This window comes from Methylophilus rhizosphaerae, from assembly GCF_900100975.1.
GTDB classification, from domain to species: domain Bacteria; phylum Pseudomonadota; class Gammaproteobacteria; order Burkholderiales; family Methylophilaceae; genus Methylophilus; species Methylophilus rhizosphaerae.
Genome location: NZ_FNFX01000002.1, coordinates 173,015 through 230,457, shown reverse-complemented (window position 1 = coordinate 230,457; position 57,443 = coordinate 173,015). Strand labels below are relative to the sequence as shown.

General features: G+C 51.8%; 57 protein-coding genes (2 of these 57 running past the window's edge). 24 read left to right on the top strand and 33 right to left on the bottom strand.

The window, feature by feature from the left end:
* The 3 genes from trpS to guaB all read right to left on the bottom strand — a co-directional run.
* Positions 1-240: the 5' portion of a tryptophan--tRNA ligase gene (gene trpS, locus BLP53_RS04905; RefSeq protein WP_091470952.1), read on the bottom strand. Its footprint begins 780 nt before the window's first position; 240 of the gene's 1,020 nt are visible here — the first part of the coding sequence; the start codon lies at positions 238-240; its stop codon lies beyond the left edge, outside the window.
* 47 nt (positions 241-287) lie between these two features.
* The gene (gene guaA / locus BLP53_RS04900) at positions 288-1,892 is read right to left on the bottom strand and encodes a glutamine-hydrolyzing GMP synthase (RefSeq protein WP_091470949.1); all 1,605 of its coding nucleotides are present in this window, start codon (positions 1,890-1,892) and stop codon (positions 288-290) included.
* 74 nt (positions 1,893-1,966) lie between these two features.
* Positions 1,967-3,427 carry an IMP dehydrogenase gene (gene guaB, locus BLP53_RS04895; RefSeq protein WP_091470946.1) on the bottom strand — a complete coding sequence of 487 codons (1,461 nt, stop codon included), beginning with the start codon at positions 3,425-3,427 and terminating at the stop codon, positions 1,967-1,969.
* Positions 3,428-3,589: 162 nt separating this feature from the next.
* Between guaB and BLP53_RS04890 the strand changes: the two genes are divergently transcribed.
* Positions 3,590-4,081, top strand: a complete 492-nt coding sequence (locus BLP53_RS04890; protein WP_425412894.1) for a DUF4124 domain-containing protein — start codon at positions 3,590-3,592, stop codon at positions 4,079-4,081.
* Between the two features lie 13 nt (positions 4,082-4,094).
* On the opposite strand, the gene BLP53_RS04885 is transcribed toward BLP53_RS04890, so the two are convergent.
* Positions 4,095-4,439: an RnfH family protein gene (locus BLP53_RS04885; RefSeq protein WP_091470942.1), complete on the bottom strand. Its 345-nt coding sequence runs from the start codon at positions 4,437-4,439 to the stop codon at positions 4,095-4,097.
* A 7-nt stretch (positions 4,440-4,446) separates the two neighbouring features.
* Positions 4,447-4,881 (bottom strand): type II toxin-antitoxin system RatA family toxin, encoded by a 435-nt coding sequence (locus tag BLP53_RS04880; protein WP_091470939.1) that lies wholly within the window; start codon positions 4,879-4,881, stop codon positions 4,447-4,449.
* Between the two features lie 49 nt (positions 4,882-4,930).
* On the opposite strand from BLP53_RS04880, the gene smpB reads away from it, so the two are divergent.
* Positions 4,931-5,419, top strand: a complete 489-nt coding sequence (gene smpB / locus BLP53_RS04875) for an SsrA-binding protein SmpB (RefSeq protein ID WP_281202963.1) — start codon at positions 4,931-4,933, stop codon at positions 5,417-5,419.
* A gap of 25 nt (positions 5,420-5,444) precedes the next feature.
* Here smpB and BLP53_RS04870 read toward each other — a convergent pair whose 3' ends face one another.
* Positions 5,445-6,296 carry an NAD(P)H-hydrate dehydratase gene (locus BLP53_RS04870; RefSeq protein WP_091470934.1) on the bottom strand — a complete coding sequence of 284 codons (852 nt, stop codon included), beginning with the start codon at positions 6,294-6,296 and terminating at the stop codon, positions 5,445-5,447.
* A 131-nt stretch (positions 6,297-6,427) separates the two neighbouring features.
* Between BLP53_RS04870 and BLP53_RS04865 the strand changes: the two genes are divergently transcribed.
* The 4 genes from BLP53_RS04865 to ftsB all read left to right on the top strand — a co-directional run bounded on the left by BLP53_RS04865 (position 6,428) and on the right by ftsB (position 10,734).
* Entirely contained in the window at positions 6,428-8,059 is a 1,632-nt protein-coding gene (locus BLP53_RS04865) for a CTP synthase (protein ID WP_091470931.1), read from the top strand.
* Between the two features lie 11 nt (positions 8,060-8,070).
* Entirely contained in the window at positions 8,071-8,910 is an 840-nt protein-coding gene (gene kdsA / locus BLP53_RS04860; RefSeq protein ID WP_091470928.1) for a 3-deoxy-8-phosphooctulonate synthase, read from the top strand.
* Positions 8,911-9,039: 129 nt separating this feature from the next.
* On the top strand, positions 9,040-10,326 hold the full coding sequence (gene eno, locus BLP53_RS04855; protein WP_091470926.1) for a phosphopyruvate hydratase: 1,287 nt from the start codon (positions 9,040-9,042) through the stop codon (positions 10,324-10,326).
* Between the two features lie 27 nt (positions 10,327-10,353).
* Positions 10,354-10,734: a cell division protein FtsB gene (gene ftsB / locus BLP53_RS04850; RefSeq protein WP_091470924.1), complete on the top strand. Its 381-nt coding sequence runs from the start codon at positions 10,354-10,356 to the stop codon at positions 10,732-10,734.
* A 66-nt stretch (positions 10,735-10,800) separates the two neighbouring features.
* Here the strand turns inward: ftsB and ygfZ are convergent, their stop codons facing one another.
* Positions 10,801-11,805, bottom strand: coding sequence for a CAF17-like 4Fe-4S cluster assembly/insertion protein YgfZ (ygfZ, locus tag BLP53_RS04845; RefSeq protein ID WP_091470921.1), 1,005 nt, complete (start codon positions 11,803-11,805; stop codon positions 10,801-10,803).
* A 55-nt stretch (positions 11,806-11,860) separates the two neighbouring features.
* On the opposite strand from ygfZ, the gene BLP53_RS04840 reads away from it, so the two are divergent.
* On the top strand, positions 11,861-12,361 hold the full coding sequence (locus BLP53_RS04840; protein WP_245652636.1) for a hypothetical protein: 501 nt from the start codon (positions 11,861-11,863) through the stop codon (positions 12,359-12,361).
* Between the two features lie 8 nt (positions 12,362-12,369).
* On the opposite strand, the gene BLP53_RS04835 is transcribed toward BLP53_RS04840, so the two are convergent.
* From BLP53_RS04835 to BLP53_RS04805, 7 genes are read right to left on the bottom strand one after another with little or no spacing between them, the layout of a single operon-like run.
* Positions 12,370-13,413, bottom strand: coding sequence for a vWA domain-containing protein (locus BLP53_RS04835; protein ID WP_091470919.1), 1,044 nt, complete (start codon positions 13,411-13,413; stop codon positions 12,370-12,372).
* A 59-nt stretch (positions 13,414-13,472) separates the two neighbouring features.
* Positions 13,473-14,507 (bottom strand): vWA domain-containing protein, encoded by a 1,035-nt coding sequence (locus BLP53_RS04830; RefSeq protein WP_091470916.1) that lies wholly within the window; start codon positions 14,505-14,507, stop codon positions 13,473-13,475.
* Positions 14,508-14,547: 40 nt separating this feature from the next.
* Entirely contained in the window at positions 14,548-15,087 is a 540-nt protein-coding gene (locus BLP53_RS04825; RefSeq protein ID WP_091470914.1) for a hypothetical protein, read from the bottom strand.
* Positions 15,072-16,058 carry a vWA domain-containing protein gene (locus BLP53_RS04820; protein WP_091470911.1) on the bottom strand — a complete coding sequence of 329 codons (987 nt, stop codon included), beginning with the start codon at positions 16,056-16,058 and terminating at the stop codon, positions 15,072-15,074. The genes BLP53_RS04825 and BLP53_RS04820 overlap by 16 nt, the downstream gene beginning before the upstream one ends.
* Before the next feature lie 2 nt (positions 16,059-16,060).
* Entirely contained in the window at positions 16,061-17,038 is a 978-nt protein-coding gene (locus BLP53_RS04815) for a hypothetical protein (protein ID WP_091470909.1), read from the bottom strand.
* Between the two features lie 12 nt (positions 17,039-17,050).
* Positions 17,051-17,908: a DUF58 domain-containing protein gene (locus BLP53_RS04810; RefSeq protein WP_091470907.1), complete on the bottom strand. Its 858-nt coding sequence runs from the start codon at positions 17,906-17,908 to the stop codon at positions 17,051-17,053.
* 26 nt (positions 17,909-17,934) lie between these two features.
* A complete protein-coding gene (locus BLP53_RS04805) occupies positions 17,935-18,951 on the bottom strand; it encodes an AAA family ATPase (RefSeq protein ID WP_091470905.1) in 1,017 nt (338 codons plus the stop codon).
* Positions 18,952-19,215: 264 nt separating this feature from the next.
* Here BLP53_RS04805 and fabA point away from each other — a divergent pair, with 264 nt between their 5' ends.
* The 3 genes from fabA to BLP53_RS04785 all read left to right on the top strand — a co-directional run bounded on the left by fabA (position 19,216) and on the right by BLP53_RS04785 (position 21,642).
* Complete coding sequence (fabA, locus tag BLP53_RS04800; protein ID WP_091470902.1) at positions 19,216-19,731, top strand: 3-hydroxyacyl-[acyl-carrier-protein] dehydratase FabA; 516 nt, start codon at positions 19,216-19,218, stop codon at positions 19,729-19,731.
* Positions 19,732-19,743: 12 nt separating this feature from the next.
* The gene (gene fabB, locus BLP53_RS04795) at positions 19,744-20,970 is read left to right on the top strand and encodes a beta-ketoacyl-ACP synthase I (RefSeq protein ID WP_091470900.1); all 1,227 of its coding nucleotides are present in this window, start codon (positions 19,744-19,746) and stop codon (positions 20,968-20,970) included.
* A gap of 123 nt (positions 20,971-21,093) precedes the next feature.
* Positions 21,094-21,642 (top strand): DUF1439 domain-containing protein, encoded by a 549-nt coding sequence (locus BLP53_RS04785; RefSeq protein WP_245652634.1) that lies wholly within the window; start codon positions 21,094-21,096, stop codon positions 21,640-21,642.
* Between the two features lie 12 nt (positions 21,643-21,654).
* Here BLP53_RS04785 and BLP53_RS04780 read toward each other — a convergent pair whose 3' ends face one another.
* Positions 21,655-22,044 carry an Mth938-like domain-containing protein gene (locus tag BLP53_RS04780; RefSeq protein ID WP_091470893.1) on the bottom strand — a complete coding sequence of 130 codons (390 nt, stop codon included), beginning with the start codon at positions 22,042-22,044 and terminating at the stop codon, positions 21,655-21,657.
* A gap of 161 nt (positions 22,045-22,205) precedes the next feature.
* On the opposite strand from BLP53_RS04780, the gene BLP53_RS04775 reads away from it, so the two are divergent.
* The 5 genes from BLP53_RS04775 to BLP53_RS04755 all read left to right on the top strand — a co-directional run bounded on the left by BLP53_RS04775 (position 22,206) and on the right by BLP53_RS04755 (position 27,752).
* Positions 22,206-23,432, top strand: coding sequence for a pyridoxal phosphate-dependent aminotransferase (locus tag BLP53_RS04775; protein WP_091470890.1), 1,227 nt, complete (start codon positions 22,206-22,208; stop codon positions 23,430-23,432).
* Positions 23,433-23,474: 42 nt separating this feature from the next.
* On the top strand, positions 23,475-24,788 hold the full coding sequence (locus BLP53_RS04770; protein WP_091470888.1) for a homoserine dehydrogenase: 1,314 nt from the start codon (positions 23,475-23,477) through the stop codon (positions 24,786-24,788).
* Between the two features lie 15 nt (positions 24,789-24,803).
* Positions 24,804-26,237, top strand: a complete 1,434-nt coding sequence (gene thrC / locus BLP53_RS04765) for a threonine synthase (protein ID WP_091470885.1) — start codon at positions 24,804-24,806, stop codon at positions 26,235-26,237.
* Positions 26,238-26,254: 17 nt separating this feature from the next.
* Entirely contained in the window at positions 26,255-27,049 is a 795-nt protein-coding gene (locus BLP53_RS04760) for a thymidylate synthase (RefSeq protein ID WP_091470882.1), read from the top strand.
* A 175-nt stretch (positions 27,050-27,224) separates the two neighbouring features.
* Positions 27,225-27,752, top strand: a complete 528-nt coding sequence (locus BLP53_RS04755; RefSeq protein ID WP_091470880.1) for a PepSY domain-containing protein — start codon at positions 27,225-27,227, stop codon at positions 27,750-27,752.
* A gap of 325 nt (positions 27,753-28,077) precedes the next feature.
* On the opposite strand, the gene BLP53_RS04750 is transcribed toward BLP53_RS04755, so the two are convergent.
* Entirely contained in the window at positions 28,078-29,181 is a 1,104-nt protein-coding gene (locus BLP53_RS04750; RefSeq protein WP_245652632.1) for a GntR family transcriptional regulator, read from the bottom strand.
* A 358-nt stretch (positions 29,182-29,539) separates the two neighbouring features.
* On the opposite strand from BLP53_RS04750, the gene BLP53_RS04745 reads away from it, so the two are divergent.
* On the top strand, positions 29,540-31,411 hold the full coding sequence (locus tag BLP53_RS04745; protein WP_091470875.1) for an outer membrane protein assembly factor BamB family protein: 1,872 nt from the start codon (positions 29,540-29,542) through the stop codon (positions 31,409-31,411).
* A gap of 128 nt (positions 31,412-31,539) precedes the next feature.
* On the opposite strand, the gene rsgA is transcribed toward BLP53_RS04745, so the two are convergent.
* From rsgA to BLP53_RS04730, 3 genes are read right to left on the bottom strand one after another with little or no spacing between them, the layout of a single operon-like run.
* On the bottom strand, positions 31,540-32,412 hold the full coding sequence (gene rsgA / locus BLP53_RS04740) for a ribosome small subunit-dependent GTPase A (protein ID WP_091470873.1): 873 nt from the start codon (positions 32,410-32,412) through the stop codon (positions 31,540-31,542).
* 1 nt (position 32,413) lies between these two features.
* A complete protein-coding gene (locus tag BLP53_RS04735) occupies positions 32,414-32,710 on the bottom strand; it encodes a c-type cytochrome (protein WP_091470870.1) in 297 nt (98 codons plus the stop codon).
* Complete coding sequence (locus BLP53_RS04730) at positions 32,707-33,954, bottom strand: M48 family metallopeptidase (RefSeq protein ID WP_091470867.1); 1,248 nt, start codon at positions 33,952-33,954, stop codon at positions 32,707-32,709. Before BLP53_RS04730 ends, BLP53_RS04735 begins: the two co-directional genes overlap by 4 nt.
* Positions 33,955-34,055: 101 nt before the next feature.
* Here BLP53_RS04730 and orn point away from each other — a divergent pair, with 101 nt between their 5' ends.
* Positions 34,056-34,640, top strand: coding sequence for an oligoribonuclease (gene orn, locus BLP53_RS04725; RefSeq protein WP_091471387.1), 585 nt, complete (start codon positions 34,056-34,058; stop codon positions 34,638-34,640).
* 137 nt (positions 34,641-34,777) lie between these two features.
* Here orn and glgA read toward each other — a convergent pair whose 3' ends face one another.
* Complete coding sequence (glgA, locus tag BLP53_RS04720) at positions 34,778-36,223, bottom strand: glycogen synthase GlgA (RefSeq protein ID WP_091470865.1); 1,446 nt, start codon at positions 36,221-36,223, stop codon at positions 34,778-34,780.
* Between the two features lie 94 nt (positions 36,224-36,317).
* On the opposite strand from glgA, the gene crcB reads away from it, so the two are divergent.
* Positions 36,318-36,695 carry a fluoride efflux transporter CrcB gene (gene crcB / locus BLP53_RS04715; RefSeq protein WP_091470862.1) on the top strand — a complete coding sequence of 126 codons (378 nt, stop codon included), beginning with the start codon at positions 36,318-36,320 and terminating at the stop codon, positions 36,693-36,695.
* Positions 36,696-36,792: 97 nt separating this feature from the next.
* Here crcB and BLP53_RS04710 read toward each other — a convergent pair whose 3' ends face one another.
* On the bottom strand, positions 36,793-39,477 hold the full coding sequence (locus BLP53_RS04710) for an Rne/Rng family ribonuclease (RefSeq protein WP_091470860.1): 2,685 nt from the start codon (positions 39,475-39,477) through the stop codon (positions 36,793-36,795).
* Positions 39,478-40,067: 590 nt separating this feature from the next.
* On the opposite strand from BLP53_RS04710, the gene BLP53_RS04705 reads away from it, so the two are divergent.
* From BLP53_RS04705 to BLP53_RS04690, 4 genes are all read left to right on the top strand, one after another.
* Positions 40,068-41,168, top strand: coding sequence for a pseudouridine synthase (locus BLP53_RS04705; RefSeq protein WP_091470858.1), 1,101 nt, complete (start codon positions 40,068-40,070; stop codon positions 41,166-41,168).
* 43 nt (positions 41,169-41,211) lie between these two features.
* Entirely contained in the window at positions 41,212-41,865 is a 654-nt protein-coding gene (locus tag BLP53_RS04700; RefSeq protein ID WP_091470855.1) for an HAD family hydrolase, read from the top strand.
* The gene (locus tag BLP53_RS04695; RefSeq protein WP_091470853.1) at positions 41,862-42,212 is read left to right on the top strand and encodes a Rieske (2Fe-2S) protein; all 351 of its coding nucleotides are present in this window, start codon (positions 41,862-41,864) and stop codon (positions 42,210-42,212) included. Before BLP53_RS04700 ends, BLP53_RS04695 begins: the two co-directional genes overlap by 4 nt.
* An 86-nt stretch (positions 42,213-42,298) precedes the next feature.
* A complete protein-coding gene (locus BLP53_RS04690; RefSeq protein WP_091470851.1) occupies positions 42,299-43,279 on the top strand; it encodes a S49 family peptidase in 981 nt (326 codons plus the stop codon).
* Positions 43,280-43,356: 77 nt separating this feature from the next.
* On the opposite strand, the gene der is transcribed toward BLP53_RS04690, so the two are convergent.
* From der to ndk, 12 genes are all read right to left on the bottom strand, one after another.
* Positions 43,357-44,790, bottom strand: coding sequence for a ribosome biogenesis GTPase Der (gene der / locus BLP53_RS04685; RefSeq protein ID WP_091470849.1), 1,434 nt, complete (start codon positions 44,788-44,790; stop codon positions 43,357-43,359).
* Positions 44,790-45,977 carry an outer membrane protein assembly factor BamB gene (gene bamB, locus BLP53_RS04680; protein ID WP_091471386.1) on the bottom strand — a complete coding sequence of 396 codons (1,188 nt, stop codon included), beginning with the start codon at positions 45,975-45,977 and terminating at the stop codon, positions 44,790-44,792. Before bamB ends, der begins: the two co-directional genes overlap by 1 nt.
* A 37-nt stretch (positions 45,978-46,014) precedes the next feature.
* Entirely contained in the window at positions 46,015-46,653 is a 639-nt protein-coding gene (locus tag BLP53_RS04675; protein ID WP_091470847.1) for a YfgM family protein, read from the bottom strand.
* A 40-nt stretch (positions 46,654-46,693) separates the two neighbouring features.
* The gene (locus BLP53_RS04670) at positions 46,694-47,503 is read right to left on the bottom strand and encodes an ATP-binding cassette domain-containing protein (protein ID WP_091470845.1); all 810 of its coding nucleotides are present in this window, start codon (positions 47,501-47,503) and stop codon (positions 46,694-46,696) included.
* A gap of 9 nt (positions 47,504-47,512) precedes the next feature.
* Positions 47,513-48,337 carry an ABC transporter ATP-binding protein gene (locus tag BLP53_RS04665; protein WP_091470842.1) on the bottom strand — a complete coding sequence of 275 codons (825 nt, stop codon included), beginning with the start codon at positions 48,335-48,337 and terminating at the stop codon, positions 47,513-47,515.
* Positions 48,334-49,089 carry an SIMPL domain-containing protein gene (locus tag BLP53_RS04660; RefSeq protein ID WP_091470840.1) on the bottom strand — a complete coding sequence of 252 codons (756 nt, stop codon included), beginning with the start codon at positions 49,087-49,089 and terminating at the stop codon, positions 48,334-48,336. The genes BLP53_RS04665 and BLP53_RS04660 overlap by 4 nt, the downstream gene beginning before the upstream one ends.
* Before the next feature lie 23 nt (positions 49,090-49,112).
* Positions 49,113-50,372 (bottom strand): histidine--tRNA ligase, encoded by a 1,260-nt coding sequence (gene hisS / locus BLP53_RS04655; RefSeq protein ID WP_091470837.1) that lies wholly within the window; start codon positions 50,370-50,372, stop codon positions 49,113-49,115.
* Between the two features lie 16 nt (positions 50,373-50,388).
* Positions 50,389-51,675, bottom strand: a complete 1,287-nt coding sequence (ispG, locus tag BLP53_RS04650) for a flavodoxin-dependent (E)-4-hydroxy-3-methylbut-2-enyl-diphosphate synthase (protein WP_091470835.1) — start codon at positions 51,673-51,675, stop codon at positions 50,389-50,391.
* 2 nt (positions 51,676-51,677) lie between these two features.
* Positions 51,678-52,877 carry a helix-turn-helix domain-containing protein gene (locus BLP53_RS04645; protein ID WP_091470832.1) on the bottom strand — a complete coding sequence of 400 codons (1,200 nt, stop codon included), beginning with the start codon at positions 52,875-52,877 and terminating at the stop codon, positions 51,678-51,680.
* Complete coding sequence (pilW, locus tag BLP53_RS04640; protein ID WP_091470829.1) at positions 52,877-53,671, bottom strand: type IV pilus biogenesis/stability protein PilW; 795 nt, start codon at positions 53,669-53,671, stop codon at positions 52,877-52,879. The genes BLP53_RS04645 and pilW overlap by 1 nt, the downstream gene beginning before the upstream one ends.
* Positions 53,668-54,792: a dual-specificity RNA methyltransferase RlmN gene (gene rlmN, locus BLP53_RS04635; RefSeq protein ID WP_091470827.1), complete on the bottom strand. Its 1,125-nt coding sequence runs from the start codon at positions 54,790-54,792 to the stop codon at positions 53,668-53,670. The genes pilW and rlmN overlap by 4 nt, the downstream gene beginning before the upstream one ends.
* A gap of 139 nt (positions 54,793-54,931) precedes the next feature.
* Positions 54,932-55,336 (bottom strand): nucleoside-diphosphate kinase, encoded by a 405-nt coding sequence (ndk, locus tag BLP53_RS04630; protein ID WP_091470825.1) that lies wholly within the window; start codon positions 55,334-55,336, stop codon positions 54,932-54,934.
* A gap of 248 nt (positions 55,337-55,584) precedes the next feature.
* On the opposite strand from ndk, the gene BLP53_RS04625 reads away from it, so the two are divergent.
* Both BLP53_RS04625 and BLP53_RS04620 read left to right on the top strand, forming a co-directional pair.
* The gene (locus BLP53_RS04625; RefSeq protein WP_245652630.1) at positions 55,585-56,778 is read left to right on the top strand and encodes a molybdopterin-binding domain-containing protein; all 1,194 of its coding nucleotides are present in this window, start codon (positions 55,585-55,587) and stop codon (positions 56,776-56,778) included.
* On the top strand, positions 56,775-57,443 hold the 5' end (the start) of the coding sequence (locus BLP53_RS04620; RefSeq protein WP_091470819.1) for a formylmethanofuran dehydrogenase subunit A. Its footprint extends 999 nt past the window's final position; 669 of the gene's 1,668 nt are visible here — the first part of the coding sequence; its start codon is at positions 56,775-56,777; the stop codon falls past the right edge of the window. Before BLP53_RS04625 ends, BLP53_RS04620 begins: the two co-directional genes overlap by 4 nt.

Here is a 57,443-nt window from a genome sequence, read left to right as displayed (position 1 = left end):
GGTGGATAACTTTGGATCTATGCCAACGGCCAGGTAATCCAGCGCCACTTCGACCACATTGCGGTGCACTTTATCAATATCATCCATATTGTCGGTCAGCGCCTGTGCGTCGGCCAGCATCACGTACTGCTTGTATTCGTGCTGGTATTTAACGCGGTTGCGCAAACTGCCGACAAAGTGTCCCAGGTGCAACGGGCCGGTAGGGCGATCGCCGGTGAGGATAATGGATTTTGTGCTCATCGTTTTGTGCTCTGTTTTAATGTGAGTTCGAATCGAATAAAAAAGGGTTATTCCCACTCAATAGTTGCGGGAGGTTTGCCGGAAATATCATAGACCACACGGTTAATACCGCGAACTTCGTTAATAATGCGGTTGGAAACCTTGCCCAGCAGGCTGTAAGGCAACTCAGCCCAATGCGCGGTCATAAAGTCGCTGGTGACCACGGCACGCAAGGCAACCACATAATCATAAGTACGGCCATCGCCCATGACACCAACGGATTTCACGGGCAGGAAAACAGTAAACGCTTGACTGGTCAGGTCATACCAGCTCTTGCCGGTATTTGCGTCTATGGTATTGCGCAATTCTTCGATAAAAATGGCATCGGCCAGACGCAGTAGATCAGCAAACTCTTTTTTCACTTCACCGAGAATGCGTACACCCAGGCCAGGGCCGGGGAAAGGATGGCGATAGACCATCTCGCGTGGCAGGCCGAGTGCCACACCCAATTCGCGCACTTCATCCTTGAACAGGTCGCGCAATGGTTCGAGCAGCTTTAAGCCTAATTGTTCAGGTAACCCGCCGACGTTATGGTGGCTCTTGATGGTGACGGCTTTTTTCGATTTGGCACCACCGGATTCAATCACGTCAGGATAGATCGTGCCTTGGGCGAGGAAAGTGGCCCCTTGATGGCCGGCACCGCTGGCCTTGAGCTTGGCGGCTTCGGCCTTGAATACTTCGACAAACTCACGGCCAATGATTTTACGTTTGGCTTCCGGATCGCTGATACCAGCCAGTTGCCCCATAAATTGCCCGGTGGCATCGACATGGATGACTTTGGCATGCAGGCGACCGGCGAACATTTCCATGACCATTTTGCCTTCGTCCAGGCGCAACAGGCCATGATCAACAAAGACGCAGGTCAGTTGATCGCCAATAGCACGGTGGATTAATGCAGCGGCTACGGAGGAATCCACACCACCGGACAGCCCTAAAATGACCTCTTCCTCACCAACCTGGGCCCTGATTTTTTCAACTGCTTCGGTGATGTAGTCGCCCATGATCCAGTCAGGCTTGGCAGCGCAGATATCCAGTACAAAGCGCTCCAGCATGGCCTGGCCCTGCCTGGTGTGAGTCACTTCCGGATGGAACTGCACTGCATAGAACTTGCGTGTTTCATCAGCCATGGCGGCAATGGGGGTGGTTTCGTTGCTGGCAATGACTTTAAAGCCAGCCGGCAGGCCGGTCACTTTGTCCCCATGGCTCATCCATACATCGAGCAGGCCGTGGCCTTGGTCATTGGTGGCATCCTGGATGTCGCGGAATAGGGCAGAGTGGCCACGGGCGCGCACCTGGGCATAGCCAAATTCACGTTTATGGCCGGCTTCCACTTTGCCGCCCAGTTGCTGTGCCATGGTTTGCATGCCATAACAGATGCCGAGTACGGGCACGCCGAGCTCAAACACGGTTTGCGGTGCCTTGTCAGTTTCTTCTTCATACACGCTGGCATGGCTGCCGCTCAGGATGACGCCATCTGCCCCAAAATTACGGACGAAATCATCGGAAACATCACAGGGGTGAATTTCACAATAGACATGAGCTTCACGGACACGACGCGCAATCAGCTGCGTCACTTGCGAGCCAAAATCAAGAATCAGAATTTTTGAATGCATAAAAGTTTTCAGGTCACTAGAATGAACAAAAGCGCAGCGGTCAGGACTGCTGCGCTTTTGCGTTTAAACGGTCATTAATCAATCCGGTAGTTCGGCGCTTCTTTCGTAATCTGTACGTCATGTACATGCGATTCATGCATGCCTGCACTGGTGATCTGCACAAACCCGGCCTTGCTGCGCATATCTTCAATAGTCGAGCATCCGACATAGCCCATGGAGGCGCGCAGACCACCCATTAACTGGTGTACAACGGCCAGTACACTGCCTTTGTAAGGTACACGGCCCTCAATCCCTTCCGGCACCAGTTTGTCCGCATTAGAGGTGTTGTCCTGGAAATAGCGGTCGGAAGAGCCTTTTTGCATGGCCCCGATCGAGCCCATGCCACGGTAGGACTTGTATGAGCGCCCTTGGTACAACTCGACTTCGCCGGGGGCTTCTTCGGTGCCGGCAAACATGCCGCCCAGCATCACACTGTTGGCGCCAGCCGCAATCGCTTTGGAAATGTCGCCCGAGAAGCGGATGCCGCCATCGGCAATAAACGGCACACCGGACTTTTCCAGTGCTTTGGCTACATTGCTGATCGCGGTGATTTGCGGTACACCCACACCAGCCACGATACGGGTGGTGCAAATCGACCCCGGGCCGATACCGACCTTGACACAGTCAGCGCCGTGATCAACCAGCGCCAGCGCTGCTTCAGCGGTCGCAATATTGCCGCCAATCACCTGCAGTTGAGGATAACGGGTTTTGGCCCATTTGACACGGTCCAGTACGCCTTGGGAGTGACCGTGTGCAGTATCGACCACAATCGCGTCCACACCGGCTTCTACCAGGGCCGCGATACGTTCATCGGTACCATCACCTACACCCACCGCTGCGCCTACACGTAAGCGGCCTTTTTCATCTTTGCAGGCCAGCGGATAATCAGAAGATTTCTGGATATCTTTAACTGTGATCAGGCCCTTGAGTTCATAGTTTTCGCCAACCACCAGCAAGCGCTCCAGGCGATGCTTGTGCAACAGGCCCATGATGTCTTCGCGGCTGGCGCCTTCACGTACAGTGACCAGGCGCGCTTGCGGGGTCATGACGTTGCTGACGGGTTGGTCAAGATTGGTTTCGAAACGCAGGTCACGGTTGGTAACAATGCCGACCACTTTGCCATCTTGCAGCACGGGCAGCCCGGAAATCTTGTGTTGCTGGGTAATATGCATGACTTCACGCACGGTCATGGCCGGATGAATGGTGACCGGGTCGATCACGACGCCGGATTCAAAGCGTTTGACACGGGAAACACGTGAGGCTTGCATCTCAATCGTCATGTTTTTATGGATAATGCCCATGCCACCCAGTTGTGCCAGTGCAATCGCCATGCGGGCTTCGGTCACGGTATCCATGGCAGCGGATAACAGGGGGATGTTTAAGGTGATGCTTTTTGTTAGTCTGGTGCTGAGGCTAACGTCGCGGGGCATCACATTGGAATGGGCGGGAACGAGCAAAACGTCGTCAAAGGTAAGAGCTTGTTGCAACAAACGCATGTGGAATCCTTAATCTCCAAAATATAATTATACCGATTTCGTCTTGCCTTGACAAAGCGTTTTGCATTTTTTGCAACCAGTTCGACGGGAGCTGGCATGGTTTATGCATATCTTTTCCGAATGATAAAGGCACGCGTGTGCCGTGGAAGCAGGAATCTTAAAGTGAGACTGGTCAGGGTTGTTCAGGAAATAGCGTTTATTGCATGCTTGCTACACGTGCCGGCGCATGCCGAAATTTATAAATGGCGTGATGCAAAAGGCATTATGAATTACGCTGATACACCACCGCCGGCAGGCCAGCAAAATACCCAGCGTATCAAGGCTACGACGGTCTCCAGTGAATTTCCCCTTACCCGTTCGGACGCTTATAAGGAAGGTGAGAAGCCAGCCGCAGATAAGGGGCTGGCGGCCAATCAGCGCAGGCCGGAAAATTCGCCTGCTGTGGCGAGTGACATGATGGTCAATGAGATGGAAGCACGTATCAGATCGCAAAACTGTGCTGCAGCGCGCTCCAACTATCGTAATTATGCGGTGGGCGGGCGCATGCAGAATGTCAACGAGCAGGGCGAAAAAGAATATTTAACGGATGAGCAGATTCGTGAAGGATTGGCACAAGCGCAGCGGGACATTGACGAAAATTGTCCGGTGGAATAGCGTAGCTGTTCAATTACGTGCGATTTGGATGCCTGGGCTGACCAGTTTTGGCAGCCGTTTTATTTTTTACTGCGGCTGCCCTTAACCTGCGTGCCTCTTTGGCATTGGCGATCAATGGCCGGTAGATTTCGACGCGATCCATGGGTTTTAATACGGTCTCTTTGTGGATGATCTTGCCGAATATGCCTATCTTTGACTCCGTCAGGCAAATGGCTGGAAATCGTTGCAGGATCCCGGAGAGTTCAATTGCTTCCAGTGCAGTCGTGCCGCTATTGACTGCGAGGGAAATAATCACTTGTGCCTGTGGCAATGCATAAGCCACTTCTACCGTGATCACGTCCGTAATATTGTCGGTCATCTGGCGGTCACTTCAAATTCAGTTTATCAGCCTGTTTCACAAAGCTATCGACAAAGGTATTGGCAATATGGCTGAACACCGGGGCAATCATGCGCTCAATCAGGCCGTTGGAAAATACGTATTCCAGCTTAAATTCAATTTTGCAGGCATCTTCACGTAAGGGGATAAAGTGCCAGTGACCGGTCAACTGCTTGAATGGCCCATCTACCAGCGTGATATCCATGCGGCCGGGGAACTGTTTGTGGTTGCGGGTGGTGAAATGCTGGGCGATGCCATGATAGCGGATATGGATGGTCGCCTGGGTGACATTTTCTGTACGTTCAATAATTTCACTGCCGCCACACCAGGGTAAAAAGCCGGGATAATCTTCCACAGCATCTACCAGCTGGAACATTGCCTCACACGAGTGCATGACTAATACGGTTTTTTCTACTTGAGCCATAGGTTTAACTGTAGTGCCGGAACGGAATTGGGTTTTGGGTTAAAATGCTATTTTAAGTGATTTAAGCCAGCAAGCCAGCGTTATGACCATCGCGCAAAATAAAAAAGCGTTTTTTGACTACTTTATTGAAGAGAAGTACGAGGCTGGTATCGTGCTCGAAGGCTGGGAAGTCAAGGCGATCCGCGACAACCGCATCAACCTGAAAGAAGCGTATGTGGTGATTATGCGTGGCGAGTTATACCTGATTGGCTGCCATGTCACGCCATTGGGCGCTGCTTCTACCCATGTGCGGCCTGATGCAATCCGTACCCGCAAGTTATTGCTGCATAACGAAGAAATTGCCAAGCTGATTGGGAAGGTGGAACGTGCCGGTTATACCATTGTGCCACTAGATATGCACTTTACGCGTGGCCGCATCAAGGTGCAGATTGGCTTGGCCAAAGGCAAGAAACAGCATGACAAGCGCGATGTCGAGCGTGAAAAAGACTGGAAGCGCGAACAAAGCCAGTTACTGAAAAACAAGCAGCACGGCCGGTAGTTTCTTGCCTGCCCGGGTGGGGCGCTCAGGCAATGAGTGATTCCAGCACTTGCGGCACAAGTTCGGGTAAATCTTCAGCAATCAATCCTGTTCCAAACAATCTCGCGGCTTCACCATGTATCCATGCGGCGGCGGCTGAGGCTTCCAGCGCAGGCACGCCTTGCGCCAGCAAGCTGGCAATCATGCCAGCCAGCACATCACCAGCGCCGGCAGTGGCCAGGGTTGGTGGTGCATTTTCATTGACAATGACTTTGCCGTCCGGCGCCGCAATGATGCTCTTGGCACCTTTTAACAAGATGACAGCATGGATTTGCCTGCTTGCCGTTAATGCCTGCTGGATTCTCTCATGGAGTTCAATTGTTGGTTTAACACCAAGCAGCCGTTGAAACTCACCGTCATGTGGTGTCAACACGCAGGGACCACTGATGGCCTTGCTTAAACGATCTGCCTGCATGGCAAACGCCGTCAATGCATCGGCATCAATCACCACCGGTTTACCCGTTTGCAGCATGGTGAGCGTGGTCTGGCGAGTTTCTTCCGTGTTATCTGCGCCGGGACCTATCAGAAAAGCGCCGACTCTTTGGTCATCAATCAATGCGTATAACTCAGGCGTGCTGGCATAAGGTTTTGCCATAATGCTGAGCAGTTGGCTGGCATATATGCTGAATGCATGTTCAGGCACGGCAATGGCAGTGATGCCGGCACCACTGCGGGCGGCGGCCAAGCCAGCCAGCCTGGCTGCGCCTGTGACCGGGTACCCTCCCTGTATCAGCACATAGCCACGGCTGTATTTGTGGCTGCTGGCATCTGGTTTTGGCAATAATGATTGCCAGAGTGCGGGGGAGTTTGGCTGGTAGCTGGGCTGATCGTTGGGCATGGGTGAATTGTATGCTTGTGGTGGCGGATTGGCGAGTCAGTGCGAGATTTTATCCTTCTCCTTCATTGTGGGCGAGGGGGCTTTACGGTAAAATGTTCTCCCGTCTGTAACAATCTCAAAGTACCTCATCCATGACCAAATATGTATTCGTAACCGGCGGTGTAGTTTCTTCTCTTGGAAAAGGTATCGCAGCAGCCAGCCTTGGCGCTATCCTCGAATCGCGTGGCATTAAAGTAACCATGCTCAAGCTTGACCCGTATATCAACGTTGACCCCGGCACCATGTCGCCATTCCAGCATGGGGAGGTGTTTGTGACCGATGATGGCGCGGAAACCGACCTCGACCTCGGGCATTACGAGCGCTTTATCAGCAGCAAGATGTCCAAGCGCAATAACTTTACCACCGGCCAGATTTACGAGACGGTGATTAAAAAAGAACGCCGTGGCGAATACCTCGGTAAAACCGTGCAGGTGATTCCACATATTACGGATGAAATTAAATGCCATATCAAACGTGGCGCTGAAGGCGCGGACGTGGCGATTGTAGAAGTCGGCGGCACGGTGGGTGACATTGAATCCCTGCCTTTCCTGGAAGCGATCCGGCAGATGGGCATTGAAGAGGGCAGGAATAACGCCTGTTATATCCATTTGACCCTGCTGCCCTGGATTCCTACCGCAGGCGAACTCAAAACCAAACCCACCCAGCACTCGGTCAAGGAGTTACGCGAAATCGGTATCCAGCCGGATATCCTGATGTGCCGTGCCGAGCGCGAAGTCCCGGAAGACGAAAAACGCAAGATCGCCTTGTTCACCAACGTGGCTTACGAGGCAGTGATTACTGCCATCGACAGCGATTCCATTTACAAAATCCCCGGCTTGCTGCATGCGCAAATGCTGGACGAGATCGTCTGCCATAAACTGAATATCCTGGCGAAAGCGGCTGACCTGTCTGCCTGGCAGAAAATCACCCATGCGGTGGCCAATCCTAAACATCATGTTGATATCGCCTTCGTTGGTAAATATGTAGACCTGACCGAGTCCTATAAATCCCTGACTGAAGCCCTGATTCACGCCGGTATCCATACCGAATCCAAGGTCAAAATCCATTATATTGACAGTGAGGATATTGAAAAGTCCGGCACCGATGCGCTCAAGAATATGGACGCGATCCTGATTCCTGGCGGGTTTGGCGTACGTGGTACCGAAGGCAAGATCGCTGCGATCCGTTATGCACGTGAGAATAAAGTACCTTATCTGGGTATTTGCCTGGGCATGCAACTGGCTGTGATTGAGTTTGCGCGTAACGTGGCTGGCCTGAAAGATGCCAACAGTACCGAATTCAACCCGAATGCACAGCACCAACTGATTGGTTTGATTGATGAGTGGCAGGATGCTTCCGGCAATATCGAAAAACGTGATGAAAACTCAGACTTGGGCGGCACCATGCGCCTGGGTGCACAAAGCTCACCCATTGAGCCAAATACGATTGCGGCGAGCATCTATGGCAGCGAAGTGAACGAGCGTCACCGTCACCGCTATGAAGTCAATAACCATTATGTGGAGCAGTTGAAAGCGGCGGGCCTGGTGGTTTCCGCACGTACGCCACGTGAAGAACTGTGTGAAATGATTGAATTACCGCAGACCGAGCATCCATGGTTTGTCGCCTGTCAGTTCCACCCGGAATTCACCTCCAATCCAAGATACGGCCACCCGTTGTTCAAAGCCTATGTGCAAGCAGCACTGGCACAAAAGAACAAAGGTTAAGAGGAATCATCATGAAATTATGTGGTTTTGACGTTGGGATCGAACATCCATTATTTTTGATTGCCGGTCCATGTGTGATCGAATCCAAGCAAATGGCGATCGATACCGCGGGCCAGTTGAAAGAAATGGCAGCACGCGTAGGCGTGCCGTTTATTTATAAATCGTCTTATGACAAGGCCAACCGCAGCTCCACCAAGACCTTCCGTGGTTTTGGGATGGAAGAGGGGCTGAAAATCCTGGATGACGTCCGCGCACAAATTGGCGTGCCTATCCTGACCGATGTGCATACCGAAGAGCAGGTGCCGCATGTGGCCGCGGTGGTAGACGTGCTGCAAACGCCGGCCTTCTTGTGCCGCCAGACCGATTTTATCGTCGCGTGCGCCAAATCCGGTAAACCGGTGAATATCAAAAAAGGCCAATTCCTGGCCCCTGGCGATATGAAACAGGTGGTGAACAAAGCCAAGGAAGCCAATGGTGGTGCAGACAATATCATGGTCTGCGAACGTGGGGCATCTTTTGGATACAACACGCTGGTGTCTGATATGCGTGGCCTGGCGATTATGCGTGAAACCAATTGCCCGGTGGTGTTTGATGCCACGCATTCGGTACAGCAACCGGGTGGCCAGGGCGAGAAAAGCGGTGGCCAGCGCGAATTTGTGCCTGTGCTGGCACGTGCCGCAGTGGCCAGTGGTATCGCCGGGGTATTTATGGAAACCCATCCTGACCCGAGCCAGGCTTTATCCGATGGCCCGAATGCCTGGCCATTAGGCAAAATGGAAGATTTGCTGCATTTGCTGGTCGATCTGGACAAACTGGTGAAAAAAGCCGGGTTTGCAGAACAAACATTGTAAAAACTAAATTCTTTCCACCGCCGATACACGCAGATAAACGCCGATCTATAAAAACACAGTTATCTGCGTTGATCCGCGTTAATCGGCGGTTAAAAACGTTTTTGAATTTGACTTTTAAAAGGAAAATAAATGAGCGCAATTGTAGATATTATCGCCCGCGAGATCATGGATTCTCGTGGCAACCCTACCGTTGAGGTTGATGTGTTGCTGGAAAGTGGTGTTATTGGCCGTGCCGCAGTCCCGTCAGGCGCATCCACCGGCACTAAAGAGGCGGTAGAACTGCGCGACGGCGATAAAAGCCGTTACCTGGGCAAAGGCGTATTGACCGCCGTTGAGAACGTGAATACCGAAATTACGGAGGCCATTATTGGCCTGGATGCCGAAGAGCAAAGTTTTATCGACAAGACGCTGATTGAGCTGGATGGTACGGATAATAAAGACCGTCTGGGCGCCAATGCGATCCTGGGTGTCTCTATGGCCTGTGCCCGTGCTGCGGCTGAAGAAAGCGGTTTGCCGCTGTATCGCTACCTGGGTGGTTCCGCCTTCATGCAATTGCCTACACCGATGATGAATATCATCAACGGTGGTGCACATGCGGATAATTCTGTCGATATCCAGGAATTCATGATTGTGCCGGCTGGCCTGCCAACGTTCCGCGAGGCATTGCGTGCCGGTGCTGAAGTTTTCCATGCTCTGAAGAAAACCCTGCATGCCAAAGGCCTGGCAACGACCGTTGGTGACGAAGGCGGTTTTGCGCCTAACCTGCCATCCAACGAATCCGCATTGCAATTGATTATGGAATCGATTGAAGCTGCCGGTTACGAGCCAGGTAAAGATATCTACCTGGGCCTGGATTGCGCAAGTACCGAATTCTACAAAGATGGCAAATACCATCTGGAATCAGAAGGCGCGTCACTGACCTCTGCCGAGTTTGGTAACTACCTGGCGACCCTGGCAAGTAAGTACCCGATCATCACCATTGAAGACGGCATGAGCGAGTTCGACTGGGATGGCTGGGACCTGTTGACCAAACAGCTGGGTAAAACCACGCAGTTGGTAGGCGACGACCTGTTTGTGACCAATCCGAAAATCCTGCGTGAAGGCATCCAGAAAGGTGCAGCCAACTCTGTGCTGATCAAAGTCAACCAGATCGGTACCCTGACTGAGACTTTCCAGACGATCGAAATGGCCAAGCGTGCGAACTACACTGCCGTTGTTTCACATCGTTCCGGCGAAACGGAAGATACCACGATTGCGGATATCTCTGTGGCAACCAATGCGCTGCAAATCAAGACTGGCTCCCTGTGCCGTTCAGAGCGTGTAGCCAAATACAACCAGTTGCTGCGCATTGAAGAAGAATTGGGTGATGCAACCAGCTATGCTGGCTTGTCTGCGTTCTACCAGTTATTCAAGTAATTTACTCACTTCACTGGCTGGGATAATGTGCGTAAACTGACTGTGATCTTCATTGTCCTGATTGCCCTGCTGCAATATCCGTTGTGGCTGGGCAAAGGTAGTTGGTCACGTGTCTGGCAATATTCACAGCAGATTGAGGCGCATGAAAAGCGCAATGACTATTACCGCCAGCGTAATGAAACATTGCGTGCCGAGGTGCGTGATTTAAAACAAGGCCAGTCAGCAATTGAAGAGCGTGCCCGCAGTGAGTTGGGCATGATCAAGCAGGATGAAGTGTTTTACCAGGTGATTCAGCGCAAGAACCCTAACCCTGCAATGCCCGGTGGTGTGGTCAATAATATTTCATCGAAAGAGACGGCAAATCCTGCTGTCGCTGGTACTGTACCGGTCATACCGCCTGCCCAGTAAGGCTCGAGCACATGAGTGATAAAAAATGGCGCTTGATGCGCCATTTTTTTACGCACTGAAAGTCGCCTAAGGCAACAGGTAGGGCAGGTCTGCAAAAGCTAAGGCGTATTCCTGCCAGAAAATACTGCCAGCCTGCTGGGCTTCCAGCCTGCATTCTGCCAAGACCCACCAGCCACCCTGCTGGTTAGGTGCCACGCGCACTAATTGGCCGGCTTCCTGTTGTTGTGCATCCTGCAGGCTATCGCCCGCCTGGGGAGTGGCGGTTGTCTCAGGCAATGTTGCCAGTAATGTGCGGCGTTTCACTTTGCCCAGATAATGGGTGCGCGCGACAATTTCCTGGCCGGTGTAACAACCTTTTTTGAAATTGATGCCATCCAGGGCATCCAGGTTGACCATTTGCGGTACGAATTGCTCACGCGTGGCTGGATATACCTGCGGAATACCGGCCTGAATCTCCAGTGCTTCCCATTGGCTGGTGCTGGCAGGGCTGAAGGTTGCAGACAGGGTTTGCCATGCCTGTTCGGCTTGTCCTGCCTGGATGATTAATTGTGCACGCTGTTTGCCGTGACTGTCTGCCAGGCGGATCACGGTGCCGAGGGGCGTCTGGCTGCCCTGATGCGGATGCAGCGGCAGGTGCTGTATCGGTGTGGCCGAATCAGCACTGGCCAGTCCCAGCATCACGAATTGCTCGCTGACATCTTCCACCACTACTTTGCTGCGCAGGACAAACATGCGCAAGCGTTTGACCAGGTCTGGAACCAGTGTGCGAGAGCACTGCAGGTAAATAATGTTGTTGATACTAAATGCATAAAACAGTGCCAGCAAACGGCCTTTTGCCGTACAGTAGCCAGTGAATTGCGCTGCCTGGCCGAGTTGCTTGATATCATTGGTCAGTTGACCCTGCAGGAAAGTCTGTGCATCGTCGCCACTGACGGCAATCAGGCCATTGGTGGACAGGTCAAATAATTGTGCGGGTGCCGGCGTTTCCGGTAAAGCAAAGGTAGCCTCCAGCAGTGGATTGAATTGGGCGCCTTGGGAGATTAAAAATTGTTGCCATGCAACGCTGGACATATACGACCTTCCTGTTTGGTGAGTGATATGCGATCAGCCACCGTATACAAACGTGATGAAAAGAACCATTTTACCAAGTGAAATCATGCTGCGCTTTCATCCTTCCAGATTTTTATGGGGATGGTGGCTGCTATTTTCAATTGCCGTGCTGATTTGCCTCTGGCTATGCCTGCCTGTGGCCTGGGCCAGCGGGCTTACATGCCTCTATGCGATTGCCTGTGCATGGCAATGGACACAGTTGCTGGCGACGCGCTGGCGATTCAGTGTGCAGGCACTACGCGTGGATGTATTCGGGCAGATGTCCGTCAGTAATGCCCTTGGGCAGAGCTGGCATGTCCAGGTGTTGCCGGACAGCGTGGTGCATTACGGTTGCCTCGTATTGCATATTGCTTATCTTGAGCTGCACGCGGCAGTGGCAACAGACCATGGAAATGAAGTCGCCCCTTGGATATGGCGATGCTTGCGCCCGACACGTTTACTTGTTCTGTTCGATCATACGGATGCCGCTTCGCAGCGTGCGTTACGCGTCTGGCTGAAATGGGGATTGCGCGAATAAATTCGTATTTATTGGAAGTGGTTTTCGTGGGCAATTACATCACTATGTGCAAAGAGTCTGGTTTTCACTTGTTTGCGATAGCGTTTCAGCGTGTACTGCATATCGCGCAGAGAGGTACGATGGATACATGTGGCTAACAGGCATATGCCTGCCAGTGTGGCGAATATCCAGTCAATCGCAAAGCGTGAGGTTTCATAGCGGGGAGAGTTGTGCTGCTGTATTGTTTGCAACACCTCATCTGTGTGATCACCATCAATATACTGTGCGCCGATTTCCCTGGCCAGCGTTTGCAGGTAGCGGGAGCCACGCCTGGAAATGAACCTGTCGTAATCAGAAGTCGCGACTTCATTGCTGCGTTCACTATTCTGCTTGCTGACCGAGGCTTGTGCAGCATTAGGATGTACGGCAAAACTTTCATTCGACCAGTAACCAATGACCTGGTTGTCTTCTGTCAGCTTAGGCACGGCAGTCCCTTTGTCTGAGCCTATACCGACAAAGAACCAGCCGCTCCCTGGTTTGAAATCCCTGAGGTCATAGGTATTGTAGGCGTGCAGTAATGGCGCTTCCTCGCCGTCGGTAAAATAGACGACGCTGGTGGCACCTGGCATCTGGCGTAAGACTTGTGCGGTACTGACCAGGCTTTCCCTTAGCTGGCTATTGCCACTCCAGGCCATGCGCCAGTCCAGGTGTTCAATGGTGTCGTAAATAACAGAAAAATTCTGGCAAACTGTTACCGGCGTGTACAAGGCAGTGACCGTGCTTCCGGCAAATACGCCGATACCCAGCCGGGTATGGCAGGGCAACTGGGCAATCATGTCATGCATCATGCGCTTGGTGTATTCCAGGCGGCTGGCCGGGCGGTTGTTCAATGCCATGTCCATGGCGTTCATGCTTTGGGTAACGTCGGCAATCAGGAAATAGGTATGGACATGGCGCTTGACCGGGATACTGGGAAATATAACAGCACACAGCAGGCAGAGCAGGGCCAGTAGCAGCAAGCCGGTGTCACGGTGCTGCAGGCGAAGGTATTCCCCCTGTTTTCTGGTGGTCATGGTTCTGTTTACCTGCCTTGCTGACCTGGATTTTCAGGGGAAATAGCGGGAGGCCGCTGCTACTGGAAGTGGTTATCGTGTGCCACGGCTTCGCTGCGGGTGAAGAATCTGGATTTAATGTCTTGCCGGTAAACCTTGAGATTCTGCCTGACCTGGCGGAAAGGATGGCGGCTGGCATAGATCCCCAGGATACATACGCCGGCCAGGGTGGCGAGTAGCCAATCCAGCGGTAGGGGCGCAATATCACGCCGCGCAGGTTTTTGCTCTTTCATGGCCCGCAATACGGTGTAACTGCTATCTCCATTGATATATTTGGCACCGATTTCCTTGGCAACCTCTTCCATATATTCCGAGGCACGCTTGGACATAAAGCGGTCATGTTCGCCTACCGCGACATTATCATCCCTCACACCCATGGTGCTTTCGGAGATTTGCGCAATGCCTGGCTGCATGGCAAAACTTTCGTTCGACCAGTAACCGATGACCTGGTTGTCTTCACTCAGTTTGGGAATCGCTACGCCTTCTTCGCTCCCCAGGCCGACAAAAATCCAGTCATCACCACCTTGAAAGTCTTCCAGATTCTTGGTGTTGAATACGTGTAATTTAGGAGCTTCTTCACCATCGGTAAAATAAACCACTTGCGCAGGCTCAGGCATATCACGTACCACTTTGGCAGTGACAAACAGGCTTTCACGAAAACGGCTGTTGCCGGCCCAGGCCATGCGCCAGTCCAGATGGTCAATGGTACTCTGGATGGCCGCAAAGTTTTTACAAACTTCGATCGGGGCGTACATGGCGGCGACGGAGTTACCGGCAAACAGGCCTATGCTGACTTTGGTATCGCAGGGTAGGGCAGAGACTACTTCATGCATCATATTCTGCATATAAGCCATGCGTGTGACTTTTTTACCATGCAGGGTCATGTCCGAGGCATTCATGCTTTGTGAGATATCCGCAATCAGGAAATAGGTATAAATATTGTGCCTGAACGGAATAGCTGGGCGCAAAATAGCGCCCAGCAGCAGGAGTAGCGCCAGCACGAGCAGCGTGGAGTCGCGGTGTTTGATAAAACGTCTGAGCCAGGAATTATTCATATGTACAATGGATTAAATAAGGGCAGCGGGCACCATGTTATTAAGGCAATCCATTGGGGATATTACCCATAATCAGACCAGGGTTCTCTGACTCACTCACGCCCGGGGTTGGTTTTTCCGGTAGCAGGCTAATCACACGGTCATAGTTGCGGCGGGTGCCCCAATAAGAATTATCGGTTTTCATCGCATTTTTATAGGAAGACATGGCCTGCGTCAGCAGGTATTCCATTTCATCACGTGTGCTGTTGTCGTTGCCGCCGGTGAGCTGGATGGCTTTCAGGAAGAACATATTGCCGATGTTATGCAAAATAGCCGCCCGTTGCACGGGTGTACTCCCATCAATCAGTTTGGCAAATAACAGGGTGGCTTCCTTGTAGCGTTCGTTTTTTGCCAGCCAGTAGGCCACGGCATATTTTGCCTCAAAGCTTTGCCTCTCTGTTTGCGGTGTCCTGCCAGAAGTCACTGCTTCATTGAATGCTTTCACCTGCCCGATCCGCTGCCAGGTATAAGCCATGGTCGCGGATGCAACTGCGGCTACCATGACCAGGCCAATGACCAGTTTGTTTACGCTGAGCGCCATGTGTTGATCTCCAGATATTTAACTGCCAGCAGGATGACAATCATGGCGATTGCAATCCAGTAACACACATTGGTGTAGTCGTGGCCGGGGATTTTTTCCATATATTGAATCGGTTTTTTTTCCTTGCTGTTGATATCGGCAATTGCTGCTTCCAGGGATTTCGGGTCTGAGGCCTCGTAGGCACTGAAGGGCGTGCGCAAAGTCTGGAAATATTGGTACAGCAACACTTCAGCCGGCATGGGGCCGGTATAACTGCTCTCTGCGTATTTAGGGTCAAAAATAGTCACACCGCCTGGCTGGTGCAACACAATCCAGTACAAGCCGATGTTGTAGCGTTGCAGCCAGTCGCGTAATTTCTGTTGTACCAGTTCGCTGACCCGGCCTGCACCATCCGAAATCAGGATGATGGCGCGTGAACCGGAATCCGGTACGTTTTTAAACAGCTCTACAGCGCTGGTCAGCCCCCCCCCGATATTGGTTTGGAACAACGAGTTGCCTGCGGTTGCCTGGATGGCGGACAGTAATGCGTCTTTATTTTCGGTCAACGGCAACACATACATGGCGGAATTGCTGAAGGTGATCACGCCCATCATGTCATTGCGGCGGCCTTGAACGAAGTGGGTAAGAATACGGGCGGCGGCCACCGATTTGGTTTCGCCAATATGTCCGTCCTTATCCCCGACGAACGGGTCATCCATACTGGCGCTGCGGTCCAGCACCAGGCCGATCTGGGCGCCTATGCCGGTACGCTGTACCTGTTGTTCAAGCGTGTGCGGACCTGCCAGGCCAAGGATCACGAACAGGATGCTGATGGCGGCCAGCATCTTCAGCAATAAACCGATCAGGCTGGAAAGCGGGTCAGGCGGCAGCAAACCTACCCATGAGTAATGCTTGCTATGCGAGCGTTCCAACAATAGTGGCAGCAGGGCCAGTGGAATCGCCCATAATATCCAGGGATGGTTAAAAGCCATTGTTATTTCACCTCTGGGGTCAGGCCGCGTTCGCAATCACGCATATGACGACAGAATTTTCTCAACCAGTCTCTGGTGGGCATTCCCAGGTCCAATGGGGTTTTGGCGTCAAAAAACACCTGGCGGGAAAGGTTGAAAAATCGCTCAATTTCAGGTCTTGCGGCCTGATAAGCCGGTTTTTCCTGCAGGAAGCGTTCTACGTTGTTGCCAAATACGCTGTGCCCGGCCACTTGCTGGAGTGCCTGGTGAACCATTTCAATGGCTTGCTGCGAACCTTGTTCATTATCCGGCAGTTTGCCGATTTTGCGGTAAGCTTTGGCAAATGCACCCCCCATGCGTGGCAACCAGGTGCGGGCGCCCAGAATGTAGAGCAATCCCAGCAGGCTTAGGGCCAGTACGCCAGCAGCGATCTTGAATACCTGCTGCTCCCTGGTCGTGCTGATCGTAAAGGGCGGAATAAACGGGCTCAACTCGTTTTTCAGGTTGACTTCCCCGTAGACCGATAAAGGGGATATCCTGAAGTTAAACGAAGGAATACGGTACTGGCGCATTTCTGTCTTGCCAGGCAGGCGCAGCTTGACAATTTCCCCGCGCAGGACAGCGGGTTTGGCGACACGGCCGGATTTGAATACCTGGTATACCAGGTGAATGGTATGCACGCTGCGATCGGAAAATTTCTCCTCTTCCGCATCAATGCTGGCCAGTTCTATACCGGAAACCTGGCCGCGAAAGCGATGCTCATAGCCGACGATAGGCAAGGATTCCTTAATCAGTTCATAAGGCTTTCTCACTGTCAGGATAATGGTGCGTTCAAGTTTGTCACCAACCACATAGCCGGCATCGCGGGTTGGGTTGATTTCCTGTACGCTGACATACTTGTCATCAATGGTCGGCAAAGTAACATCGGCCATGGCTGGTAACGTAATCACAGCAAGCAGTGCCACGAACAGACCGGCGAATAAGGGTTTGGGCGCTTTCATCAATCGCTTTCCTCAGACAGTCACGTATTGATGGAAATAGTCGGACAGCAAATCTGCGTCAAACTGGTCTTCCACAAAGAATGGCTGCATATCAAATTTCATAAATAGATCTTCAATGGCCTGGCGGCGGGCAGCAAAGGTATCGAATATGCGCTGCCTGTAGGAGGCACGCAGGAACAGCGTGCGGCGCTCGCCGGTTTCCGGGTCATTGATGCTGGTGATGCCGAATTCAGGCAGGTTTTTGTACTCGGTACTGTTCCATAACACCACCGGTACAATATGGTGACGCAGCATCAGCAACAAAGCCTCTTCCAGTTGCGCCAGCGGCATGTGGAAATCAGACACCATGAAAATCAGCGCCCGTTCACGTGGTAACAGGCGGGCGCTGTCTACCAGGGCGCTGGCACCGACTTCATTCGGCAAATGATTCTCCAGGCGGTCGGCCAGATCCAGCATGCTGTGCGGCCTGGCAGATAAAGTCGACAGCCATTCATCGCGCAATTCGTCATCAAAACCGACAAATGCCACCGGGTCACCGTTGCGGGTAGCCGATTGTGCCACCGAGCGCGTGATATGTGCCGCAGTAGTCAGTTTGGTATGCGGTACGCCGTATTGCATGGAGCCAGACAAATCGCACAGGACAAATACCGGCGTCGCGCTTTTCTGGTTGAAAATGCGCACATACACCTGTTCCATCGGGTCGCGTATGGTCTGGCGGATATCAATCCGGCGCGGATCCGGGTAGGAGAGCAGGGTTGTGTGCCCGCGAAACTCCATACCCATGCCACGCTGGTTGCTTTTATGGCGGCCAGGGCGGCGTGAGCGTGAACGCCAGCTGATGTGGTAGCTGAATTCCTTGATGTAATCCATAGCAGTGTTGCCAGCTCAATCCAGCCTTAAGGTGCAGTCACGGCATTGACAATGCCGGACAGCATTTCGCGTGCGATTTCAGTGCGCCGCATCTCGTAGACCGGGCTGAAAACCAGGCGGTGTGCGATGGTTTCATGCAGCACGGCGTGAATATCTTCAGGCACCACGGCCTCACGGTTATGCAACCAGGCGTTGACGCGGGCGGCACGCAACAGCATGCCCATGCCGCGCGGGCTGGCACCGGACAGTACCAGGCGTTTCATATCGACGTTGGCAACTTTGATACCGTAGGCCACGGGGTCTTTGGTCGCCAGCCATAAATTCAGCGCATACTTGCGCAGGGCCGGGCTGGCGGAAATATTTTCCTGGATCACTTTGGCAAAGCTGTTCAACTGGTCAAATTTCAGGATATCCTGTTCGACATTGGTGATCAGTTGATCCACATCGTGGAAACGGGTATCAAAAATCAGCGATTCCATGATGTCATGTGCCGGTGGTACCACAATCGGTATTTCCATCATGAAGCGGTCACGCGCAGCAGAGGGGATATCGAAAGTTTCCTCTTTTTCAACCTGGTTACGGTCAGCGAATACCAGCATGTGCGGGAAGTAGTGCTCCTTGTTGAAAGCCGTCAGTGTACGTTCCGCCATCACACGCAGCATCAGTGAGTGTACTTGAGGGCGCGCGCGGTTAATTTCATTGAAGAAGAAAATCGACAAATCCTGGCCGGACATCAGTAACGGGCCAGGGCTGACATGCGGTTTGCCATCTTCACCCAGGTAAGTGTGGTAGACCAGGTCGTTAGGCATCAGGTCGATCGTGCCCTCGATCCGCTGGTAGCCACCGCCAATACCACGGGTAAATGCGCGCAGCAAGGTGGTTTTCCCGACCCCAACATCCCCTTCCAGCAGCACGTGGCCACGCGCAAAAACGGCAATGGTGATCAGGCGCACCGGGTTTTCCTGACCCACCACTACTTTGTTGACTTCTGACTCAAGTTTTAACGCCTGTGTGCGCCAATCGGCTAGTTGTTGATCTTGCATTCCTGGTTTCCTGATGTAATGTAATTTTGAGGGCAAATTGTAACTGAATTGTAATTCGGTAATCATCTGTTTGCTACAGAATATCACTTCATCCTTGCTCGGCTAGTGATATCCGATATGTAAAATTCCGTAACAATTTAGCGGATATTACCTAGATTTAATCAAAAAGTATACAGGTCTGTATAGGTTTGCCATGACAAAAAGCTTTCACTAAATGCAATTTCCGGCGAAAATGCGGCTTTATACTAAAAATTTAGAATTTACATGTCTAGGAAAAGCAGTTTCAGTAAAGAAGAACTATTGGCCTGTGGCCGGGGTGAGATGTTTGGGGAGGGAAATGCACAACTGCCTTTACCACCGATGCTGATGTTTGACCGCATCGTTAAGATTTCTGACGAAGGTGGCAAATATGGCCAGGGAGAAATTATTGCAGAACTCGATATTCGACCTGATTTATGGTTTTTTGAATGCCACTTTACGGGCGACCCTGTGATGCCAGGCTGTCTTGGCCTGGATGCCATGTGGCAACTGGTTGGTTTTTTCCTTGGCTGGAAAGGCGGCCTGGGCCGCGGTCGCGCATTGGGATCCGGCGAAGTCAAGTTTACCGGGCAGGTATTGCCTAAAGCCAGGCTGGTACGTTATCACATTGACCTGAAGCGTGTCATTATGCGCAAGCTGGTCATGGGGATCGCGGACGCACGTATGGAAGTCGATGGTCGTGAGATTTATAATGCCAGTGACTTGCGTGTGGGGCTGTTTACCACCACGGATAATTTCTAGTAAGGAGGCGCAATGCGTCGGGTAGTAATTACAGGATTTGGTATCGTATCAAGTCTCGGTAATAACAAACAGGAAGTACTGGACAGCCTGAAAGCAGGCCGTTCAGGCATTACATATCAGCCGGAATATGCCGAGCGTGGCTTGCGCTCTCACGTGGCCGGCTCTATCAAGAATCTGGATATTGAGGCGCTGATTGATCGCAAGTTGTTGCGCTTTATGGCCAAAGGCCATGCCTATGCCTGGCTGGCAATGCAGGAAGCGATTGCCGATGCCAGCCTGCCGGAAGAACTGATTTCCAATGTACGCACCGGCCTGATCGTTGGTGCTGGTGGAACGTCTACCGAAAGTATGCTGGAGGGCACTAATACGCTGGCAGAAAAGGGTATCCGCAGAGTTGGTCCCTATATGGTGACCAAAACCATGAGTAGTGGTATCGCTGCCTGCCTGGCCACAGGTGCTAAAATCAAGGGTGTGAATTATGGTATCAGCTCGGCCTGTTCTACCAGTGCACATTGTATTGGTGCAGGTGTGGAACAGATTCAGCTTGATAAGCAGGATATCGTGTTTGCCGGTGGTGGTGAGGAAGAGCATTGGACCATGAGCTACCTGTTTGATGCCATGGGCGCCTTGTCCAGCAAATACAACGAGACGCCGGATAAAGCGTCACGTACCTACGATGCAGACCGGGACGGCTTTGTGATTTCAGGCGGCGGCGGTATTGTCGTGCTGGAAGAATATGAGCATGCCAAAGCCCGCGGTGCCCATATTTATGCCGAAGTGGTGGGTTATGGTGCGACTTCTGATGGCTATGACATGGTGGCGCCTAGCGGTGAAGGTGCTGTGCGCTGCATGCAACAGGCATTGCAGGGCCTGGATATCAATGATATTGATTACATCAACACGCATGGCACCAGTACGCCGGTGGGAGACACCAAGGAGCTTGAAGCGATCCGGGCCGTATTTGGCGATGACAACAGGGTGGCGATTGCCTCGACCAAGTCATTGTCAGGGCATGCGCTGGGTGCAGCTGGTGTGAATGAAGCGATTTATACCTTGCTAATGATGCAACATGGGTTTATCGCTGCGTCTGCCAATATCGATAACCTGGATCCTGCCGCAGAAGGCTTGAATATTGTGCGTCAGGCCATTCCTTCCACTCGTGTGCAAACGGCCTTGTCCAACAGCTTCGGTTTTGGCGGCACCAACGCCTCACTGACACTGACTACCAAAAATCTTTAATTGAGGTGAAAGTGTGTTTCTATCCGGAACACACTTTTTCTTTTTTCGTCAAATCCGGCTCCTGGTTGAATGGCCGCGGCAGCTGCCATGAACAGGCAAGCCAGGCAGGTGGAAATAAGGCTTATGCGTTTATTAAAATCCGCACTTTCAGGATTGATGCTGGCTGCTTTGTTAAGTCAATGCGCCACCATGATGGGTGAACGCACGGTCAGCATGAGTGCTACCCAAATCCAGCAGAAACTAAACCAGAAACTGGCAAAACCATTGACGGTAATGCGCGTATTCCATGTCCAGTTCTCGAATGCACTGGTGTCTCTGGATCCGGCTTCGGGCAGGATTCATACCACCATGGATGCCATTATCAGCAGTGATATGCTGGCAAATACCGCCAGCGGTACAGCCAGCTTGTCTGGATTGCTTAAGTTCGATGCATCCCGTAATGCCGTGATATTGGACCAGCCTGCGGTGGATGCTTTTCAATTGGATGGCGCCAGTAGCGAATGGAACGGAGTGTTGCAGAAAGTCGCTAAAGAAATGGGTGGCAAATGGCTGGACCAGTTGGTGTTGTATGAAGTGAGGCCTGAAGATTTAACGTACGCCGGTGTCCATTACCAGCCGACCGCGCTGCTTTTGACTGCGGATGAAGTCCAGGTGAAACTCAAGCCGCAATAATGCATTGCGGCATCAGCCTGCAGCCAGATGTTTTTCTAATAATAACGCCGCGACCACATGGCGTCCTTCAGCCGTCAGGATGTTGAATGTTCGGCAGGCTGCTGGCGTGGTCATGCACTCCACTGCAATGTTTTGTTCCAGGAAAACCTGGATATGCCTGGGATGGATAAAGCGCTGTTTGTCACCAGTACCCAGTAACACCACTTCAGGCTTGAATGCCAGAATCTCCGCCAGTCTCTCGGCATCCAGGGTTTCCCATGGCCCGCTGAACCAGTCACTACTTAATGCCTCCGCACTGACAATGATGCTTTGTGTACAGGGTTGGTAGTTGATGGTAATCGTTTCGGCATCAACGCCATTAATCTGGTATTGCAGGTCGCTTTTGTGCAGGTGTAATTTCATGCGCGGGAGTCGTCTGTGGCGTTGAAAAATAAAGCGTGCATTGTACCGGACAAGACCATGTTTCGGTCAGGTAGTTCATTGATGAAGCAGGGGTTTGCAGGTAAAATGAAAGTTTTACTTTTAAGAGCTTAACGCACACTAAATGTGTTGGTTAAACAAGTATGCCGCCAGTCAATAAATCAAATAAATTAAGTAACGTCTGCTACGACATTCGTGGTCCGGTGCTGCAACGCGCACGCCAGATGGAAGAAGACGGGCAACGCATTATCAAGCTGAATATCGGCAATCCCATGCCTTTTGGTTTTAATGCGCCGGAAGAAATTGTGCAGGATGTGATCCACAATATGGACCAGGCCTCCGGGTACACGGATTCCAAAGGCTTGTTTGCCGCGCGCAAAGCCATTATGCATTACACCCAGCAGAAAAATATTGCCGACGTGACCATTGATGACATTATCGTGGGTAATGGTGTGTCCGAGCTGATTGTGATGGCGATGCAGGGCTTGCTGAATAACGGCGATGAAGTTCTGATACCTATGCCTGACTATCCGTTATGGACGGCAGCGGTAAACCTCGCGGGTGGTTCTGCGCGCCATTATGTCTGTGATGAACAGGCTGGCTGGTTGCCTGACCTGCAGGATATCGAGAGCAAAATCACCGCTAGTACCAAAGGCATTGTGATTATCAACCCGAATAATCCGACCGGTGCGCTGTATCCCAAAGAAACACTGGAAGGTATTATCGAGATTGCGCGGTGCCACGGCCTGGTGATTTTTGCTGACGAGATTTACGACAAAGTACTGTATGACGGCAATACGCATACTTCCATCGCTTCACTGGCTGATGATGTACTGTTCGTGACTTTTAACGGCCTGTCCAAAAACTACCGTGCCTGCGGTTATCGTGCCGGTTGGATGATTATTTCCGGCGAAAAGAAAGATGCCAAAGATTATATCGAAGGCCTGAATATGTTGGCCTCCATGCGCCTGTGCGCCAATGTGCCCGGGCAACTGGCGATCCAGACCGCATTGGGTGGCTACCAAAGTATCAATGACCTGGTTGCGCCTAGTGGGCGTTTATGCAAACAGCGTGACCTGGCGTATGACATGCTGACAGCCCTGCCAGGCGTGACCTGTGTCAAGCCAGCGGCAGCGATGTACCTGTTCCCTAAGCTGGATCCGGACATGTATCCGATTGCGGACGACCAGCAGTTTATCCTGGATCTGTTGCTGGAAGAAAAAGTGCTGCTGGTGCAAGGCACCGGCTTTAACTGGAAAGCACCTGACCATTTCCGCGTGGTATTTTTACCCAATGTCGATGACCTGACCGAAGCGATGACCCGTATTGGCCGTTACCTGGACAGCTATCGAAAGAAACATTCAAAATAAGGTGAGCGCGTATACGCAAGCCATCAATAGTGAGTATTAAGTATGAAAGAATTAAGAGTAGGGTTGTTGGGCATAGGCACTGTTGGCGGCGGCACATATACCGTGATCAGCCGTAACCAGGCCGATATTGCACGCCGCATTGGTGGCAAAATCAGTATTGTGCAGGTGGCAGACCGTAATCTGGAACTGGCCAGGCAAGTTACAGGCGGCCAGGTCGCGGTGACTGACGATGCGTTTGCCGTCGTTAATAATCCTGACGTTGATGTCGTGGTCGAGTTGATCGGCGGCTACACTGTAGCCAAAGAGCTGGTATTGAAAGCCATTGCCAACGGCAAGCATGTAGTGACCGCCAACAAGGCCTTGCTGGCGGTACATGGTAACGAGATTTTCAAGGCTGCGGCTGACAAAGGCGTGATTGTTGCCTTTGAAGCGGCAGTGGCCGGTGGCATTCCCATTATCAAGGCCCTGCGTGAAGGCCTGAGCGCCAACAGGATTGAATGGGTAGCCGGCATTATCAACGGTACCACTAACTTTATCCTGACCGAAATGCGTGACAAAGGCCTGGCATTTGCCGATGTGCTCAGGGAAGCGCAGCGGTTGGGCTATGCTGAAGCCGATCCAACTTTCGACGTGGAAGGCATCGATGCTGCGCACAAGCTGACCATTATGGCCAGCATTGCATTCGGTATGCCAGTGCAATTTGAGCAGGCGTATACCGAAGGTATTACCAGCCTGACAACCAAGGATATCCAGTATGCAGAAGAGCTGGGTTACCGCATCAAGTTACTGGGCATCAGCAAGAAAACTGAGGCGGGTGTGGAACTGCGTGTGCATCCCACCCTGATTCCGGAAAAACGCCTGATTGCCAATGTTGATGGTGCCATGAATGCCGTGGTGGTGAAGGGCGATGCTGTCGGGCCAACCCTATACTACGGTGCCGGTGCTGGCGCTGAACCGACTGCGAGTGCCGTGGTCGCAGATTTGGTGGATATCGCGCGTCTGCAAGGTACCACAGCCGAGCAGCGCGTGGCTTATTTGGGCTATCAATTAGACCAGCAGCAAGTGCTGCCGATCTTGCCGATTGCCGAGGTGCAATCCGCTTATTACCTGCGTTTGCATGCGTCCGACAAACCAGGCGTGATGGCTGATGTGACCAAGATTCTGGCTGACTTGCAGATTTCGATTGATGCCATGCTGCAGAAAGAACCGCAAGAGGGCGAAGTTGAAGCGGATATCGTCATCCTGACGCATATCACCCAGGAAAAAACCATGGATGCCGCCATTGCCCGGATTGAAGCATTGCCGGCCATCACCGGTACTGCAATCAAAATCCGCATGGAAACCCTGTCCCGCTAATTAGGTCAACACGTCATGAAATATATCAGTACCCGCGGGCAATCGCCTGCCTTGAGTTTTAGTGCAATCCTGCTGGGTGGCCTGGCGCCGGACGGTGGCCTGTACCTGCCTGAGCAATATCCGCAATTCAGTGATGCTGATCTGACGGCCATGCGCAGTATGAATTACCGAGAGTTGGCGTTTGCGATTCTGTCTCGCCTGGTGGATAACAGTGATATCCCGCATAGTGACCTCAAGGCCATTATCGACAAGACATACCGTGCCGAGGTATATCAGTATGCGCGTCCAGGCCAGTCCGCCGAGGATATTACACCTACGCTCAAGCTGGAAGAAAATCTCTATCTATTAAGCCTCTCTAACGGCCCGACTTTGGCGTTTAAAGATATGGCCATGCAGTTGCTGGGTAACCTGTTTGAATATGTCCTGGCAAAAACCGGTCAGACCACCAATATTCTGGGTGCCACTTCTGGCGATACCGGTTCTGCGGCTGAATATGCGATGCGTGGCAAAAAAGGCGTGCGTGTGTTCATGTTGTCGCCATACCAGAAAATGAGCCGCTTCCAGACGGCACAAATGTTCAGCCTGCAGGATGAAAATATTTTCAATATCGCCGTGAAAGGCGTGTTTGATGATGCGCAGGACATGGTGAAGGCCGTGTCCAATGATCATGCATTCAAGGCACAATATAAAATCGGTGCCGTGAACTCCATCAACTGGGGCCGCATTGCAGCGCAGATCGTGTATTACTTTAAAGGTTATCTGGCAGTCACCAGCAACAACAGCCAGAAAGTCAGTTTCAGCGTGCCTAGCGGCAATTTTGGCAATATTTGTGCCGGCCATATTGCGCGCATGATGGGTTTGCCGGTGGATCAGCTGATTGTTGCGACCAATGAAAATGATGTGCTGGACGAGTTCTTTAAAACTGGCGTGTATGCACCGCGCGGCGCGGCGAATACTTACCATACCTCCAGCCCCTCCATGGATATCAGTAAAGCCTCTAATTTCGAGCGTTTCGTGTACGACCTGGTCGGGCAGGATAGTGCCAAAGTACGCGAATTGTGGACTGCGGTAGATCATGGCGGCAAATTTGACCTGAATGCCAGCGGTGAGTTTGATAAAGTCGGTAGTTTTGGTTTTGTCTCAGGCAGCAGCAATCATGCCAACCGCTTGCAAACAATTCGATCGACAAAAGAAAAATATGGCGTGACCATAGACACGCATACTGCTGATGGCCTGAAAGTGGCGCTGGAAAAACGTAATCCCCAGGTACCCATGCTGGTACTGGAAACGGCCTTGCCAGCCAAATTTGAAGATGCGATTGTCGAGGCGCTGGGTGAAAAACCGGAGCGTCCGGCCAGTCTGGATGGCCTGGAAAACTTGCCGCAGAAATCTGTCGTGATGGATGTCAGTGTTGACGCCATCAAGGCGTTTATTGCCGCCAATACTTAAATAACGGGAGCCCGCGTATGCAACAGTATCACGACCTGCTTAATCATGTGCTTGCACACGGGCACCAGAAAACCGACCGTACCGGCACTGGCACGATTTCCGTATTTGGCTACCAGATGCGCTTTAACCTGGCAGAAGGCTTTCCTCTACTGACCACCAAAAAGGTGCATCTCAAATCTATTATTCATGAGTTGCTGTGGTTCTTGCAGGGCAGTACCAATATTGCTTACCTGAAAGAGCATGGCGTCAGCATCTGGGATGAATGGGCGGATGCCGAAGGCAACCTGGGCCCGGTGTATGGTTATCAATGGCGTAACTGGCCGAGACCGGATGGGTCGCATATTGACCAGATTACGCAGGTGATTAACCAGATCAAAAACACACCGGATTCACGCCGGTTGATTGTGTCTGCCTGGAATGTGGCCGATGTGGACCAGATGAAACTACCCCCTTGCCATGCGTTCTTCCAGTTCTATGTGGCCGATGGCAAGCTTTCCTGCCAGCTTTATCAGCGTAGCGCAGATATTTTCCTTGGCGTACCATTCAATATTGCTTCTTACGCCTTGCTGACCATGATGGTGGCTCAAGTCTGCGGCTTGCAGCTCGGCGATTTTGTGCATACCCTGGGGGATGCACATATCTACAATAATCATATGGAGCAGGTACAGGAGCAGTTGTCGCGTTCACCACGCGCATTGCCGACCATGCGCATTAATCCGGAAGTGAAAGATATTTTTGCGTTCCGGTTTGAAGACTTTACGCTGGAAAATTATGACCCATATCCAGCAATCAGGGCGCCAGTTGCTGTGTAGTCCAGCTCCATAAATTGCTTATAAGTGGTTGTTTTTAACCATTTTGTTAACAGGGTGTAATATTTCCACCGGCTTCCTGCCTTTTTGATATTCTCTGTGGCGTTATGAATAGTGATGCGGGAGTCCTAGCTCACGCGTTGCATCTTAAATCATGACTTTCTACAAGGAGATCAACATGCAAATAAAAGTGTCACTTATCACTGCCGTATTGTGCGGTGTATTATCCGGTCAGGCATTTGCTGACCATGAAGCAATCAAGCCGAAAGCTTATGATAGCCTGGGCAAATGCGTAAAAGCCGCCTTGTCCAAACATGATGGCAAGATTGTTAAAGTGGAAGCCAAAACCGAAAACAAAACCCTGGTATACGAATTTGATGTGGAATCCCCAGATGGCACTGCGTGGGATATCGAGTGCAATGTGCAGACCGGCAAAATTATTGAAGTAGAAGAAGAAGTGACTGCTGATGAAGCCAGGTTCAAGGCATTGGCTAAAGTGAGTGAAGCAGACGCGAAGGCAACGGCGCTGGCAAAATACCCAGGTTCAGTGGTAGAAGTCGAGTACGAGCTGGAGTCTGATGGTAAAGCGTCTTATGAGTTTGATATTGCGCAGGCAGATAAAACAGAAATCAAAGTCGAAGTGGATGCAAGCACCGGTAAAATCGTAGAAGTACATCACGAAATCTACCAAATCGGCCAAGAGTAATTCTGGTCGCCTGCCGGTATTTTCTAATACGGGGCAGTGCCCAGTAAAAAGGCACCGCATCTGCGGTGCCTTTTTTGCATGAGATCAATATGCAGGTTAGGGAGCGTCTACCCCGATAAGCGCATATTTTCTGTGCTTACCGGTCCTAGTGATAGTTCACCCCCCTATAAAAGAGCAGCATTTAACATGCCAGCAGGAGGCTAAATTTTAAGTGCCTGATAGGAAAGCATTATTTTTATGTAAATAGGAGTTTTTCCTGTATTTCTGGCGGTTTATATTAGCCAAATGGTTGCTGATTGGCTGTTATTAACCAACCCGATTGCGGCTAACTGTTTTCTTGCAGGAAATGATGTATGGTTGTCATCAGCTTTTTATATTCGCCACGCTTGATCAGTTCGCTTTGTGCGAGCATATTCAATAATGATGCATGTTGTTGCTGCACATTGAGTGCCGCCAGAAATTCTGCTGAAAGGCTTTCATTGCTGGTCAGGTAGCATAAGTTGAATGCATCACAAAAACTGCCATACAAGCTGCCAAGCATAAAGCTTCTGGCATATCGGCTGGATAGCGGCGGTATGGTGTCACTGAAGGGTAATCTGTGGCGTTGGTCATCGATTAAGAGCAAGCCATAATCAGATAATTTCTGGCCAAAGGTGATTTGGGCGGATTCTCCATCTTCCCGGCTAAACAGTACCGAAGTATCACACCATAGTGCTGAAACGGGGTAGTTAATGCAATATTTTTCGACCTGTTCTGCCAGGGCTTGTGCCTGGTTGCCATTGGTTGCGGGAAGCTGGATTACGGTCATGCCTTGTTTTTTCATGCTTCTTATAAGGGGCTGGCTGACCGAGTGATCTGCCAGCAGTAAACCTTCATCCGCAAGGCGCAGGCTGTCGATCAGAGCGTTTTGTAGCGTCAGCCAGCTACCGCAGGCAATATGCTCCGGAGATACCAGAAACCTTCTTTCATGTGCCAGTAAATTTGCCAGCATATGCCTGAGGCTAAACAAGCCCGTTGCATCATAGTCATAAGGCTGCAGTTTATGCATATGCAACGCCGCGCGGCGGGTGTAGTGCAGGCTGGTTTTCTGAATCAGGTGCTGGATGCTGAGTGCCGGCAGCAGTGGCTCCTGATGATGCATGTAAGCGTTTTGCGCAACAGATGTTGTCACCCTTGTTTCTGCAACAAAGGTACCGCGTTTGGGTTGCGTATAAATCAACCCCTGTGCTGACAATTCTTCATATACACGGGAAACTGTCTTGCGGTTGATACGGAGGCGCTGCGCAATGTCGCGCGAACTGGGCAATGCGCTGCCGGCTAGCCATGAACCACCTTCAATCATGCGACGAAAATGCCCGATCAATTGTTGATGGATGGAGGATGTGGAGTTTTTGTCCAGTACCAGTGAATGATGCCAGGGTCTTAGCACGGCCTGTGTTTACCTTTTTTATTATCAAGTAAAAAAGCGCCGCTATTGATGCATGCGATTGATGCAAGGGCGCAATTACCTGAAGGTCACACTAGGACATGTCCTCCAATGGACAGATGATACAAAAAAAAAGCAATTCGATAAAGGTATTGGAAAAACTCCCGGCCTGGCCCATGAATAAAACCGCAAACTGGCTGAGTGTCACCGTGATCTATTTATATTACAGTTACATTCGCTTAAACAGATGTAATGTGCCGCATCAAGTTCTGGGATCCTAGTACCAGTGATAACTTAAGCACAATGCAATTTTCCCTATGTTCAAGATTGCAATCTTGTGATTTATCTTTGGAGATATACTATGATCAAAATGAAAACTGCTTTTGGTATTGCTGCAAGCGTGGCAATGGCCATGCCAGTACTGGCATTTGCTGCCGCTGACCAGGAAGCTGCGATGAAAGACCCTAATAACTGGGCTCACCCGCGTGGCCAACACAATAACCAGGGTTACAGCACGCTGGCAAAAATCAATAAAGGCAATATCAAAAACCTGAAAATGGCCTGGTCATTCGCTACTGGTGTAAACCGTGGCCATGAAGGCTCACCTATCGTTGTTGGCAACATGATGTACCTGGTCTCTGCTTTCCCAAACAATATCTATGCACTGGACCTGAACGATAACCAGAAAATCGTCTGGTCTTACTTCCCTAAACAGGATCCAAGCGTTCAAGCTGTCCTGTGCTGTGACAACGTGACTCGGGGCCTGGGTTTTGGAGACGGTAAAATTTTCCTGCAACAGAATGACGGTATGCTGGTTGCCTTGGATGCCAAAGACGGCAAGAAAATCTGGGAAGTGAAAAACACGGATCCAAAAGTCGGTGCAACAAACACTAACGCGCCACACGTGATCAAGGACAAAGTACTGACCGGTTGTTCAGGCGCTGAATTCGGCGTCCGCTGCTTTATCGCTGCCTACAACCTGAAAGATGGCTCCCTAGCATGGAAAGCGTACTCAACAGGCCCGGATGCAGAAACACTGCACGACGCCAATACCAACAAAGATAATCCATTGTATAACGCACTGTCTGTTTACCAGGACGTGAACGGTGGTAACAAAGAGGGTGGTTCTTTCAAACGCTTGTCCGCCGACCAGATCAAGGGTGGCGAAAAAGAGCTGGGTACACGTACCTGGTTAAAACCGCAGGCAATCAAAGACGGCTGGCAACATGGTGGCGGTTCCGTATGGGGCTGGTGGCCATATGATGCCCGCACCAATCTGGTTTATTATGGTGCCGGTAACCCCTCTGTCTGGAACCCGGACGTACGTCCAGGTGACAACAAATGGTCCATGACCGTGACTGCACGTGACCTGGATACCGGGATGGCCAAATGGGCGATGCAAATGACGCCACACGATGAGTGGGACTACGACGGTGTGAATGAAGTGATCCTGTTCGACAAAGGTGGCAAAACATATGCCTGGCACCATGACCGTAACGGTTTCGCTTACACATGGAATGCCGTCACAGGTACTTTGATTGCTGCAGAAAAAGTACACCAATTCGTGAACTGGGCGGCTGACGTAGACCTGAAAACAGGTGTACCAAGCAAAGACGGCCGTTATTCTACTCACCAGGACTACAACGCTAAAGGTATCTGCCCGGCTGCGTTGGGCACCAAAGACCAGCAACCTGCTGCTTACTCTCCAAAAACTGGCCTGATGTATTCCCCGTTGAACCACGTTTGTATGACATACGAGCCAGTTGAGTCCAAATATGTGGCTGGCCAGCCATGGGTGGGCGCGACACTGACCATGTTTGCTGGTCCGGACGGGGTGATGGGTGGTTTCGGTGCTTATGATCCAATGACCAACAAAAAAGTCTGGTACAACAAAGAAAAATTCTCTGCCTGGAGTGGCGCCCTGACAACCGCTTCTGACTTGGTGTTCTACGGTACCCTGGATCGCTGGTTCAAGGCGGTTGATGCTAAATCCGGCAAGGAACTGTGGAAATTCCAGGTGGGCTCCGGTGCGATTGGTAATGCATTCACCTACGGCAACAAGGGTAAACAATACGTTGGTATCTTCTCCGGTATCGGGGGCTGGGCTGGCGTTGCGATGAACCTGGGGATGACCACAGAGACAGACGCACTGGGGGCTGCCGGTGGTTACAAAGAACTGGTCAAGTACAACGCTGCGCCTGGCGGTGGATCACTGAACGTTTTCGGGCTGTAATTCGCCTCTCAAGTTACTTGTAGCGATACGTGCACTAAAAACACCCTGCTGAGGCAGGGTGTTTTATTTTGTGGGCGTGATGGGCAATGGGAGGCTTGTTTATTTTTGTCAGGCCGCGGGGTGGGTGATCAGTAAACCCGTACTGCGTTTTCTGTACGTATTTGCTGGAAGATTTGATGCCGTCCAGGCGCAATCTTGTGCGTGTTGACTGCTTCCAGGATGACACAACCAGGTTCGTGGGTATGCGTGCAATTATTGAATTTGCAGTGGCCGATAAATGGCCGGAATTCGACAAAAGCATATTCCAGTGCAGCGGTGTCGATATGGTACAAACCGAATTCCTGCAAACCTGGCGAGTCAATAATCGCGCTGTGGCTATCCAGGTGATATAAATGCGTCGCTGTGGTGGTGTGCTTGCCGCTATCTAAGGTCGTACTGATTTCCTGGGTTTTACTGCGTGCTTCAGGCAGCAGGCCATTAATGATGGTTGACTTGCCCATGCCGGACTGGCCGACCAGTACGCTGGTATGTCCCGCAAGTATCGGCCGTAATGCCTCTACGGACTCTTTGGCATTGAGTTGCACCGTGAGGTAGCCAAGTTCAGCATATCCCGCCAGCTTCTGCATGGCTTGCGGGTTAGGCAAATCGCACTTGTTCAGGATAATCACTGCGCGTATGCCGCTGGCTTCTGCTGCAACCAGGCAGCGATTCAGCAGGTCTTCATAAAAGCTGGGTTGTGTCGCCAGTACGATCAGTATCTGTGTAACGTTGGCTGCGAGAGTTTTGCTTTTGTATGCATTGCTGCGATAGAGCAGGGTGTCGCGCTCGGCGGTTTGTTCAATTACGCCTTCCTGTGCCGAAGTCAGTTTGACCGTGACGCGGTCACCCGCTGCATTGTCGACCTTTTTACCCCTGGTGACACAACTGAGGGTACGGCCATCGGCCAGTTCAACGTTATAACGCTTGCCGTAGGCAGCAACAATCAATCCTTCTTGCAGCATGTTAAAAGTGGTAATAGGTATGATTGAGATACTGCACCACTTGTTGCTCATCGTCATCAAACCACTTGAGGTTGAGCATGGTGTTACAGTTGGTGACCTGGGCTTTCAGGCCGGCGAGTGAGCGTACTTTGCGGTATTCCCGCGTATAAATCCCACTGCCATCGCCACCAAAGCTGCTGGCATGGCAGGAGATGCAATGGGTTTCGACCAGCTTTTTACCGGCGGCCAGATCAGCGCTGTCAGCCGCCTGTGCGTTAATCATCAAGGTAGATAAAAGGATGATGAGGCAGGCCTTCATGCGTAGGTTTGCAATTTTGCAATACGCAAGCTGGCTGGCGGATGCGAGTCGTAAAAAGCCGAATGCAACGGGTCAGGCGTCAGGGTAGACGCATTGTCACGATATAGTTTCACCAAAGCATCAATCAGGAACTGCGGCCTGGATTGCTGGGAGGCATAATGGTCTGCTTCAAATTCATTGATGCGGGAATAAGCCGCCAGCAATGGGCGCAGGATAAACATGAATACCGGGCTCACGATCACAAATAACAGCAGTGCCATGTGGTTGCTGGCCTGTGCCACACCCAGGCCATGGTAGAACCAATCCTGGGTGACCAGGAAACCGAGTAACGCCAGGCCAAGCAGGCTTAACCCGAACATCATGATAATGCGCTTGATCACGTGCCGGTGCTTGAAATGCCCCAATTCATGTGCCAGGACAGCTTCAATTTCATCTGCATTGAGTTTTTCAAGCAAGGTATCAAAAAACACCACCCGCTTGTTTTTACCAAAGCCGGTAAAGTAGGCATTGCCATGACCGGAGCGGGTGGAGCCATCCATCACAAACAGGCCCTGGCTGGCAAAGCCGCATTTGCGCAGCAAGGCTTCAATACGCGCTTTCAGGCTTTGGTCTTCCATAGGGGTGAATTTGTTAAACAGAGGCGCAATCCAGATAGGATACACGGCCAGCATGAACAGGTTGAATGCACTCCAGATCAGCCACAGGTACAGCCACCACCAGTCGCCAGCACCTTGCATGAGCCATAAAGCCACGAACAAAATGGGGCCGCCCAGCAACAGGCCGACAATGGTATGTTTGACCAGGTCGCTGAAAAACATGCTGCGCGACATTTTGTTAAAGCCAAATTTTTCATCAATGCTGAAGGTCTGGATATACTCAAAAGGCAAAGTAAGCGCGCTGGAGATCAACATGGCAGAGCAAATGACCAGTGCACCGCGGATAATCTCATGGTCGGGTAACCATTGCTGCCACAACTGGTCGAGTCCCTGCAGGATACCTCCTAGCGTTAAGGCCAGCAGCACGGCCATTTCCATGGTCGTTTCCCCCAGGCGCAGTTTCACCTTGGCTGAGGTGTAGTCTGCGGCACGTTGATGCGCTTCCAGGCTGATGGTCTGATTAAAGGCAGGAGGCACTTGTGCGCGATGTTGCTGGATATGGCGGATATGGCGCAGTCCCAGCCAGAGGCGGATAGCGAGGCTGATCACAATGACAGCAATAAAAATTTGGGTAAAGAGTCCAGACATAACGGTCACTGATTTAATGTAATTATTGGGTAGCTATTTTGATGGATTTATATCCACCTTGTTCACTGAACTGAATATAATGTTTTATTTTAATGGAAATCATGACAAGAGGTGCACAATTGGCAACGAATCAGGACAATTTAATCTGGCTGGACATGGAGATGAGTGGCTTGCAGCCGGATAGCGATCGTATTCTTGAGCTGGCTGCGGTAGTGACGGATGCCCAACTGAATGTGATTGCAGAGTCTCCGGTGCTGGTCGTGCACCAGATGGATGCCGTGCTGGATGGCATGGATGCCTGGAACAAGGGGACGCATGGGCGCAGTGGCCTGATTGATAAGGTGAAAGCATCAACGCTGGATGAAGAGGCCGCCACCGATATCATGCTGGCTTTCCTGAAAGAGCATGTACCTGCCGGCAAGTCTCCCATGTGTGGTAACTCCATCTGCCAGGACAGGCGCTTTATGGCACGCTATATGCCACGCCTGGAGCAGTTCTTCCACTACCGTAACCTGGATGTCAGCGTATTTAAAGAGCTGTCACGTCGCTGGCGGCCGGATATTTATGCCGGCTTCAAGAAAGCCAGCCGTCATGAAGCGTTGGCGGATATTTATGAATCTATTGATGAATTGAAATACTACCGCGATCACTTCCTGATCATGACACCTGCCGCCACTTCAGCATAACAGGCAAAAAAAAGACGCCTAATCGGGCGTCTTGAGGGAGGAGAAGTTAGCTTTGGAGAAGCTTGCCTATTCATAAGCAGTTTCTGTGCCAATTTTTCTTCCCGTGTACTCTCGTCTATCACATCGCAATACTCGGGTTAAAGCAGCTGCTGGTATAAGGCCAGGTAACGTTTTGTCCGGGTTTCCCAGCTGACATCCTGTTGCATCGCTTGTTTTTGCAATTGCTGCCACTGTCCAGAATTGGCAAATACAGTCAGCGCTTGTCGCAAGGTGACCAAAAGTGTCCATGGATTATGTTGCGGCATGATGAAACCCGTCATGGTGGTCGGCATCCTGCCGTCTGCCGTGATTTCCCCACCCTGGATTGAGTCTGCCAGGCCGCCAGTATTGGCGACGACAGGAATGGTGCCGTAGCGCAAGCCATACAGCTGATTCAGGCCGCATGGCTCAAACCGCGAGGGCATGACAAAAATATCGGCCCCTGCCATGATGCGGTGCGACAGCGGTTCGTGATAACCGATAGTGACGGAGACCTGCCCCGGATATTGCTGCATCAATGACTGGAACCGCTGTTCCAGCGCCTGCTCTCCGCTACCGAGTACCACCAGCTGGCAATCCTGTTCAAGTAGTTCATGTGCAATGGCTGCCAGCATGTCCAGGCCCTTCTGGTAAGTGAGCCGGCTGACGACTCCCAGTAAGGGTGTATGGGCGTTTGGTGTCAATCCCAATTCGGTTTGCAGGGCATGTTTTACCTCTTTCTTGGCTGACAGTTTCTGGATGTGGTAATGCACAGGCAAATAGCTGTCAGTGGCAGGATTCCACACATGGGTATCTATGCCATTCAAAATACCGGTTAGATCTGCCGAGCGGTGCTGTAACAAGCCTTGAAAGCCGAAGCCAAACTGATCCGTCTGGATTTCCCTGGCATAGGTTGGGCTGACTGTGGACAAGGCATCGGCAAAATACAGGCCAGCTTTCATGAAGGATACATGGCCATAGAATTCATAACCTTCCGGTTTGAAGTCCTGTTCATCCAGCGTGAGCCTGTAACGCCAGTCAGCATGGAAGTTGCCCTGGAACGCCAGGTTATGGATGCTGAAAACAGATTTCGCCGTACTGCCCAGTTGGCGCAAATAGTAGGGTATTAGCCCGGTTTGCCAGTCATTGCAATGCACGATGTCTGGTTGCCAGTCCTGCAGGGCGTTAGGCAAAGCCAGTAGCGCGGTGACTTTGGACAGCAGGCCAAAACGCAATGGGTTATCTTCCCAGTCGCCATGTTGCGGATGATGATAAGGACCCCCCTCCCGGTCATACAAGGGCGGATAATCAATCAGTAGCAGTGGAACGTGCGTGCCGGGTAGCACGGTTTGGTAAATGTCGCAGCGGATATCTGCAAACACCGATAGTGAGCCGAGCAAGTGCGGAGACTGGCATTTAGCCAGAATCCCGCGGTAAGCGGGTAACACAATCCGGATATCCAGGCCAGCGGCAAACAGAGCGGTAGGTAATGCACCACTGATATCTGCCAAGCCTCCTGTTTTGATGAGTGGGAAAACTTCTGAAGTTGCAAATAATAAACGCAAGAGAATCCCTTTAAATCAGCGGAGTAAGATAAGCCGGCGGCGTGGCGGCCAAATTATGATACATTGCCTGCTCCGGTTTTAGAAGGAAAATACAATGAAATCTTGGCTAGCAGTTGCGGTGGGCGCCAGTATAGGGGCGTGGATCAGATGGGGGTTGTCAATCCGCTGGAATGGCATAGGGACTATTCCCTTGGGAACATTTCTGGCAAATGCGATTGGCGGCTTGTTGATGGGTGTTGCGCTGGGTATCTTGCAGAGTGTGCCCAGCCTGTCACCAGAGTGGCGTTTGCTGATGACTACCGGTTTTCTGGGCGGCCTGACCACCTTTTCCACCTTTTCGGCTGAGGCGTTTACATTGCTGCAAAAGCAGGCGTATGGCTGGGCCGGCCTGTATATTGCCAGCCATGTCATTGTCTCTATTGTGCTGACCATGGTGGGATACTGGTGTGTCATGCGCTTGCACTCAGTTTAAGCAGCATGCCGATAAAAAAAGAGAGCCGGTTGGCTCTCTTTTCAAACGCTGGCTTCAATGTGTAATCATGAGGCCAGGTTATTCCTGATCACACAGTTTATTTCTGTGTTTCTATCATCACCATTTGGGCTGTATCGCCAGCAGCAGCTTCATCTTTTTTCCATTTGGCGGCGGTGCGAGGCTTCCTGGTTTTAGGCGCTGCGTCAGTCGCAGATGCACTGGCTTCAGACTTGGTTTCCACCAGTTGAATACCGCTATCCGCGGCCGTATCGGCTGCAGGTTTACGTTTGCGTGCCGGTTTCTTTGCAGCAGCGCCAGCTTTCTCTGTCACCACCGCTTCTTTCTCGGCGGAAGTGGTTTCAACCAGCTCGATACCTGCTGCTGCCGTCGCGGCTTCCTCTGTACGCTTGGTACGGCCTTTGCCAGCAGCGGTTTTAGCTGTGCGTGAACGGCCGCGTGCCGGTTTCTCGGCGCTGGCATCATCCGCCACCTTGTCAGCGACTTCAGTTACAGCATTTACTTCAGTTGCTTTAGGGGAGGTAACTACCTCTTTCTCAGCGGCTTTTGTCACCTCAGGTGCGTTTTCTGCAGTGGCTTGAGTGTTTACGGCTGGAGCTGGGGAATTGCTGGCTTCGCTAGTCGCGGCTTTCGCTGGTACAGCTTGCGCGGCTGTTTGCTCAACTGCCTGCGTATTGCTGGCTGTCGTTTCCAGGGAACCGTTGCTGGAAGCATCATCACGTTGGCGACGGTCACGGCGGCCATGGCGGTTACGGCGGTTGCCACGTTCGCTGCGCTCTTGTTTATTATCGGCCGGATTCGTCAAGACTGGCTGGTTCTGATCTGCCTTGGCGGCTTCCTGTGCCGGCTGACGTTCCTGCCTTTCTTTGGCTGCCGGTTTTTCCTGCTGCCTGTCCTGTCTGGATTTATGGCTGGCTTCCTGCTCTTTTGCCGGGCGCTCGCTACGTTCCTGCTGGCGATCACGCTGACGGTCACCACGTTCGCGACGATTGCGGTTTTTATTGCGGTCTCGCCCGTGCTCTTTTGCTTCACGTGCAGGTTTCGCTGCCTCTGCCGGTGCCTCTTTTTCCTCCAGGCCTAACCAGGATTTGATGACACCGAAGAAGGATTTTCTGGTGTCGGCCACGGCAACCACGGGTTTTTCTTCCACAATCGGTGCTGCGGTGGCAGGTGTAATACCCTTGACCACCGCTTCTGTTTTGGCAGGGGCTGCCGTCTGTTGCAGGCGGTGCTGGTAATCAGACTCGGTTGGCAAATCGACCATCTTGTAGCTGGCCTGGGTCGTTTCCTCATTCACGTCATCATGGCGGATACGCATAATCTGATAGTGCGGGGTTTCCATGTGGATATTGGGAATCAGGATGACTTCTACGCCAGTACGTTGCTCGATCTTGTGGATATCGGCGCGTTTTTCATTGAGCAGGAAAGTGGCGGCTTCAACCGGCAGCTGTACCTGGATGATCGCACTGTTGTCTTTCATGGCTTCTTCCTGCGTAATCCGCAGGATATGCAAGGCAGTCGATTCAATGCCCCGGATATGGCCTGTACCGTTACAACGCGGGCAGGTCATGTGGTTGGTTTCACCCAGGCTAGGGCGCAGGCGCTGGCGCGACATTTCCAGCAGGCCAAAGCGGGAAATCTTGCCCATCTGCACGCGGGCACGGTCGTGATGCAGGGCATCACGCAAGGCGTTTTCCACTTCACGCTGGTTGCGCTGGTTTTCCATGTCAATAAAGTCAATCACCACCAGGCCGCCCAGGTCACGCAGGCGCATCTGGCGCGCGACTTCTTCGGCGGCTTCCAGGTTGGTATTGAATGCAGTTTGTTCAATATCGGTGCCTTTGATGGAGCGACCGGAGTTGACGTCGATGGAGACCAGTGCTTCCGTGTGGTCAATCACAATCGCACCACCAGAAGGCAAGCGCACTTCGCGGGAGAACGCAGATTCAATCTGGTGCTCGATCTGGAAACGCGAGAACAGCGGAATTTCGTCCTGGTACAGTTTAACGCGTGTCACATTGCCCGGCATGACGTGGTTCATGAATTGCAAGGCTTGCTCATGCACGTCAGCTGTATCAATCAGGATTTCGCCAATGTCGGCACTGAAGTAGTCACGGATTGCACGGATCACCAGGCTGCTTTCCTGGTAAATCAGGTAAGCACCAGGCTGGAAATTGGAGGCATCTTCAATCGCCTGCCACAGTTGTGTCAGGTAGTTCAGATCCCATTGCAGTTCTTCAGCCGTACGACCGATACCGGCAGTACGCGCAATGATGCTCATGCCATTGGGCACTTCCAGTTGCGCCATGGTGTCGCGCAACTCGTTGCGGTCTTCACCTTCGATGCGGCGGGAAACACCGCCTCCACGTGGGTTGTTTGGCATCAGTACCAGGTAACGGCCAGCCAGCGAGATAAAGGTGGTGAGGGCGGCGCCTTTGCTGCCACGTTCGTCCTTGTCTACCTGGACAATGACTTCCTGGCCTTCCTTGATCACATCCTGAATACGGGCGCGGCCTTCAGGTTTGTCCTGGAAATAGCTACGGGCGATTTCCTTGAAAGGCAAAAAGCCGTGTCTGTCAGTACCATAGTCGACAAACGCGGCTTCGAGTGAAGGTTCTATGCGGGTGATGACCCCTTTGTAGATATTGCTTTTGCGCTGTTCTTTGCCAGCATGTTCAATATCCAGGTCGATGAGTTTCTGTCCATCAACAATGGCAACGCGTAATTCTTCCGATTGCGTTGCATTAAACAACATTCTTTTCATGCAGTACTCCTTGGCGAAGCTGCAGAATAGTTACTGAGTAGGGCGAGCCAGGTTGGGATTCAACCCCCGGAATTTAACGTGATGTTAAGTGCAATGGCAATTGCGATGCTATGGAAGCATGGCAGGCATCAATATGCACAAGTGTTGAGCAGACTGTGAGCCAGGAGGGCAAACACTATGAATACTCAATCTATCTGACAGGGTGCAAATACAAAGCAGGGCAGTGGGGTTATGGAAACCATCTGCATGGTTCATTGCTGTTGAATTGCTAAAATAAAACCCTATACAGCATGTAAATTCGTTAAAATCCGGGTTCGGCAAACGCCAGGCTCATATCGTTAATTATTCTGCGTGAGCTGTCGCGTTTCGTAATTTCTAATTAATTATCGCTACTTTATGGCGAGCGGTATTCACCAAAATTTGTGTTTTATTCTGAATAAACATGCGCACCTAAATAATTTGGCCGCAATATCGATGATTATTTCGATGACGGCATTGCGTGATGTTGTCGGCAATGCCGGAAAAACGCAGACCCAGAATCCCGACAGTATATCCATAAGTCCTGACAAAGCAAAGCACGACCTGCAACTATGACCTCAAATCCCCGCCAATCTGACTCAAAGGCTTTGCCCGCAGGTATCGAAAAACCGGCCAGTGACCGCGTTACCCTGCTACGCGTGGATGAGGCTTCGGAAACACAGCGCATTGATAACTACCTGGCAAAGGTGCTTAAAGGTGTACCCAAAAGCCATCTCTACCGCATTTTGCGTAGTGGTGAAGTCAGGGTCAATAAAAAGCGCATCGGTGCCGAATACCGCTTGCAGTTGGGGGATGAGGTCAGGGTGCCGCCGATTCGCATTGCAGAAAGCGCACCTAAACCCGGTTTGCCAACAGTTAAACCTCGCCTGGTCGAATACGTGATTTATGAAGATGATGCCATGCTGGCATTAAACAAACCTGCCGGCATAGCCGTGCATGGTGGCAGCGGTATCAGCCTGGGGGTAATCGAGCAACTGCGCCTGGAGCGCCCGCAAGCAAAATTCCTTGAACTGGTACATCGACTGGACCGTGAAACCTCGGGTGTGTTGATGATCGCTAAAAAGCGCTCTGCCTTGACAGCATTGCATGAAGCCATGCGTCATCACCGCATGGACAAGCGTTATCTGATGCTGGTGCAGGGACAGTGGCAGGAGACCAAAAAGAAAGTCACGCTGGACTTGCAGAAGTATGTGACTGAAAGTGGCGAGCGTCGTGTACAAGTCGTGGGTATGCCCCTCCTGAATACTGAACCTGGTGGCCGCAAGTCACTCAAATCCAGTGGGGTAGTGGCTAAACAGCAGGCTGCCAAAGGAAAGTTTGAAGTGGAAACGCAGCTCTCTGAAACCTGGTTTTACCTGCAGGAGCAACTCGGGCTATTCAGCTTTCTGCAGGCCAAACTGATTACCGGGCGTACCCATCAGCTGCGAGTACAGTTAGCGCATTTAGGTTTCCCCATTCTGGGCGATGACAAATATGGTGATTTTGCACTGAACAAGCAGTTGGGCAAACAAGGTCTGAAGCGCATGTTTTTACACTCCAGCGAAACCCGTATTGCGCACCCGTTGACGGGCGAGCCCTTGCATCTGGTGGCCGAGTTGCCGACAGAGCTGGAAAATTTTCTGCAACATCAGCGTCAACTAAATACCAGATAATAGATATTCTTTTGATAAAACATAATAATCCGGAAGTAATGCTGTGAAACAGTTCGATTTAATCGTTTGGGATTGGGACGGCACGATTGCCGACTCCACCGGCATGATTACGCAGGCGCTGATCAAAGCCGCTACTGAGGCAGGATTGCCACCACTGAGTGACGCCCGTGCACGCAGTATCATCGGTTTGGGGCTGCGTGAGTCGATTGAAGTGCTTTATGGCGCGATTCCGCAAGACCAGGCGCAGGCGCTTGCTGCACATTACCACCGTCACTACTATGCCGGTGAGAACCAGATCCTGTTGTTTTCCGGCATTGCTGAAACGATTGCTGCGATTCACAGGAAAGGCTGTAAACAAGCGGTCGCGACCGGTAAAGGCCGCCGCGGCTTAAATACTGCCTTGCAGTTGTCCGGCTTATCCAGGAACTTCAGTGCGACCAAAACCGTGGATGAGTGCTTCTCGAAGCCACATCCGCAAATGCTGGACGAGTTGATGGATGAACTGGTCGTGATGCCAGAGCGTACGCTGATGATTGGTGACTCGCAATATGACATGCAGATGGGCAAAAATGCCGGGGTGGTCACGGCAGCCGTGACTTATGGTTCGCAAACTGCCACGCATTTGCAGCAGTATTCCCCGGATTACATGTTTCATGATGTGGCAACATTAAGCACATGGTTACTGGAAACAGTATGAGTGCAGCAGTGCTGACATTTAGTAGTGGAGAGTTGCAGGAAAAAGGTGATGGCCTGCGTTTTGCCATTCCGGCACTGGGCCCGCATGCAACTGGCTTTCTGGTGCGTTTCCAGGGTAAGCCTTATGCTTATGTGAATCGCTGTGCGCATGTGCCTGTGGAACTGGACTGGGAACATGGGAAATTTTTTAACATGACGCAGGAGTGGTTGATTTGTGCCACGCATGGCGCCATGTATGCACCACAAACCGGGCGCTGTGTCATGGGGCCTTGCCAGGGTAAAGGATTATCTCCTATTCCTGTCAGCGAACAGGCAGGGGTGGTCACTGTACACCTGGACCAGCTTTGAAGGGCCGTGGTCAGCGCAGATAGCTAATTGCTGGCAACCTGCTTAAAATGATTAGATTAATTGAAATTATTGATGAAAGTTGAATTATGCAAGAAGAAAATCAGCAGTCGCCAGAACTGAAACAGGCAACTTCTTCCCCTGACTGGGCACAGCAAAGTCTGGAGAGAATTGCGCTGGCCGGCTTGCAGGAACAGAAAACATCCAGGCGCTGGTCGGTATTGTTCAAGTCGCTGACATTTATCTATCTTTTCTTCCTGCTGCTGATGTTACTGGGTTGGGTAGGGCAGAACAAAAATGTCTCTGCTGCGCATACCGCCCTGATTGATATTACCGGCGTGATTGAAGCCGGCGGCCAGGTCAATGCGGATGCGGTCATCAGCAGCCTGAAGGATGCCTATGATAATAAAGGTACCAAAGGCATTATTCTGCGCATCAACAGCCCGGGTGGCAGCCCGGTGCAGGCCGGGATTATCAATGACGAAATCCATCGCCAGCGTACACTGCATCCTGATATTCCTGTCTATGCCGTGGTGGAAGATATCTGCGCTTCTGGTGGCTATTACATCGCGGTGGCAGCGGACAAGATTTTCGTTGATAAAGCTAGTATTGTAGGTTCTATCGGTGTATTGATGGATGGTTACGGATTTACTGAAATCATGAAAAAAGTCGGGGTAGAGCGCCGCCTGATGACGGCCGGTGAAAACAAAGGCATGCTGGATCCATTCTCCCCGGTGAATCCGAAACAGAAAGCTTTTGCCCAAAGCATGCTGGACCAGATTCACCAGCAATTTATCCGTGTAGTGCGCGAAGGACGCGGCAATCGCCTGAAGGAAAGCGAGGAAACCTTCAGTGGTCTGTTCTGGAACGGTGAGGAAAGCATCAAGCTGGGCCTGGCTGATGCAGAAGGTAGTGCAGATTTTGTTGCGCGCGAAGTGATCAAGGAATCAGAGATCGTTGACTTCACTTACCAGGAAACGGTGGTAGATCGTTTCGCCAAGAAACTGGGCGCCAGCATGGCACAAGAGCTGGGCGTGAGTGCCAAGAATTTGTTGCCGACGTTGCGCTAACAAGTTGAGTGATAAATAAAAAAGGGACAGTGATGTCCCTTTTTTATTTCGTCTTATCTTGTCCAGGCAGGCAAATATTACTTTTTGGCTTTGTTCTTCTCGTTGCGCTGTTTCATCTTGGCGCGCATTTCGTTCTTGCGGCGGCGCATGGTGACCAGGCCTTCGCCCTTTTTGCGTTCCTCTTCTTTATCGAATGGGTTCTCACCTTGATGGTACTGTACGCGCAGCGGCGTGCCCACCAGCTGGAATGCCTTGCGGAAAATACCTTCCAGGTAGCGGGTGTAGCTAGCTTTGACGCCATCTACATGGTTGCCGTGAACGACCACAATCGGCGGGTTGGAGCCGCCTTGGTGTGCATAACGCAATTTCGGGCGGATGCCTTTGCTGATAGGCGGCTGATGTTGTGTGGTGGCTTCACCCAGCACACGGGTTAATTGCGGAGTGGCCAGTTTAGCCATGGCTGCTTTGAACGCCACATCTACCGAGCCTAGTAATTCATTCAGGCCTTTTTTACGCAAGGCGGAAATATAATGAAATTTGGCAAAGTCCAGGAACTGCAATTTTCTATCAATTTCGCGTTTGATCCATTCGCGCTCATCATCCTGTAAACCATCCCATTTATTGATGGCTACGACCAGGGCACGGCCAGCATCCAGGATATAGGCCGCCACGTGCGCATCCTGCTCGGTAATGCCTTCCTTGGCATCGACGACAAGGATAGCCACATTGGCATCTTCAATCGCCTGCATGGTTTTAACGACCGAGAACTTCTCAATTGCTTCAAACACTTTGCCGCGCTTGCGTACCCCGGCAGTATCAATAATAGTGTAATGCTTGCCGTTTTTTTCCAGCGCGATTTCAATCGAATCGCGCGTAGTGCCTGGCTGGTCGAACGCAATGACCCGATCTTCACCGAGCAGGGCATTCACCAAGGTAGATTTGCCCACATTGGGGCGACCAACGATGGCAATTCTGGGCGTGTCTGTATTGACCGGCTCCGTGGGTTCCTCTTCTTTTTCCTTGATAGATTCAAGCGCGAGCTCAATCAGGTCACGTACACCTTCACCATGGGCAGATGAAATAGAGAGCGGTTCACCTATGCCAAGCTCGTGGAAATCAGCGCTGACAACCGCTTTACGCATACCTTCGGTTTTGTTGACGGCCAGCAACACGGGGCGCTGGGCCCGGCGTAAAGCCTGTGCAATGGTGAATTCCTGCGGGGTCAACCCGGCGCGGGCATCGACCAGAAAAATAATGACATCGGCTTCATCAATGGCCAGCAAGGTCTGCTTGGCCATTTCTTTTAAAATACCGGTATCGGCAGTGGGCTCAAAACCACCGGTGTCAATCACCAGGTAAGGCTGGCTGGCACCCAGGCCGCGGCCATAGTGACGGTCACGGGTCAGCCCCGGCAAATCCGCGACCAGCGCATCACGCGTCCTGGTCAACCGGTTGAATAAAGTGGATTTGCCGACATTGGGGCGGCCAACGAGAACAATGGTAGGTAACATTACTTGTAGGTGACCGCGTAAAGATGGCCGTCGCGGGATTGTGCGAAAAACTGGTTATTGCTGCCTGCCACCAGTGACATGAGGGGTTTGGAACCTAACTGGGTGCGGCCAACAAAGCTGCCATCATCCTGGCTTAACAGATGCACATAACCTTCGAGGTCACCGACCGCGACTATATTGCTTAACGGCAAGGGAATGGTCAGATGACGGTAGCCGAGGTTGCCCTGGCGCCAGAAGGTTTTGCCATTGGCGGTATCCAGTGAGTAAACGGAACCAATGGTATGACTTAAATAGATTTTGCCATTATCTGCCGTTAAACCGATATAGCTGGAAATGTCACGGCTCCAGATTACCTGTCCGCGCTGGCGGTCTACCGCAGCGACTTTACCCTGATAGGCCACCACATATACCACTGCGCCATCTACAAACGGCAGGCTGGTAATGTCAGCAATACGCTCGATTTCTGTCACGCCTTTAGGCTGGGCCACCGTGGCTTCCCACAGTAGCTTACCGTTGTCCGCGCGGATAGCCACCAGCTTGCCACCGGGGAATCCGGCGTAGATGGCACCACTATCCACCACGATGCCTGCTTGTGTTTTAAGCGACAGGGAAGGGGTGGCACGCTCATAGACCCATTTGCGCCTGCCGTCGGCGGCATCAATGCCATAAATATGATGATCACTGGTACGTACGATCACCGTGCCGTCATAGTAACGCGGCTGGCCCTGGATCTCGCTGCTGAGGATGGCGCTCCATACTTTTTTGCCATTCATATTCAACGCGTAGAGGCGCCCTTTACTTGTTCCTGCCAATACCAAACCACCACCCAGGCCGACACTGCTGCTGATAGGTTCTTCCAGCTCTGTTTTCCACTGCAGCTTGCCGCTGTCGGCTGCCAGTTGCATCACGGTGCCCCCGGCATTGACAGTGTAGATAAAGTTATCAGCTACGACGGGTGAATAAGTAAAACGGCCAGCTTCACCCACATCGGTGGACCAGGCAATCCGCATGTCATAAGACGACTTGATTGGTTCAAGTTCGACCGGAGGATTGGCAGGTTCTGCGCCAAAAATACTTTCACTTAAATTGTTTTTGAGATCGGTAAAGCCTGAGCAAGCCGAGAGACCGCTTCCCAGCGCAAGCAGGACAGAGAGTGCCAGGTAATTGACTATGCGTGACTTTTTCATGTGCAAAGCAGAAAGGCCGGACAAACGTTGCATGCGATTAACCAAGCGCATCCAGTTTTTGCTGGGTCAGGTAAAACAGCTTGCCTTCAGGGTCCAAACCATTAAGTGCCTTGCTGTAGGCTTCTTTCGCCTCTTTTTCCTGTTTTTTCGCGAGATAGATATCGCCCAGCATGGCATTTTTCAAGCCATCAAATCCCTTGTCATCAATGGCTTCCAGGGTCTTTCTGGCATCATCGAGTGCATTGCGTTCCATTTGCAGACCGGCAATTTCAATTGCCGCCATGTGTTGAATGGCAGGTTCTTTGGCTTTGGACATGGCCCATTGCAGTTGCTTTTCAGCGGCTTCGCTTTGTTTGGCCTGGTGTAATGCACGGGCTGCAAACAGGGCCGCACGGCCTGCATAAGGCGTCATGCTGTAATCATTCTGCAAGGCTTGCGCATCTTTGCTGATTTGTTCGGCCTTTTTGCTGTCTACGTCAAGTAACGGGTTGCTGACCAGCGATTGATAAGCGGTGGAAGCGGCAGTGGCTTTGCTGTTCATCCAGGATTGGTAGCCTTGCCAGGCACCATAGGCAACTACAGCGACCAGCACCAGGCGGATCACCAGCTTACCGTTTTTATGCCACCACGCTTTAAATTCGTCCAGCTGTTCCTGTTCTTCCAAATCGTACGCCATTGTAGTTCCTGCTTGTTTTCTTGATATGAGTGATGTCGCGTTATGCAGTTGCCGCACGCCGGGCCTGGCCGGGAATCGCGTTCAGCAACTGTCGAGTATAATTTTGCTGGGGAGCATTATAAATGCTTTCTACGCTTCCTTGCTCAATTACTTTGCCTTTTTGCATGACCAGCACCTCATCGGCGATGTGCCTGACCACGCGCAAGTCGTGGGTAATAAACAGATAGCTCAGGCCCATCTCCTGCTGCAACTGTTTTAACAGCAAGAGAATCTGCGCTTGTACCGATACATCCAGCGCGGATACGGGTTCGTCGCAAATGACCAGTTTTGGCTGCAGGATCAGCGCGCGTGCAATGCCGATACGCTGGCGCTGGCCACCGGAAAACTGGTGCGGGTATTTTTGTGTATCGTCGGCATGGAGGCCGACTTTTTCCAGTATCTGGATGACCATGTTTTGTCGTTGCCTGGCATCACCGATACTGTGAATCACCAATCCTTCACCAATAATGTCGCCGACACGCATTCTTGGATTCAGGGATGCAAATGGATCCTGGAAGATCATTTGAATATCACGGCGGGCGCTGCGCAACGCAGATTTATCCAGTGCCAGGAAATTTTTTCCGTCAAAGATGACTTCGCCGCTATCGAGCGGTAGCAATCGCAAGATACCTCTTGCCAGTGTGGATTTGCCGCTGCCGGATTCGCCGACAATGGCAAGCGTGGTGCCGCGTTTGAGTTGCAGGCTGACGTCATCCAGTGCGTGAATCTGATGGCCTGCCAGCCCGAGTGCCCCTGTACGCTGGGTATAGGTCTTTTTCAGGTGATGTGCTTGCAGGATGCAGTCAGGCATGGTGTTTCATCAGGCCGGGATTAGCCAGCCGTAATTCATGGGTTGCAGGACTTTTTTGCCTTCGGCATCCGGTACACAGGCTAACAATGCCTTGGTGTAAGGATGTTGTGGTGACTGCAATACCTGGCTGACGCTGCCCGTTTCTACAATTTCGCCCCGGAACATGACAATGACTTCGTCGGCAATATCCGCCACCACGCCGAAATCATGCGTGATGAACAGCATGGCCATCTGCATGCGGTTCTTTAATTCATCCAGCAGGCGCAATATCTGTGCCTGCACTGTCACATCCAGTGCTGTCGTCGGCTCGTCTGCAATCAGCAGGGCAGGCTCGCATGCGATACTCATGGCGATCATCACGCGCTGGCGCTGGCCACCCGACAGTTCATCCGGGTAGCTATTGGCCCTGCCAGGATCAATGCCGACTTGTTGCAATAAGTCAGCTACCTTTTGCTTCAATGCACTGCCTTTAAGGCCTAAATGGGTTTGCAGTGGCTCCCCAATCTGGAAGCCTATGGTCAGCACCGGATTGAGCGAGGTCATGGGCTCCTGGAAAATCATACCCATTTGCCGGCCACGCAGATGCTGCATGGCGGACTCGTTAAGCTGGCTGATGTCTTGCCCCTGGAAGAACACTTTTCCCTGCATGTGCAATTGCGGAGACAACAATTGCATGACGCTGAGCGCAGTCAGGCTTTTACCACTGCCGGATTCGCCCACGATACAGGTTGTTTTACCACGCGCCAGCGACAATGACACGTTGTTGACCAGCTTGCGCTCCGGAGAACGAGCAGGTGTAATGTTCAATCCTTCTATGCGTAACAGCGCATTCATTCTATGCTGTATACCACGGTGACCACGACGCGGGCAATTTTATCGACAGTTGATTTGTCGTAAATACCGCCATAGCTGTTATCGCTATCTTCACCGCCAGTGGCAGGCAAGATATAAAATGCGCCCTGGCTGGCGGATTTCATGACGCCGACCTTGACACCATCCTGCTTGACGAATTCGGTGGCACGCGTGCGTGCATTTTTGGTGGCGTCTGCAATCAGCGACATTTTGACGGCTTCCAGGTTGCTGACCAGGAATTCTGGTGGTTGCGAAGTGATAGGGTGATTGTCTGCACGCAAAGTCAGGATGGCCTGGTTTGCCGCTGCAATTTTACTGAGGTCAGTCGTGCTGATATGCACATTCTGATAGCCCTCAAAGCCGCGCTGTACCTGGCGTGGCGTATCATGCACGTATTCTTCTTCGTAATGTGGTCCCAGCGTCTGTACATCAACCGTACGTATGCCGGCATCCAACCCTTGTTGGTCGAGGAAGTTTTCCAGCACGGCACGTTCACGGTCAATCGCTTGCAAGGTCTCGGCCTGGGTGGGGGCAACGACGCCGATATTGATGGTCCATTGCGCCCGATCTGCCTTGACCGGTTTTTCCGCCAGGCCCTTGACGGTAATGGATTGCTGGCTGGAGACCGCATGTTTAGCCTGTACACCAAGGATAAATGCTGCTGCTGCCATGCCCAATGCCAATAACAGGCCCAGTGCCGTCATGGCATTAAAAAAGTGTTTTTGCTCTGACATCTGGCCTCCTGCGCGAAAAACGGTTAACTGGACTGAATGATGCTTAATACCTGCTCAAGTTTCACGCGTGCCTGTTCGCCTTGTCCCAGCATGGGTTTGAGGCTGATTTCGTTGGCGATGGCTTCATCGTCACCGAGAATCGCTGCGAATTTTGCACCACTGCGATCTGCCTTCTTCATTTGTGACTTGAAGCTGCCACCACCGGCGTGCAGCACGACACTCAAGCCCATGCTACGCAGGTTTTCGGCCACGGTAAAGGCTTTTTGCCCGGCCAGTTCGCCGACATTGACCAGGTAGATGTCCGGCTGGTTATGTGCGGTGACACCATATTCCTGCATAAGCAGGAACACACGCTCCAGCCCTATACCGAAACCGCAGGCTGGTGTCGCGTTGCCGCCGATGCGTTCGACCAGCATATCGTAACGGCCACCGCCGGCAATCGTGCCCTGGGCACCGAGCTTGGTGGTGACCCATTCAAACACGGTGCGGTTGTAATAATCCAGGCCACGCACCAGGCGATGGTTGATGGTGTACGCAATGCCAGCCTGGGTCAGCAAGGCGCATAATTGCGCAAAATGCTGCCTGGAAGTTTCACCCAGGCCGTCCATCAGCTTTGGCGCAGCTTCGCACATGGCCTGCATGCGCGGATTCTTGCTATCCAGAATCCGTAACGGGTTGCTGTGCAGGCGACGTTTGGCATCTTCATCCAGCAAGTCTGCGTGTTGCTCGAAGTAGCTAATCAGGGTTTGGCGGTATTGCGCGCGCTCGTCGGCATCGCCGATGCTGTTAATCTGTAATTCCACATCCTGGATATCCAGCGCTTGCCACAAACGCGCCAGCAATACGATTTGTTCGGCATCCACATCCGGGCCATCAAAGCCAAACGCTTCCACGCCGATCTGGTGAAACTGGCGCTGGCGGCCTTTTTGCACATTTTCGTGGCGGAACATGGGCCCCATGTACCACAGGCGTTGCGGGCCATTGTAAGTCAGGTTGTGTTCCACCACGGCGCGGACACAGCCGGCAGTGCCTTCCGGGCGCAAGGTCAGTTTGTCGCCATTCAGGGCATCTTCCCAAGCGTACATTTCCTTTTCGACGATATCGGTATGTTCACCCACACTGCGCACAAACAGTTCGGTTGGTTCCACCAGTGGCATGCGGATATTGTTGTAACCATACTGGCTCAAGATGCGGCGTGCGGTGTCTTCCAGCTTGAACCAGAGCGGGGTGGCTTCCGGCAAAATATCGTAGAAGCCTTTAATGGATTGGAATTTTTGAGTCATGACTTAACGGCTTGAGTTATTCTTGTACAGCAACAATCGGGATGACGCTTGCCTTGGCAGTGCGTAATTTGCCGCCTTCGGCGTAATGGGTGCGGACATATTCATCCACAATGTGCTGGAATTCCTGGGCAATATGATCGCCTTTCAGCGTCACGGTTTTTTCCCCATCGACAAATACCGGGGCAACCGGTGTTTCGCCCGTACCAGGCAGGCTGATACCGATATTCGCCAGTTTGGATTCACCAGGACCGTTCACGACGCAACCCATGACTGCAACGTTGAGCGTTTCGACGCCGGGATACTGGCTGCGCCAGACCGGCATCTGGTGGCGTAACCAGGTCTGGATCTGCAAGGCCAGTTCCTGGAAATAGGTACTGGTGGTACGTCCACAGCCAGGACAGGCGGTGACCAACGGTGTAAATGAGCGTATGCCCATGGTTTGCAGGATTTCCTGCGCCACCACGACTTCTTTGGTGCGGGATTCGCTCGGCTCCGGCGTCAGTGACACACGGATAGTATCGCCTATGCCGGCTTGCAACAGAATTGCCAGCGCGGCAGTGGAAGCCACCACACCTTTGGAGCCCATACCGGCCTCGGTCAGGCCTAAATGCAGCGGGTAGTCGCAGCGCTGGCCAAGGTCGGTATACACCTGGATCAGGTCCTGTACATTGCTGACCTTGCAGGAAATGATAATCTGGTTTGGATCCAGCCCAAGGTCCACCGCCTGTTGCGCACTTTCCAGGGCTGACTGGATCAGGGCTTCACGCATCAATGCATCAGCTGATAATGGCACTGCCAGTTTTGCATTGTCATCCATCATCTGCGCCATCTTGGCCTGGTCCAGGCTACCCCAGTTAACCCCAATCCGTACCGCTTTTTTATAATGGATGGCGGCTTCAATCATGGCGGCAAACTGTTCGTCACGCTTGCTGCCTTTACCGACGTTACCAGGGTTGATGCGGTATTTGGCCAGGGCTGCGGCGCAATCCGGATAGGCTTGCAGCAGTTTGTGGCCATTAAAGTGAAAATCACCGACCAATGGCACATTGCAACCCAATACATCCAGACCTTTGCGTATGGTAGCGACCTGTGCAGCCGCTTCAGGGGAGTTCACGGTAATCCGTACTACTTCCGAGCCGGTCTGCCAAAGCTCATATACCTGGCGAATGGTGGCTTCGGCATCTGCCGTATCGGTATTGGTCATGCTTTGTACAACGACCGATGCCGGCGTGGTGCCATACAGGCCGCCACCGACAGCCACATGGCCTATCATGACCTGGCGAGTATTTCGACGTTGTATCATGGTTATTTCAGCTGGATGCGGGCAACGCGACCACGGGTGGCCTGCGTCAGGTCATAAGGCTGATTGTCAATGGTCATCTGTGTCACCTCGGCATGCCCGACAATGACATTAACGGGTTTTTCGGTCACGACGCTATGTTCGGAGCCGGCAGTCAGCACTTCACTGAAAACTTTCTTGCCTTGCATATCTTCAATCCGTACCCAGGAATCTTCGCTCACGCGAAATACCAATGTGGCTTTTTGCGGATCAAGAGCTTTGAGCGTCATATTTTCTGTCGTACTGTTAGCCGCAGGCGTAGGAGAGCTGACAACTGTACTGCCAGGGATGGCTGCAGTCAGATTATCTGGTTCGGCAGGTGGCGCTGCATCCGCTGGGTTGTTCACTATGGCGTCAGCCGCAGGCGATGTGGCTGTGGTGCCGGTATTTTCTGATACAGCAGCTGGTTCTGTCACGGCAGGTGTGGCAGGGTCAACGGTTGGCTCCGGCAGGTTGATTTTTTGATCGGTAGCCTCGCTGATATTGTCAGCATCCAGCGCCAGCGATGCATTTTTGAGCGCTTGCGGTTTGACGTGGTAAATATAAAAATAAGCCAGAATCGCCGCCAGGATCAGGAAAATAAAGAACGAGAGGATCCGCTGCGGCCGTATTGTGCGTACCGGTTTATCAATAACAGATGGTCTGGCATTGGATTTAACGCTCAGCGGCAATGGTGCCGTGTTTGGCACGATACGTTGATAGGCTTCCAGGATCGGTGTGACGTCAATATTCAGCAACCTGGCATAGTTACGGATAAAGCCACGCACAATGCTAGGCTGCGGTAATTTGTCGAAATCATCCTGCTCGATGGCCTGGATTTGTCTAATGCCCAAGCGTAACTGGCTGCTCACCTCGTGCATACTGAGACCTTGTGCTTCACGTGCGGCTTTCAATACATTGCCGCAACCAGAGCCGTACGGCACGGCTGGCGCAGCGTCTTCAGTGGCTTGCGGTGATACGTCTTGCTGCAAGGAAGGCTGGGTATCAGAGATCTGACCACTCTCCAGAGAAACTGTCTCAGATGATTGTATTTCCGCTACCTGCGGGGGCTGGGCGTGTGCTTCCGCCTCGGTCTCCACTTTACGCCTGCGTCCACGTTTCGGTTTCTCCGCCGCCTCGGTAGGGATGGCGTTGACGTTATCTTTATCTTCTGACGTCACTAGCATTACTCCATTTTCAGCAATTGTTTGGTTTCATTGGCATTGGGAAACAGTTTATGTAACTGGATGCTGTATAGATGCGCATCATCCTGCAGCTGCAATGCACGGCAAATGCGCACTGCCAGTAATAATGACTGGGGCGTGGGGGCAACATTCACGCTATTCTGCAATGTATTCAGTGCGGCACTGGCATCGCCGCGGCCAAACTGCAAATTCGCTAGCTGGTAGGCACTGGCATGGGCCAGCGGGTCTACGCGCAGCGCTGTGCTGAAATAGTTTTCAGCCTGCGTTTTTTGCTGGCTGCGCAAGGCACACACGCCCGCATTGTAATAAGCGACCTGCGGTGTTTTGTAGAGCGGGTTTTTTACGGCCAGCATGAATTCTTTTTGCGAATCATCGAAACGTCCCTGGTCACACAGGAAACGGCCATAATTGTTATGTGATTCAGAATTGGCGGGCTGTAACTGAATTGCGCGCTGGAAAGCAGCTTCAGCACGAGGTTTGTCACCCAATGCCGCGTGCACCAGCCCGAGGCCGTTGTAGGCAAGGGCATAGCTGGGGCTGCGTTCGGTTGCGGTGGTAAATTCTTCCAGCGCTACATCATAGCGTTTGAGGCGGAAATATTCTGCACCGAGCTCGGTATGTACACGCGCTGATTCGACATCTCCGCTTTCACGGCCAATGGGCTGCTGGTCGTAAGGCAGAGTATTGGCGCCGGATGGATTTTGTGCACAACCGGCCAGCCACATGCAGATAGCGAGCAGGGCGACTGATAGAAGGTGTGCAAAATGGAGTCTCATGACCTGTTGTCTGGTTGAATAGCAAAGGTTCTTTGCGTGCGCCGGGTTTTATCCAATACTTTACCTGCCAGCTGGCCGCAGGCTGCATCAATGTCCTCCCCGCGTGTTTTACGCACGGTCACGACATAACCTGCCTGCATTAACATATCACGAAACGCGCGGATCTGCATGGGTTTGGACGTGCCATAGCCGCTGTTGGGAAAAGGGTTGAATGGGATCAAGTTAAACTTGCAGGGCACGTCCCGCACAGCTTCCATCAACTGCTTGGCATGTTCCAGTGTGTCATTCACGCCGTCCAGCATCACATATTCAAAGGTGATAAAGTCACGCGGCGCTTTGACCAGGTAACGCTCGCAAGCCGCCATCAGTTCCTTGATCGGGTATTTTTTATTGATAGGGACAATTTCGTCACGCAGGGCATCGTTAGGTGCATGCAGAGAAACAGCCAATGCCACCGGGCAGTCTTCTTTCAATTTGTCCATGGCCGGTACCATGCCGCTGGTTGATAAAGTCACGCGGCGGCGACTCAGGCCGTAAGCACTGTCATCCAGCATAATTTGCATGGCAGTCACTACATTATCGTAGTTGGCGAGTGGTTCGCCCATGCCCATCATGACCACATTGGAAATAATACGTTCGCCGGGTGGCAGTAAATCGTATCCCGGCGCCTGGCGCAGCGCGTTATTGGCAATCCATAGCTGACCGATGATTTCGGAGACATTTAAATTGCGGTTGAATCCTTGGCGACCGGTACTGCAAAATGTACATTCCAGAGCGCAGCCTACCTGGCTGGAAATGCACAAGGTCCCGCGGTCATCCTCTGGGATAAAGACGGTTTCCACACTGTTGGAGGTGCCATCTTTAAAATTATTGGTGCCAACCAGCCATTTACGTGTGCCATCGTCGGAGACTTGTTCCAGCTGAATATCTGGCAACGCAAATTGGGCTTCCTGGCGCAATTTCTCGCGCAGGACTTTGGCGATGTCGGTCATCTGGTCGAGGTCAAGTACCCCGAAATGATGCATCCAGCGCATCAATTGCTTGGCGCGGAAAGGCTTCTCGCCGAGGCTTGAAAAGTACTCGGCGAGTTGCTGCTGGTTAAAATTCAATAAATTAACCAAGGTTTTTCCTTATTTGCGCAAATTAATCAAGCTTCTGAATCAGACAGGGCGCGCGTAAAAAATGATGATGCCGCATACATGCAAGTAGGCAGGGAAGTCATTTTTTGCAAGCAACGCCGTGTCATGACGAAGATTCTGATTAGCCGAAGAAGTATTTGATTTCGATTGCCGCATTTTCCAATGAATCGGAACCGTGTACAGCGTTAGCATCAATACTTTCAGCGAAGTCAGCACGGATAGTGCCTGGTGCGGCGTCTTTCGGGTTGGTGGCACCCATCAGTTCACGGTTTTTCAGAACTGCGTTTTCGCCTTCCAGGGCTTGTATCATCACCGGGCCGGAGATCATGAATTTCACCAGGTCCTTGAAGAAAGGGCGCTCTTTGTGCACAGCGTAGAAACCTTCAGCTTCAGCCTGTGTCAGTTGTACAAATTTAGCGGCAACGATTTTCAAACCGGCGTTTTCAAAACGGGTGTAGATTTGACCAATCACGTTTTTTGCAACGGCGTCTGGTTTGATAATGCTGAGTGTGCGCTCTAAAGCCATGAGAACTCCAATGTGTAGTTAATTAACAAGAAAAATCAAACAGCTATTCTACTATTTTTAACGTGATAGATAAACCTGATTGGCGGGTTGTTTCTACCTAAGGGCCTAAATAACATGTGTTCACGGCTTTATTTTTTTTATCTATCGGGGATAGATGTTTTATGATGTGATGGTTTTCAACGATGACGCTGGTTTTTTACCGGCGTAAACGAGAGACTAACTTGGACATGATAAATACAGAGTACATCATGCATGCATGCCCGGCCTGTGGCTTGCTATGCGATGATATTTCAGGGGATGCGATTGCTAGGCAGCAGTTTTCGTGTGGCAAGGCAGCGAAATTCTATGCGCGCAAAACCACGGATGCCCAACCGCAGGTTGATGGTCGCCCGGTTGCATTAGCCGATGCCGTCAAGGCCGCAGCGGCATTGTTGCAGCAATCCAAAGCGCCTTTGGTGGCTGGCAGCAGTACCGATGTGCATGGTGCACGCGCACTGGTCAGCCTGGCTAACCATACCGGCGCTGCCATGACACATCTGAATGCCAGCAGCACACTGCGTAATATGAAGGTGCTGCAACATCGTGGCTGGCAGACAACGACCCTGACCGAAGTGCGCAACCGTGCCGATGTCATCCTGATGATAGGGACTGATGTGGTGACACACAATGCACGCTTTTTTGAACGTGTGGTGTGGGTGGATGAAGCCATGTTTACCGAACCTGGTGCCCGCCAGATTATTTACCTGGGCGGCGATAAGCTCAAAACCCAGGCGGGTGTTGCGCCTGATGGCCGTGCCCCACAAGTGATTGCCTGTCCCCCCGAACATTTGCCTGAGGTCGTCGCAGCTTTGCGAGCGTTAGTCATGGACAAACCTGTCACGGGTGAAAGTGTAGCAGGCGTTGCAGTTAACACACTGAAGACATTGGCTGCAACATTGAAAGCGGCCAAGTACGCTACCCTGGTCTGGGTCTCCAAGGATCTGCATTATGACCATGCCGAATTGATCATTGAAAATATCACCGAAACCGTCGTTGCACTGAACCAGAAAACGCGCGCCATGGGTTTGTCACTGGGTGGCAGTGATGGCGATACCAGCGTGAATTACGCGCATACCTGGCTGAATGGTGTGATTATTGATGCGCCAAACTGGCAGGATCATGACGTTGTGGTGTGGGTGAACAGCTTTAGTCCTGAAGCCATGCCAGCCGAAAGTGAAGTACCAGTGATTGTACTTGGTGCGCCAGACAGTAAATTCTCCACGCCACCAGCAGTGTTTATTCCTGTTGCTACCCCTGGGCTGGATACTGGCGGTCAGCAATTCCGTGTGGATGGTTCCGTCACATTGCCGCTGACGGCAGCCAAGCCCTCCAATGTATCCACCTTATCGCAAGTGGTGGCGATGATAGAAAAAGTGCTGGGAAATAAAGGAGGCGAGGCATGATCACGCTACTTAAGAATGCTAAAGTGATTGACCCCGCACACAATAAAAATGGTGTGGTACAGGATATCTATATCCGTGATGGCCGCATTATTGCCAAACCGGCTGACAGCGAGAAAATCGGCCAGGTGTTTGATGTAAATGGCAAAATTGTCATGGCCGGCGCTATTGATATGCATAGCCATATCGGAGGCGGCAAAGTGAATATTGCCCGCATGCTGTTGCCTGAATACCAGGAAATGCGCCGCATGCAGGAACCGGAAGCACATATCTGTGGCGCCAATTGCAGCCATCATGCGACACCGAATACCACTGATACCGGCATGCGCTATATCGAAATGGGCTATACCGCTGCCTTTGAACCGGCAATCCTGGCGGTGAATGCACGGCAGGCTCATATGGAAATGGGTGATACACCCATGATCGACAAGGGTGGCTATGCCATGCTCGGCAACGATGATTACTTGTTGCGTCTGCTGAGCCAGAATGCTGACCAGAAAGCCATTAATGATTACGTTGCCTGGACGTTGCATGCGACGCAAACCATCGGTATCAAGGTTGTCAACCCGGGCGGTATTTCTGCATTCAAGTTCAATGAACGTCGCCAGGACCTGGATCAGCAACATAGTTATTACCACATCACGCCCCGCCGGATTTTGCAGGCCTTA

Bases quoted from the DNA above. Each gene is read 5' to 3' on its own strand.
- guaA (WP_091470949.1), bottom strand. From the start codon at position 1,892: ATGCATTCAAAAATTCTGATTCTTGATTTTGGCTCGCAAGTGACGCAG.
- guaB (WP_091470946.1), bottom strand. From the start codon at position 3,427: ATGCGTTTGTTGCAACAAGCTCTTACCTTTGACGACGTTTTGCTCGTT.
- BLP53_RS04885 (WP_091470942.1), bottom strand. From the start codon at position 4,439: ATGACCGACAATATTACGGACGTGATCACGGTAGAAGTGGCTTATGCA.
- BLP53_RS04880 (WP_091470939.1), bottom strand. From the start codon at position 4,881: ATGGCTCAAGTAGAAAAAACCGTATTAGTCATGCACTCGTGTGAGGCA.
- BLP53_RS04870 (WP_091470934.1), bottom strand. From the start codon at position 6,296: ATGCCCAACGATCAGCCCAGCTACCAGCCAAACTCCCCCGCACTCTGG.
- BLP53_RS04865 (WP_091470931.1), top strand. From the start codon at position 6,428: ATGACCAAATATGTATTCGTAACCGGCGGTGTAGTTTCTTCTCTTGGA.
- kdsA (WP_091470928.1), top strand. From the start codon at position 8,071: ATGAAATTATGTGGTTTTGACGTTGGGATCGAACATCCATTATTTTTG.
- eno (WP_091470926.1), top strand. From the start codon at position 9,040: ATGAGCGCAATTGTAGATATTATCGCCCGCGAGATCATGGATTCTCGT.
- ygfZ (WP_091470921.1), bottom strand. From the start codon at position 11,805: ATGTCCAGCGTTGCATGGCAACAATTTTTAATCTCCCAAGGCGCCCAA.
- BLP53_RS04840 (WP_245652636.1), top strand. From the start codon at position 11,861: ATGAAAAGAACCATTTTACCAAGTGAAATCATGCTGCGCTTTCATCCT.
- BLP53_RS04835 (WP_091470919.1), bottom strand. From the start codon at position 13,413: ATGACCACCAGAAAACAGGGGGAATACCTTCGCCTGCAGCACCGTGAC.
- BLP53_RS04830 (WP_091470916.1), bottom strand. From the start codon at position 14,507: ATGAATAATTCCTGGCTCAGACGTTTTATCAAACACCGCGACTCCACG.
- BLP53_RS04825 (WP_091470914.1), bottom strand. From the start codon at position 15,087: ATGGCGCTCAGCGTAAACAAACTGGTCATTGGCCTGGTCATGGTAGCC.
- BLP53_RS04820 (WP_091470911.1), bottom strand. From the start codon at position 16,058: ATGGCTTTTAACCATCCCTGGATATTATGGGCGATTCCACTGGCCCTG.
- BLP53_RS04815 (WP_091470909.1), bottom strand. From the start codon at position 17,038: ATGAAAGCGCCCAAACCCTTATTCGCCGGTCTGTTCGTGGCACTGCTT.
- BLP53_RS04810 (WP_091470907.1), bottom strand. From the start codon at position 17,908: ATGGATTACATCAAGGAATTCAGCTACCACATCAGCTGGCGTTCACGC.
- BLP53_RS04805 (WP_091470905.1), bottom strand. From the start codon at position 18,951: ATGCAAGATCAACAACTAGCCGATTGGCGCACACAGGCGTTAAAACTT.
- fabA (WP_091470902.1), top strand. From the start codon at position 19,216: ATGTCTAGGAAAAGCAGTTTCAGTAAAGAAGAACTATTGGCCTGTGGC.
- fabB (WP_091470900.1), top strand. From the start codon at position 19,744: ATGCGTCGGGTAGTAATTACAGGATTTGGTATCGTATCAAGTCTCGGT.
- BLP53_RS04785 (WP_245652634.1), top strand. From the start codon at position 21,094: ATGCGTTTATTAAAATCCGCACTTTCAGGATTGATGCTGGCTGCTTTG.
- BLP53_RS04780 (WP_091470893.1), bottom strand. From the start codon at position 22,044: ATGAAATTACACCTGCACAAAAGCGACCTGCAATACCAGATTAATGGC.
- BLP53_RS04775 (WP_091470890.1), top strand. From the start codon at position 22,206: ATGCCGCCAGTCAATAAATCAAATAAATTAAGTAACGTCTGCTACGAC.
- BLP53_RS04770 (WP_091470888.1), top strand. From the start codon at position 23,475: ATGAAAGAATTAAGAGTAGGGTTGTTGGGCATAGGCACTGTTGGCGGC.
- thrC (WP_091470885.1), top strand. From the start codon at position 24,804: ATGAAATATATCAGTACCCGCGGGCAATCGCCTGCCTTGAGTTTTAGT.
- BLP53_RS04760 (WP_091470882.1), top strand. From the start codon at position 26,255: ATGCAACAGTATCACGACCTGCTTAATCATGTGCTTGCACACGGGCAC.
- BLP53_RS04755 (WP_091470880.1), top strand. From the start codon at position 27,225: ATGCAAATAAAAGTGTCACTTATCACTGCCGTATTGTGCGGTGTATTA.
- BLP53_RS04745 (WP_091470875.1), top strand. From the start codon at position 29,540: ATGATCAAAATGAAAACTGCTTTTGGTATTGCTGCAAGCGTGGCAATG.
- rsgA (WP_091470873.1), bottom strand. From the start codon at position 32,412: ATGCTGCAAGAAGGATTGATTGTTGCTGCCTACGGCAAGCGTTATAAC.
- BLP53_RS04735 (WP_091470870.1), bottom strand. From the start codon at position 32,710: ATGAAGGCCTGCCTCATCATCCTTTTATCTACCTTGATGATTAACGCA.
- BLP53_RS04730 (WP_091470867.1), bottom strand. From the start codon at position 33,954: ATGTCTGGACTCTTTACCCAAATTTTTATTGCTGTCATTGTGATCAGC.
- orn (WP_091471387.1), top strand. From the start codon at position 34,056: ATGACAAGAGGTGCACAATTGGCAACGAATCAGGACAATTTAATCTGG.
- crcB (WP_091470862.1), top strand. From the start codon at position 36,318: ATGAAATCTTGGCTAGCAGTTGCGGTGGGCGCCAGTATAGGGGCGTGG.
- BLP53_RS04710 (WP_091470860.1), bottom strand. From the start codon at position 39,477: ATGAAAAGAATGTTGTTTAATGCAACGCAATCGGAAGAATTACGCGTT.
- BLP53_RS04705 (WP_091470858.1), top strand. From the start codon at position 40,068: ATGACCTCAAATCCCCGCCAATCTGACTCAAAGGCTTTGCCCGCAGGT.
- BLP53_RS04695 (WP_091470853.1), top strand. From the start codon at position 41,862: ATGAGTGCAGCAGTGCTGACATTTAGTAGTGGAGAGTTGCAGGAAAAA.
- BLP53_RS04690 (WP_091470851.1), top strand. From the start codon at position 42,299: ATGCAAGAAGAAAATCAGCAGTCGCCAGAACTGAAACAGGCAACTTCT.
- der (WP_091470849.1), bottom strand. From the start codon at position 44,790: ATGTTACCTACCATTGTTCTCGTTGGCCGCCCCAATGTCGGCAAATCC.
- bamB (WP_091471386.1), bottom strand. From the start codon at position 45,977: ATGAAAAAGTCACGCATAGTCAATTACCTGGCACTCTCTGTCCTGCTT.
- BLP53_RS04675 (WP_091470847.1), bottom strand. From the start codon at position 46,653: ATGGCGTACGATTTGGAAGAACAGGAACAGCTGGACGAATTTAAAGCG.
- BLP53_RS04670 (WP_091470845.1), bottom strand. From the start codon at position 47,503: ATGCCTGACTGCATCCTGCAAGCACATCACCTGAAAAAGACCTATACC.
- BLP53_RS04665 (WP_091470842.1), bottom strand. From the start codon at position 48,337: ATGAATGCGCTGTTACGCATAGAAGGATTGAACATTACACCTGCTCGT.
- BLP53_RS04660 (WP_091470840.1), bottom strand. From the start codon at position 49,089: ATGTCAGAGCAAAAACACTTTTTTAATGCCATGACGGCACTGGGCCTG.
- hisS (WP_091470837.1), bottom strand. From the start codon at position 50,372: ATGACTCAAAAATTCCAATCCATTAAAGGCTTCTACGATATTTTGCCG.
- ispG (WP_091470835.1), bottom strand. From the start codon at position 51,675: ATGATACAACGTCGAAATACTCGCCAGGTCATGATAGGCCATGTGGCT.
- BLP53_RS04645 (WP_091470832.1), bottom strand. From the start codon at position 52,877: ATGCTAGTGACGTCAGAAGATAAAGATAACGTCAACGCCATCCCTACC.
- pilW (WP_091470829.1), bottom strand. From the start codon at position 53,671: ATGAGACTCCATTTTGCACACCTTCTATCAGTCGCCCTGCTCGCTATC.
- ndk (WP_091470825.1), bottom strand. From the start codon at position 55,336: ATGGCTTTAGAGCGCACACTCAGCATTATCAAACCAGACGCCGTTGCA.
- BLP53_RS04625 (WP_245652630.1), top strand. From the start codon at position 55,585: ATGCATGCATGCCCGGCCTGTGGCTTGCTATGCGATGATATTTCAGGG.